Origin of the sequence: Pseudomonas sp. FP597 (assembly GCF_030687435.1) — a bacterium.
Classification (GTDB): Bacteria; Pseudomonadota; Gammaproteobacteria; order Pseudomonadales; family Pseudomonadaceae; genus Aquipseudomonas; species Aquipseudomonas lactucae.
Genome location: NZ_CP117432.1, coordinates 3,963,833 through 4,021,503, shown reverse-complemented (window position 1 = coordinate 4,021,503; position 57,671 = coordinate 3,963,833). Strand labels below are relative to the sequence as shown.

Genomic DNA, 57,671 nt, shown 5'->3' with positions numbered 1-57,671 from the left:
CGCCGGGTGAAGTCTACCTGGTGGGCGCAGGCCCCGGTGATCCGGACCTGCTGACCTTCCGCGCGCTGCGCCTGATGCAGCAAGCGGACGTGGTGTTGTACGACCGTCTGGTAGCGCCGGCGATTCTTGAACTGTGCCGTCGCGATGCCGAGCGTGTATACGTCGGCAAGCGTCGCGCAGACCATGCCGTGCCGCAGGACCAGATCAACCAGCAACTGGTGGACCTGGCCAGGCAGGGTAAGCGCGTACTGCGCCTCAAGGGTGGCGACCCGTTCATTTTTGGACGGGGCGGCGAAGAGATCGAGGAGCTGGCGGCCCATGGCATCCCGTTCCAGGTGGTGCCGGGCATTACCGCCGCCAGTGGCTGCGCGGCGTATGCCGGGATTCCGCTGACCCACCGTGACTATGCACAGTCGGTACGCTTTATCACCGGTCACCTGAAGAACGGTACCTCGGATCTGCCTTGGCGGGACTTGGTCGGGCCCTCGCAGACGCTGGTGTTCTACATGGGCTTGATCGGCTTGCCGATCATCTGTGAGCAGTTGATCAGGCATGGGCGCGCCGCCGATACCCCGGCGGCATTGATCCAGCAGGGCACCACGTCCAACCAGCGCGTGTTCACCGGCACCCTGGCGGACTTGCCACGCATGGTGGCGGAGCATGAAGTGCATGCGCCGACACTGGTGATCGTGGGTGAGGTGGTGGTATTGCGCGAGAAACTGAAGTGGTTTGAAGGCGCTCAGTCCCAGGTGTGAGGCTTAAAAAGCATCGGGAGCAAGCCCCCTCCCACATTTGGAACGCATTCCAAGTGTGGGAGGGGCTTGCTCCCGATGCGGCCATTCATCACACCCTGTTTTTTGGATCAGCTCCAAACTCCTGAGCCCACCAACCGCGCCCGATCATGCTTGCCCTCAAACCGCTGCAACGGCCCTTTCGGCACAATCGCCGTCGGATTGATCGTGCGATGGCTGGCGTAGTAATGCCCCTTGATGTGCTCGAAATCCACCGTCTCGGCCACGCCCGGCCACTGATACATTTCCCGCAACCAGTTCGACAGGTTCGAATAATCCGCGATCCGCCGCAGATTGCATTTGAAGTGGCTGTAATACACCGCATCAAAGCGAATCAGCGTGGTAAACAAGCGCACGTCCGCCTCGGTCAGGTATTCGCCGGCCAGGTAGCGATGGCCGCCCAAGTGCTGTTCCAGATGATCCAACTCGGCAAACACATCATCAAACGCGCGTTCATACGCTTGCTGCGATGTGGCGAAGCCTGCGCGGTACACGCCGTTGTTCACGGCCGGGTAGATGCGCTCGTTCAGTGCATCAACGGTTGCGCGCAGCGGCTCGGGGTAGAAATCCAGGGTGTTGCCGGTCAGCCCGTTGAATGCGCTGTTGAACATGCGAATGATCTCCGCCGATTCATTGCTCACAATGCGCTTGAGCTGCTTGTCCCACAGCACGGGCACGGTGACGCGGCCGGTGTAGTCGTCGGTGTCGGCGGTGTAGCGCTGGTGCATGTAGGTAAAGTCGTCGAGGGCATCGCCGGTCGAGCCGTGAGCCTTGTCGAAGGTCCAGCCGTTTTCCAGCATCAGCCAACTGACCACGGATACGTCGATCAGGCTTTCCAGGCCCTTGAGCTTGCGCATGATCAACGTGCGATGAGCCCAGGGGCAAGCCAGGGACACATAGAGGTGATAACGACCGGCCTCAGCCTTGAAACCGCCTTCACCGCTCGGGCCAGGCTGGCCGTCGGCGGTCACCCAGTGGCGGCGCTGCGCCTGTTCGCGCTGGAAAGCGCCATCTGCGCTACTTTCGTACCACTGGTCTTTCCAGTGTCCTTCGATCAGCAAACCCATGACTGGCTCCTCAACTAATAAGCATTGGAGCCCAGTCTAAAGGGATGAGTTCGAACTAAAAGCGCAAAGACTGCGGGTGAATGATCGATTAAATCGATTTGTCCCGCGCGTCCCAGTACTGCTGGGCCAATGCGAATGCCTGTTCGCGCGAATGGCCGAGGCCGCGCAAGGCCAGGGCCATAGTGGCGATCAGCGCCAGTTGTGGGTAGCTGTCCTCGACGTCGCCACGCCATAGCGCTTTCAAATGTTCGGGGTCCAGTGTCGCCGGTTTGACATGGCGCTGGGCGGAGAGGGCGGGCCATTCTTCGTCCCAGCTTGCACCGCCGGTGGTGCCGTAGAGGTGGCTCGCGGTGTCCGGGTTGATCTCGATTTCGCCGCCGTCGCCCTTCACCACAATCACGTTATCGCCCAGTAGGCCGCTGGCGTCGCGGTGCACGCCCTGGTAACCCGGGTGGAAAATGCTCTGCAGGCCGCAACGCGCATTCAGCGGGTTGAGCAGGCGCGCCAGCGAGTGGATCGGTGAGCGCAGGCCCAGGGTGTTGCGCAGGTCGATCATGCGCTGCAGTTGCGGCGCCCAGTCGCCCAGCGGAATAAACGCCAGGTTGCCGTGCTCATAGGCCGTTTCGACTTGCTGCCAGTTGCGGCACAGCGGAATCTGCAAGGCGTCGAGCAACTGCTCGGTGTACAGCCGGCCCGCCGTGTGCGCGCCGCCGCCGTGCATGAGGATGCGCACGCCGTTCTGGGCCAGGCACTTGGCCGCCAGCAGGAACCACGGCAGGTGACGTTTTTTACCGGCATAGGTGGGCCAGTCGACATCGACATTCAGTGCCGGCGCGCTCAGGCGTTCGCGCACGGCTTCGGTGAAACCGGCGAGTTCTTCCGGGCTTTCTTCCTTGTGCCGCAGCAGCATCAGGAAGGCGCCGAGCTGGGTGTCTTCGACTTTTTCATCGAGCAGCATGCCCATGGCTTCACGCGCTTCCTCGCGGGTGAGGTTGCGCGCGCCGCGCTTGCCTTTGCCCAGGATGCGCACGAACTGTGCAAACGGATGCTCGGTCGGGGTTTCGAGAGTCAGCGGGGCATAGTCGGTCATAAGCAATTCGTCGGCCTGGGCAGGCCCGCCAGCTTGGCGGCGAGTTTGGCGGGAGTGCCGTTGAACAGTTTGTTGAGGTGCAGGCTGTTGCCTTTTTCCGGGCCCAGCTTCAAGGCGGTGTATTTGATCAGTGGGCGCGTAGCCGGGGACAGCTGGAACTCGGCGTAGAACCCGCGCAGCAGTTCAAGGATCTGCCAGTGATCCGCGGTCAATTCCAGGTCTTCGGCGGCGGCCAGGGCGTTGGCGACCTCGGTGGACCAGTCATTCAGGTCGACCAGGTAGCCGTCCTTGTCCAGTTCCAGGGTGCGCTCGCCGACGGTGAGGGTGTTCATAGCCAGGTGTTGACCTTGTCGTAGTCGATCGACAGTTGCACGAAACCTGGGTAATCCACGCTGTCGGCCCAGTCGGGTAGCGGCAGATTGCGCGCCTGCATGTCTTCGGCCAGTACGAACACCTTCACGCCTCGGGTTTGCAGGGCCGCACTGTGCAGGCCGTAGGCGCCGTCGCCGCAGAGCAGGATCGCGTCCTCGCTGCCGCAGATACGCAGGCAGCTGTCGAGGCGGCTATCGGTAAACGGGGAATGAGACAGCACATGTAAAGTCGACATCAGAGGGTAATCACCTGGTCGTAACGGTCAATCAGCTCGCCAATCGCTTCGCTGCTCAGCGGCTGGGCGCTTGCCGGCGGGACGAGCCCGCGTTCGGCCAGGCTGTGGCGGCAGGCGAACACCTCTTCGACGCCGAACAGCTCCAGCGCCTGCAGGTTGGCGCTCAGGTCTTTTTGCTGCACGGCCTTGGCGTTCTGGTTTGGCATCAGTTGGAACACGCCATCGTCCATGAACAGCAGGCCGATGGGCAGATCAAACGCGCCACCGGCCAGCACGATATCCAGCGCCTCGCGCGCGCTCGGCCCGGACCACGGGGCCTGGCGGCTGATCATCAATAGGGATTTGGACATGTCAGGGCCCTCCAAAACAGATCAAGCGGTCGGCAGCCTGGATCGCATCATGCAACTGCCCCAGGCCCGACAGCGCCCACGGCGCGTCGACGTTGACCGCGCTGCGTTGATAGCGCGTGGCCTCTTCGCTGTTGAGCACGCCACGGCGCAAGGCGGCGGCGATGCACACCACGGCGTCAAGCTGGTGCCGGCTGACGAACTCACGCCATTGGCGAGCGATGTCTTGCTCATCCTGGGGCGCAACGATGCTGTTGGACGCGCTGTAGACGCCATCCTGATAAAAAAACAGCCGCACAATCTCGTGTCCACCGGCCAGCGCCGCTTGGGCGAACAGCAAGGCGCGGCGCGAGGAGGGCGCGTGGGCGGCGGAATACAGGGCAATCGCGAACTTCATGGAACACTCGGCAAGCAAACGTGGGTCAATGATAAAGCCGCCGCCGCGAAAAAGCCCGCCGCGATCAAAACGGTCACACGGGATGAGCGTTCTGGCGATTGCCGGTAGGCGCAAGGCTGCCTAGTCTGTGGGTATTCGAAATCCAAATGGAGTCTCCATGTCAGGTCCCTTGGCGTCCCTCAAAGTCCTGGATTTTTCCACCTTGCTGCCCGGCCCGTTTGCCTCTCTGATGCTGGCGGACATGGGCGCCGAGGTGCTGCGGATCGAGTCGCCCACGCGCATGGACCTGCTGCGCATGCTGGCGCCCCACGACCGGGGTACCTCGGCGAGCCATGCCTACCTCAACCGCAATAAGCGCAGCCTGGCGCTGGATCTCAAGCAGCCTGAAGCGCTGGAGATCGTGCGAGCGCTGGTCACGGACTACGACATTGTGCTCGAACAGTTTCGCCCTGGGGTGATGGAGCGCCTGGGCCTGGGGTACGAGGCATTGAAGGCGATCAATCCAGGGTTGATCTATGTGTCGATCACCGGCTACGGCCAGACCGGCCCCTATAAGGACCGTGCCGGTCACGATATCAACTACCTGGCCCTGGCGGGGCTGGCCAGCTATACGGGGCGCAGGGACAGCGGGCCGTTGCCGTTGGGCGTGCAACTGGCCGATGTTGGCGGCGGCTCGTTGCATGCGGTGGTGGGGCTGCTGGCGGCGGTGATCGCACGGCAGCAGAGCGGGGTGGGGCAATACCTGGATGTGAGCATGACGGACTGCTCATTCAGCCTCAACGCCATGGCCGGTGCGGGTTACCTGGCGTGCGGGGTGGAGCCTGGGTGGGAAAGCCACGCGCTCAATGGAGGGAGTTTCTACGACTACTACCGGTCCCGCGATGGACGGTGGATGTCGGTCGGCAGCCTGGAGCCGGCGTTTATGCAGCAGTTATGCATGGCATTAGGGCGACCGGAGCTGGCGGCACTGGGCTTGAACCCCGAGCATCAGCCAGCGCTGAAACAGGCGCTGCAGGTTGAATTCGAGAAGCGCAGCTTTGACGAACTGTGTGCGCTGTTTGCCGAGCTGGATGCGTGTGTCGAGCCAGTGTTGAGTTTTGCCGAGGCACTGGAACATCCGCAATTGAAGACGCGCGAATTGGTGAGCCAAGTACCCCGGGGCGATGGCTCGACACAGGCGCAACTGGCCTGCCCGCTGAAGTTTTCCGAGGGGCTGCCGGCGCCCCGGCATATGGGTGTCGTGGTGGGCGCCCACAGTGATGAGGTGTTGGCGGAGTTGGGGCTGAGTGCTCAGCGCATAGCGCAACTGCGGCACGCCAAGGTGGTTGCATAACTGATCCGACTTGCCCCCGATGAGGCCCTTACTCCACCCGGGTTTCCCCGGTAAACACCAAGGTCTGCCGACACCGCCTGCACAAATACCGCCGCCCCTGGCCCACCATCCCATGACGCTGCGGCGAGAATGGAAAGTCGCTGTCGGCACACGGGCAACGGTAGATGTAGCGGGTCACCTGGCGACGCTTCACCGCATAGGTGTGGCAACGGTCCGGCGGCAGTTCGTAAACCCCACGCATGATCAATTGCCATTCCTCGCCATGGGGCTGGATACGTTCGCCAAACAATTGATGGGCGATCAGGTGCGCCACTTCGTGGGCCACGGTCTGCTTCAGAAAATGTTGGCTGTTTTCACGGTACAGCTGGGGGTTGAAGCGCAGCAGGTTCTCGTGCAAATGCGCGACACCGGCTTTCTGGCCCCGCAGCTTGAGGCTGACCTGGGGGCGTTTGAAGCTTCGTTTGAAAAAGGATTCGGCTTGCAGGAAACACTCTTCGACGCGGGTATTGAGTTGCTCGGACATGCTGTACATCTCTCCAGAGCCGCCCAGTATGCCGCAAAGCCGGGTATTTCCGAATCTGTCAGGCGCCGAATGGTCACGCATAACGTACAAAGCCACCTTGCGGTGGCCTTGCCTGCGGGGTTATCAGGTCAGTTGGTATAGATCGGGCCTACGCCCAGGCCCCAGACGATCACGGTAAATGCCATGATCGCCACCAGTACCACCAGGCCTACGGCCAGCACCGAGCTGGAAAACAGGAAACCCTCGTCCGGGTCGATGCTCATGAAGGTCGGCAGCCCCACATACAGCAGGTACACCGTGTAGCAGATCGCCGCCGTGCCCACGACCATGCCCAGCCACATATGCGGGTAGAGCGCCGCCAGCCCACCGATAAACAGCGGCGTGGCGGTGTAGGTGGCAAAGGCCACGCAACGCGCCATGCTGGGGCTGGCGTCGTAGGTGCGGGCCATCCAATGGATGAACGCGCCCATCACCGCCACGCCGCCGAGCATGGCGGCGTACGACATGATGGTCATCCATAGCGCGCTTTCCTGGGTCAGCATCACGGGCGCGCGGTTGCCGATGACCCAGCCGACCTGGGTGGTGCCGATAAACGCTGATAGTGCGGGGATCGCCGCGAGAATCAGGGTATGAGTGAGGTACATGTGGCCGATGCTTTCTTCCTTATCGCCACGAATTTCCCGCCATTCCTGGTCGGGATGGGTAAACAGCCCCACGACGTGATGGATCATGCCAGTCACTCCTGTCGTTATTACCATCGCCCCCCATTGGAGCGCCCACGGGCCAAATGGCCTGAAAGGTCTGGATAGATATGTGCGACCTCACGTCGCAGTATAGGAAGGGATGACCGGAATAACCGTAGGGCCTTTAGAGCAAATTGCGCTGTAAATACGCGCCGTAATCGCGCCGGGATCTGTGGGAGGTAATGGAACTCGCTCGTCCATGAAGGTAAAATGCTGCGCTTTTTGTCACACACCTCCAGCGGATCCAAGCGCCATGGGCACTCTTACGGTCAATCAGAACAAACTGCAAAAACGCCTGCGTCGTCTGACCGGTGAAGCGGTCGCCGATTTCAACATGATCGAGGACGGCGACAAGGTCATGGTCTGCCTCTCCGGCGGCAAATTATAAGCAACATTTTTTTTGTAAAGATAATAAATCAATTATCTTTGCGTCTAAGCCCCGCTTTATCTCAACCCTTTCTCCCACTCGTTTGACAAAGCGTAGTTCCAGGCTAATCTTAAATGATTGGTTATTGGACTAGGTATTTTGTCAATATGAAAGTCAGACGATACCAATTCAATTCATTGCCTTTCGTGTCCATAGTGGATGACGCGGATTGTCCTATTGATCCCTATGTTTCGTGCTACCTGAATGGCCCACTGTCGTCCAAGTCGCCAAATACGAGATTTAGATACTCAAATGAATTGCTATTCGCGCTCCAGTACTTTTATGAAAGTAAAATAGACTTGCCGGCGCGGGTTGCGTCAGGTGAATTTATTTCGCAAAAAGAGTACATGCAGTTTTATGATAAATGTTGCTTGAATAAAGATTCTCGTGAGGTTGATTCTAATATTAAGGACTTTCGAATAAGTGATAAACATCTCAGGAATATTATTGTCGCCAATCAGAAAGGTATGACAAAAGTATCTAATGAAACTTTGAAAGGCCGCATCAGGCGACTTCGATGTTTTCTTATCTGGTTATTTGAGCAGTTTCACGGTGCACATGGAGTTGATGGTGAGTCAAATAAAAAATTCGCTAAGCTGATTGCCAAAATGAAACTGGATGAAGATGGTTGTGGAGGAAATGAAGGGCAAGAAGTACGCGGCGTTGAAGAGTCGGTGATTCCCGATGAGGTATTTTTGAAATTATTGGAAATCATAATGCCTTCTTCTTCCAATAATCCATTCAAGGGGTCGAGGGTTAGGAATTATTTGATTGTCCATTTACTGGCATTCAGCGGCATCAGAAGAGGCGCGCTTGCAAAGTTAAAAATTTCAGACTTCAATTTTTATGGAACTTTTGATCAGATTTCCATCTATCGGTCTGGTAATGAGCCGACAGATCCGCGTGCTGAAAAACCCAATCAAAAGACGAAAGCTCACTTGGCTACGGTAAATAAAGGTTTGATGTTTGATGTTAAGTTTTACATTGATCACATTCGTACAGATTTTTTTCGTGCTCAGCATCACGACTTTTTGTTTGTCAGCGAAAATGATTCTAAAAGCACTGCGGGTCTACCTCTTTCTTTGAAATCAATAAATGCAGTCTTCCAGAAGATTTCTACGGTGCTGGGGTTTCATATTCATCCTCATATGCTACGTCATAAATGGAATGAGATCTTTGATAAGCAAGGAGAGCAGGTTGGGGTTGACGCAGTTCTTCTCGAGGATATCAGGAAGTATGCTATGGGCTGGTCGCAAAATTCAACTATGAACTCTGTTTATAATGACAAGCGACTTGCGTTGAAAGCAAGGGAGTTGTCGCTGGCTTATCAAAATTCCCTGGATAAAAAAAGATGATTAGGAATAAAAGATCAAGGGTGATTAATAAAAAAAAAGAAAATTTATTTATTACAGCTAAGTCTGGTCTGGTTGTGAATACCGCAGATGATATATGGACAATACTCCCTAATAATGGAAAAGGCCGTCAGCTTTCGGTGGGGTGGGTGCACTCATCTATTATGTCCGAGGATGAAAAATGTCTAGTTCTAGATGTTTTTGCATTCTACGTCCGAACCAAGGCTGCTAGCACGGCATCCGGTATAGTTACAAATATAAAGCCATTTGTGTTTGCTGGTATTCCCTCGTTAGCCAAACTTAAGACTATATGGAGTGGTCTTATAACCAATCAAAAGAAAGGGCTAAATCAATTTTTTGGAACTCTTTCGAAGCAAGGTTACGAGGAGTATACGGAATGTCACAAATTCACCTCGTCGCATTTAGATAAATGGCATGCTAATCCGCTTGATCCGTCAAGTGGAGCATTAAATGATAGCGAGTTTGATTCTTTGGCTAGGAAAATTAATCTCAGTCTTCAGGAGTTTAATTGGGCAGGCGACCGAGATCTATCATTCTTTAAGGCGCAAAAGTTATATGGTCGTCTTAGGAATTTGGTTACAAATAAATTAATGCTTTCGATTGTAAGGCGACCAATTCAAATTTCACTTATGAAGTGGTCTGACCTCATACCTTCAGGTGCAAGCTTTCACGATACAGGTATCCGTCCTTCGGATGAAATTGGCGCAGTGGGCGGGCAAACCCTGCAACTTCGAGTTTATATTGCTAAATCTACGGGTTCGATCTTTCCGAGAGAGCGGCCCGAGCGTTATCCAATATCTATCTCCGAGGATCTTTCAAAAACGCTCATAGAGTACAAGTTAATAACATTGGAAGGACTTGCAATGCTGATGCAGTCATCGGGGATTGATATTTCTCATTCAGAACTTTTAACTCTGATGACTGATATGCCTATGTTTCCCGATCTTAGTCTTTTTGAAAGTCGGTTTGATTCTTTGAATTTTTTTAAGAAATTGTTTACACCGCGCTCTACCGCCTATCACGTCTCGGAGGCTGCAGTAACACACGCTATGAGAAATGTTAAAGTTACTTCTGATCGAGTAGCTGATTGCGTGCCTACTTCCAATAGGATTCGACATACTGTATTAACTCGTGGAGCCCAAGATGGGCTTTCTGCCCCACAATTGGCAAAAATTACGGGAGTTACTGTGCCTGCTGTGAGGCATTACGTAGACTTGAATTATGAGTCTAGGCTTGAGATAGATTCAAAATATATCGGCAATGATTTTTTAAAGAGAGCATTTAGTAGCAATTTATCTGTAGTTTTTGAAGGGGATGAGGCAATTTTCGATAGCAATTTTAATCCTGTTGGCGCCGCTCTCGATAACCATTCATGCAGTACCTGCTCAACAATATTAGGTAGACCATTAGGGTGCTATGGGTGTCCTAATTTTCGGCCCATACTTGAGGGCGACCATAGGTCTGTGCTGGCGGCTGCGGAGGATAAGCTTGCAGTGAACCGCAGTTCCCTAATCAATCCTCTGCACGCCCGTAGCATTGAAAAATTGGAGCGACAAATTGCTTGGGTAAAGCTAACAATAGACGTTTGCGATGAAAACCTTTCGAGGCTGCACGCAATTGAAAATTAATAAATATTACGATCGAATGGAATCGCTCATCAGTGCATATCGTGATGCAGGGCTAAAACAGTTTGAGGGGCCTGGTAATAAGAAGGCTGAGTTTGATGATCGTATCTGGTACTACATCGATCCTAATACTGGTCGCCAAATTAGATATCTCTGTGGAATTCACGGGCGTAGAGGAAAGGGTAATGCCGGTAATCTGCCTAGCGACGCTCTTCCTTACCCATATGATCATCTGATAAAAGTGTGGATCATAGAAGTAGCAAATACAAATTTATCTGCCGGCGAAAAACAAGCTCGGGTGTCAGTGGCGAGAAAAGTTTTGTCATTGATGGATGGAGATCTCTTTGCACAATCTGAGTCCTCCATTCGAAGTCTTAATTTAGGAAGGCGATCTGCCGATCGGCTGCGCCCGTTTTTCGATTTTTGCACTAAGAGCGGGTTGATGCGAAGGATCGACTTGACGGGAAGTGATAACAGAGACCGGACAGGGCATGCTTATGTTGATAATGTGTTGGAGAAACTCCCTGATATAACGACCGTTCTCGCTCTTGGCGCTATTTTCTCAAGCGTATTTGAACATGTGGATGAAAATGGCACTCCTCACTTTGGTGAGGAGATAAAAATGCTCGATGCATTGATTGTCACCTTTACTCTATTGTCTCTAGCATCACCTAATCGTACGTCTGCTGAAATACCACTTCTTCCTAAACAGAAGCTGCATTCTCACTCCGAAGGGAATGGTGCGCCAGTCTATTACCTCGATTGGATTGGGAGCAAAGGATATCATAACAATAAAAATCATGTACTTTCAGCGTTAGCTGAGCCGATCACGAAAGCCACAAACTTCTTTTTCAGGGCGTGTGAACCGGCAAGAGTGTTATGTAGATTTTACGAAAAACCGAATTTGAGCCTACGAGCTCTGCTTGGAACGTACGAAATAGCGCCGGAGCTAAAGAAAAATTTATGCTTAAGCCAGCGGCCTAATCTTTTTACTTTAGGATACGCGTTAGGGTTCTATGAGGTGGATGATCGCGTTCCCGTACTAAAGGAAGGTGTTGATCCAACATCTGTTTCCTGCTTTCAAAGAGGGCGGTGCTTTGAAGAAAAGCCAATTTATTCTTTACGCTTTGAAGATCGACTATCAGTATCAAATAATGGAAAGACTAATTTGTCGGCTTTACCTTTTTTGTTTGGATATTCCAATCCGCCGAAAATGTTTACAGGTAGAATCACCGCTACAGTTGGAGAAGTGCAAGACTGGTGGATATCATTCTATAAGAAATCCATTCTTCCAGAGTTTCCTCTTTCATTTTCCACTGGTGAGTCGTACATTAATTTAAAAGACGCAATGTTTTGCTTCCTGGGAAGCTGGTTTTATGGAATGCCAAGCAGAAAAGGTAGCGGTGGAAAAACGTTTCAAAGATCGAACTATTCGGTGGTCCCGCTAGCATCCCTAGGGCACTCGATTAATTATCGACTTGGCCGGAGCCAGATGGTCTCAATATTTGCTAGTTATGGATTTTCATCGGATTTGAATTTGTCGCCACATAACCTGCGCCACTTAGCTGATACCCTTGCGGATTTAAGTAATATCCCTGTGGAACTAATAACTGCATGGTCAGGCAGGAAAAGCTCTGAGCAAACGCATACATATATCCATACAAGCGATGACGAAAAAGCGAGTCGAGTAAGTGCGATAATGAATCCACCCGAGATCGACAAGCGTTCTATTAGGGTCTTTGCTCAAGAGAAGCTTGCGATAGCTACTAATCTTCCAGCCTCGCTCACGTCAACGGGACTTTGCACTCAAAACCTGAATGTGACACCTTGCAACTATTTAAACGACTTCGTGTCCCATTGCTTTATGTGTCCTGAGACCTGTCATGTTGCAGGTGACAAAAAAGCAATAGAGTTATTTGAGAAAGACCTAGCCTTTCAGGTTGCGCGAATAGAGTCGGTGGTAAATGATCCACGCTTATCCACTTCTTCGGCAATGCAAAAATGGTATGTTATTCATTCTAGAAATACACATGTACTTTCATTGCTTATTGATTTGATGAGAAGTAGTCACTCTGGCATGACAATTCGTTATTCAAACAAGAAATCTGAATTCAGTTTGGTTGATTTGAATTCTATGGTTATCAAAAAGACTGCTTGTGCTCTACCTGATTTTGAAGCGTGTCTAAGCGGCATAATTGAAAGTAAGGTGGCGAACGCTAAGTCTGACATTAATCCAGAGTTGAGCTCGCTGTTGTCATCTTTTGGACTGTCTGATAAAGAGGTGTGATATGGTAGCGCCGAAAATAACCGCACAAGAACAACGGAAAATTGAGGTGATCCTAACCAAGTGGACAGGTAAGCTCACTTGGAGTACGCTTGTGAAAAAAGTAGAGCTTGAACTCGGTATTAAAACTACGCGACAAACTTTATGCACTTATATCGGTGTCAGCGCTTCATATAAAAATAGAAAAGCGCAACTTCGAGGTGCATCTCCCTCAGTTTACACAAAAATCACAGCTTCTGATGTAAGATTAGTTGAGCAGATCGAGCACTTGAAAGCTGAGGTTGAAGTGCTGAAGAGGAATAATGCAGAGCAACTTAGAATGATTGAAAGGATGCTTTTGAATGCTAATGTCATCCCCAATCTTGACCTGTATGCGCTGGTTAAGAGGAGGCCTGAAGAAATACAGAAAAAATGACGAATGAAATCGTTCCCGCCAAGTCCAGATAATTCATTCGACAGCTTTCTATGTGTAATTCAAACGTCACGTTGACGAAGAAAGCAGAGTCCTCAATGTTTGCCAGCGCGGCCTCATTCTAAAAACCACCTTGGAGTACACAGCCCTGAATTTTTGACAATCATGGTATGAAGGACGTGCGTCTGAAAGTGGCGGAAGGGTTCTCTACAACAACCACAACATCTGACTTACATTAGGTGATCGTCAAACACTCTGTCGGTCCACTTATGTTTATTAGTAGCCGGTAATAGACCTGGGCTAGCAACAGGTGGTGAAACGTTCAAAGAAAAGGCGATAGCAACGGCAATCTCAGTGATCCCTGAGCTCCACACTCGATCAGAAGATAGGCTACAGGTCTGACATCTGGGGCAGAAGACAGGACGGATCACAGGCGAGCTCGTTTGCGATTCGAAAAAGTTTCTCGACTGTGATGTTTACCTCTCCACGCTCGATCCGTCCCATGTAGCTGCGGTCGATACTGCACGCCAGCGCTAACGCGTCTTGAGAAAGCAGGCAAGCCTTCCTCTGCGTGCGGATGCGTTCCCCTAAGGCTTTCGCCAAATTTTCCATGACCGTCTCAATTTCACTTGAGGCGGCACTATCGTGCGTTTGCGGACGCATGAGCCACGGATTATAATCCGTATTTCCTCCGCGTTAACTCCCTTGGAACCTCAATGAAATCGGTCTCCTTTATCTTCGACAGGCGCTTGTATGAGCTGCTTCAGGAGGAAGGGCGTGCAAGGTTCACTATTCGTGAGCTGCGTGATGCCTATGCCAAGCGTCTGGATGGCATGACTTACCGTATAGGCGATGTGCGCCGCTATATATACGAGCAGATCCGCCGAATGCTGCGCATGGGCTGGGTTGTGTTCGATGATGAGCGACGTACGCGGGGACAGGTTTATCGCCTGCAACCTATACCCACCCATCTGCAGCTGGAGCTGGTCGATAGTGGGTTCGAGAACAGCCTCAAAAATGCGCTTGAGCCAAAGCAGGAGTCTTCCGTGCGTGCTGATGCGGCTTTACAGATAGAACCTTCATCCGATTCGGAGCAACACTTGGAAGCGCTTCATAACGAGATCCGGCTGGATTTCCTGTCATCGATGGGTGAGGCAGAGAGATACAAGCTGCTTTTAGATGAAATGCCGCACTTGCGTGACAAAGTCGAAGCCGAGTACCTGGAGGCTAGAGATCGCAGTTCACGCCTGTTGGGACATCTCCGTGCTATTGAGAAAACACTTAAGACGCTTGCCGCGGAATGATGACCAAATCGCTACGAGACTGGCAACTTAACTGCATCGATTTGGCGTTGAAGCACTTTATAGTCACGCCACACTTCTTCTGTCAGGCGACGCCAGGTGCTGGCAAGACTCGTATGGCGGCAGAGTTGGCCAGTAGACTTCTTGACCAAGAAAAGATCGATCTGGTGTTATGTTTTGCGCCATCCTGCCAGGTTGTTGAGGGCTTTCGCTCCACGTTTGCTGACATCCTCGGCAGGCGACTGGATGGCAAGATAGGCGCAGTCGGAGCGGCGCTCACTTACCAAGCCATGGAACATCGAGATGAGGGTTTTTGGCAGCTTCTTGATGACTATCGAGTGCTTGTGGTTTTCGATGAAATTCACCACTGCGCTGGTCATGATCCACTTTTCAGCAACGCCTGGGGTCATCAGATACTGCACCGGATACAAGACCGTGCTGCCTTCACCTTGGCACTCTCAGGCACCCCATGGCGTTCGGACGACAGGGCCATTGCTCTGGCGCGTTACTCGACGCCCGAAGGGCACCTTATCTGTGATTACCGCTACGGTCTAAAAGAAGCCATCGCTGACGGTGTATGCCGTTCGCCTCGAATTATCCTGCTCGACAATGAGAAGGTGAAACTCACCGAGGAGTTGGGCCCTGATAAAACTGTAAGGCTGTTCCCAAGCATTGCGAAGCTATTGGGGGAATCACCCGTCACCTACGAAGAATTGTTGCGGCATGATGAGGTGATCGACCACCTATTAGACCTCGCTTGCAGCAAATTGGATGAGCTTCGCCAAATCAAACCTGATGCGGCTGGTTTGGTGGTTGCCACCGACATTGAGCACGCTCAGCAAATTGCCCAAGCTTTGAGCGCCAGGGGAGAAGGTTGCCACATCGTGACTAACAAAATCCCGGATGCGCAGCAAGTGATCAATGCATTCAGACAGGGCGCCTGCCGGTGGATTGTTGCGATTGGAATGATCAGTGAGGGTACGGACATCCCGCGGCTGCAAGTGTGCTGCCACCTTAGCCGCATCCGCACCGAGTTGCATTACCGGCAGGTGCTTGGACGAGTACTTCGGCGAACCGGAGAACTCGATGAGCGAGCATGGTTTTTTATGCTCGCGGAACAAGCGCTACGGGGCTTTGCAGAGCGAATTGCGAATGACCTTCCGGATGACCTAGCAGTGCTAAGCGCGATACAGATCCACACCCTTAATCCAGAAAAAAAACGAGGCGTGATGGGTACTGCTGGAAACATCAAAGAGATAGATGGCGAGTTTGAAATCGATACCGGTCAACCTACTGGTTCAGGCGCGGCGACCGTTATTTCTCTTCCTGGCTTTGCAACTGAGTCAAGTTATCAGGTTAGTTTTTCCCAGCACTATAGGGAGCAACTACTAGCTTGTTTTTAATGGACGACTAATTTTTGTGATCGGAAGTAGCAGCAGCGAGACACCGGATGAGTGGTTACTAAATCACCGTCGGCTCGCCGCTGTACTTGGCTTGCAGGGTTAGGCAGTACGGCCGCCCAGGGTCTCGGCTACCCAGTCAGCGATGAACTGGCCAGCGTTTACGCTGTTGTCGAAGCTAGAGTGCTGAACACCGCCCTCGCGATCGGTGAAGATCTTAAGTTCGCGCTTCGGACTGTTGACCAATTGCTCGTAGGTCCGGTGCGCCCATTTCAGAGGAATCTGGGAATCCTTTTCACCGTGCGTTACCAGGAAAGGCACTTTAATGCGCTCGACGACGCCATCTAGATGGACTTTGTCAGCGATGGTCATGAATTCATCCACATCCTTGGCGCCCCACACCCAGCAGACGTGCGTCCAGTAATGAGGAACCGGGAGTTCGCCTTCTTTCTCCAAGCGGCGCTTCTGTACATCGCGCCAATCATGGTTTGCTCCCCAGATAACGCCACAGGCGAAGCGTGGCTCGAATGCGACAGCGCGTGGGCAGTAGTAGCCACCCAGGGAAACGCCTTCCATCCCGATACGTTTGTGGTCCACATCTGGCCGGGTCTCCAGCCAGTCCACGACGCGGCTTGCCCAATGTTCACTGTCGTAGCGTGCGGTAAGTCCGTGCAGGCGGAGCGCTTCACCGGTGCCTGGCTGGTCGATGACGAGTGACGCCACTCCTCGCTTAGCTAACCACGCCGGCATGCCGACGCGGTATTTCATTTCTTTGGTCGAGTCGAGACCATTTACCTGCACCAGAAGTGGAGCAGGCCCGTCTACGCCTTCGGCACGCACATACAACCCTGAGATATGTTTCCCTTCATACGGGATTTCGACGCGCTCGCAGTTCTCCTTTGACAGAGCAAGGCCCCGTGCAAAGGTGTCTAGGAATTGTTGATAAAGTTCTTTGCGTCCGGGCGCGCCGTGAGCTTGCAGGCGTTCGCAGGTGAGATAATAGGTGGCAGCGCGGTTGTATTTTTCACCTGCAGATAACAAGCGGCCAGCTGCTTCATCTTCTTCGGCAAGGCTACAGAGCTTATCTGCCATCTTTGACCAAGTTTCACGGTAGGCTTGTGTACCAGCCGCATCTGGCTGTTTCGCAGCGTCCTGCAGCGGCGCGCACATCTCTTCGATCTCGCCGATCCGGGCGCCCATCTCGAGCGCGAGATCCACTGACAAGTTCCAGACGTAATTGGTAGGGAAATAGCGGAACATTTTTATTGTCCTTATGTGGTCACTTCGAGCGGTCGCGTTCGTGGACGACCGCAATATGTGAGCACGATAGGAAAATCCGAATATCACTGGCTAATCGAGAATCTAGCTGGTAGGTATCGTGACATGAGATGGATGCTCTCGGTCAGAGCTTTGAATTAACTCCAAAATGCGCTCTCGAAGCCAGCGGTGCATAGGGTCTCCATCCATGCTGCGGTGCCAAGTCATGAACTCGCGCATGACCGGAATTTTTACCGGAGTAGGAAGAATTCGTAGCGACAGGTATTTTGCGTACCGGTTCGCGAGACGTTCATGCATTGTTGCGATGCGGTTGGTACCCACTATGAGTTGTGGAAGCGTATTGAAGTCGTGGGTGATTACCTCTAAACGACGGTTCACGCCATATTGGCTCATCAGCCATTCCTCGATGGCCAATTGCCGGTTAGGGCCAAACGCGACAGCGACGTGACCCATCTCGATGTATTGCTCAAGGCTCAGGCTGTTTCCGACCGCATCGTTTTCGCTCCAGATGACGCATACGTGGTGCTCTTCAAACAGCAGTTGATTCGGCTGACCTTCGAACAGGTAATGCTCAGGCATGATCATAAGGTCGATCTCGCCTCGGGACAGCAGTCCCGGATCATTAGGTGGCAGCATTTCAAAGGTGATACCAGGCGCGATCTCGTACATCTTCTGGATGACCTGGGAGAAGAGCACGCTGATGAGGTAATCCGAAGCCGCAATCTTGAAGTGACGTTTGGAAGTAGGTGGGTCAAACACCGGCTTCGCTGTGATTGAGGAGCGGATGGTTAGGAGCACTTCCCTAATAGGTACCGCTAGTTTCAATGCATACGGTGTGGGCTGCATTTTTCGCCCCACTTGTACCAAAAGCTCATCATCAAAATAGCTTCGTAGGCGGCCCAGCACACCGCTGGTGGCAGATTGAGTCATATGCAATCGTTTCGCGGCTTGGGTGATATTTTGCTCTTCAAGCAGAACATCCAAGGCGACGAGCAAATTGAGATCCAGATGATGGAATCGCACGGTCTTTACCTGAATTTGTAGTTGTTTTCACGATACATAACGCTTGAATCATCATTTCGTCAACGCTCACTCATCGAGCATGCAAGTGCCCGAGCTAAGACCTATCGCGTTTCGCGATACCGTGCATCCCCATTCGCGATTAGTCAAACACCCCATTCGGCTCCAATCTCTCGCAGGTTTCTGGTCGTCGGTCGGTGTTGATTTTGCCCCCGGCGACCGCCCTGACTCCGGAACAATAATTTTAATGGAGCGATAGCCATGAATATTCTTGGGCTCGACGCACTGGTTTTTGGCGTCGACGACATCCAATCCTGTGCTGATTTCCTGCAGGACTACGGCCTCAATGCCGTGCAGTTGAGCGAGAGCGGCGGACGTTTCGAAGCTCTGGACGGCACTGCGGTGGTTATCCGCCATAGTGATGACCCTAGCCTGCCAGCGGGCCACCATGGCCCAAGCCCTTCGCTGCGTGAAACGGTGTACGGCGTCAGATCTATTAATGATCTAGATGCCATTGAGGATGATCTCGGTCGAGATCGTGAAGTGAGCCGCGACGTCAATGGCGTCTTACACAGCGTGGACGACCTGGGTTTTGCCATCGCCTTCCAAGTGACTTGCCGCCGACCATTCGAGGCCCCGGCTGATCTTACCAACTCCCCTGGCAGTGCTCCTCAGCGTCCGGTCAACCAGTTGGGTATTACGGCAGACATGCCTGCCGTTCCGAGGTCGCTCTCCCATGTGGTCTATTTCGTTCCGGATGCGGTCAAGGGCGAAGCGTTTTATCGTGACCGTTTGGGCTTTGTGACCACTGATAGTTTCATCGGAGCCGGCCCGTTCATGCGCACCGCCGGAATGGATGACCACCACTGTTTGTTCCTGATCCAGACTCCGCCACATATGCAGGGTTGTGAGCATTTTACCTTCCACGTCGGCAGTGGTACCGAGGTCATGGTCGCCGGTACCCGTCTGCAGCAGAAAGGCTGGACCAGCTTTTGGGGGCCAGGTCGCCACTTGCTGGGCTCGAACTGGTTCTGGTACTTCAACAGTCCGCTGGGTTGTCACGTCGAGTATGACGCAGACATGGACCAGCACGACGACGAATGGGTCGCGCGCCAGTCGCCAATGTCGGCCGATAACTCCCAGCTGTTCCTGTTCACCTCGCAAGAGAAGTGGATGCCAGGCGGACCGCCGCCGAAGAAGGGCTGAGTCCCGTGGTTCAGCAGCTTTCGCTCGTTCGGGTCGCAGAAATAGGTGAAGGGCAGTCGCTGGGGCTTGATCCCCGTAGCTGTGGCAGCGATGAGCTCTTCGCGCTCCGCCATCAAGGCTGTGTGTACCTGTATCGCAATAGCTGTCCGCACCAAGACATTCCCATGCAGTACCGAAAAGACCGATTCCTGTCTGCCGATGGAAAGCGGGTGATCTGTTACGCCCATGGAGCGCATTTCGAACCGGATACCGGACTTTGTACTCACGGCCCGTGCCTAGGAGAAAGACTGAGAGCTGTTCCTTGGATCGACGTGGATGGCTGGGTGGTGATCGACGGGTCTCTACTCGACGGTCACTACTAGTATCGCGGTTCAAGATACGTCGCATCCCAAGAAGCGATTAGTCAGCTGTTTCGTTTGCAGAGAAGCTGACCTCACGCAATGGCTTGTAACCCGCTGACAAAGTAAGTCGATAAAGACAAGAATAAAACGCGAGATTTACCATGAATACAGTCAACAAAGTTCTTGTAGTTGGTGGTGGTATCGGTGGTTTGTGCGCTGCCATCGCTCTTCGTCAAAAAGGCATTGACGTAGACTTAGTCGAACTTAAGACCGAATGGACGGTGTATGGCGTTGGAATCATCCAACAAAGCAATGTGGTGCGGGAGATGCATCGCCTTGGGGTACTCGATGCCTACCTGGGCGCGGCCTACGCGTTCGAAGACGTAGGTATCTACACCGTCGACGGGCAGCCTCTGGTTCGCATTCCAGGTCAACGATTGGCTGGTCCAGAGTTCCCAGCCAATGTGGGCATCTCCCGTCGTGCTCTACACAAGGTGTTGAGCGAAACGGCGATGGATCTCGGTACCACAGTTCGCCTCGGTACCACCGTCGCAAGCTTCGTGCAGGATGTCGACGGTGTTGAAGTCGTCTTCAACGACGACTCCCTGGGGCGCTATGACCTGTTGGTCGGCGCCGACGGCCTGTATTCGAAGGTGCGTGAGCTGATTTTCGGCGACAAGTATCAACCGCGTTTCACCGGGCAGTCCGTATGGCGCTACAACTTCCCACGTCCTGCCCAAATCGACCATTTGGCGAACTTCCAAGGCCCTCAGGGGAATGCAGGCCTCGTCCCTCTCGCTGAAAATCTCATGTACCTGTTTACCACCTCCCATGAACCGGGAAACCCCTGGATGGCAGCGCACAATATGGCTGCCAACCTGCGTGATCGGTTGTCCGGCTTCGGGGGGCTAATCGGAGAACTCCGTGAACAGATTACCGACAACTCCGAGGTCGTTTACAAACCGCTTGAAACGGTATTCGTCGATGAGCCTTGGTATCGCGGCCGCGTCTTGCTGATCGGTGATGCTGCGCACGCTACCACTCCTCATCTCGGCCAGGGCGCCGGCATGGCCATTGAGGATGCTGTGGTGCTTTCTGAGGAGTTGACTTCAGGCGGCACTGTTGAAGAACAGATGAAGCGATTCATTGAGCGTCGATTCGAGCGTTGCAAGTTCATCAGCGACAAGTCTCTGCTCGCCTGTGAGAAAGAGATCCAGCGCGATCCAGACTTCGACCGCATTGGCCTGGTCAAGGAAATGCTGGAGGTCACTGCCCGTCCCATCTGATCTGCGGTCTGGCGCGTCTTGCCTATAGACGCATCAGCACTCACCAACACTGAACCACAAGAACAATAAAGAGGTGATTTAGATGTCCAGCCACATGCGTGCATATGCGCGGTCTCTGCCTGCGCTTAAGCCCCTCACTCTGACCTTAATTTCATTGGCAGCGGGTATTCCACAAGCCCAAGCCTTCGAATTTGATACCAGTTCGTCTGACCTTCGTATTCGTTGGGACAACACCCTCAAGTACAGCGCGGCGTGGCGCACTAAGGACCAAAGCGCCAAGCTTACTGAGGGGCCAACTGCGTTGAACTTGGACGATGGCGATCGCAACTTTGACAAAGGGCTGATCTCCAACCGCCTGGACTTGCTGTCCGAGCTGGACATCGTCTACGACAACGTCGGAGCCCGCGTGAGCGGTGCAGCCTGGTACGACGATGTCTACAACCGTGGTACGGATGCCAATGATCCGACCCGAGCAAACAGCTATTCCGTTCCCTTCGACGAGTTTACTCACGACACCCGCAAGTTGCACGGTCGCCAAGGTGAACTACTGGATGCTTTCGTCTTCGGTAAAACCGAGATCGGCGACATGCCCGTCTCTGGGCGACTTGGTCAGTACGCCATGCAATGGGGTGAGAGCCTGTTCTACGGCATGAACGGTATCGCTGGAGGCATGGCCCCGGTGGATGTAGTGAAGGCTCTGTCTGTTCCCAACACCCAGTTCAAGGAAATGATCCGCCCTGTCCAGCAGGTGTCCGGTCAGTTGCAACTGACGCCTGATGTCTCCATCGGTGCCTACTACCAATTTGAATGGGAAGCCAACCGCTTGCCTGCCGCCGGAAGCTACTTCTCGCCGGCCGACTTTTTCGGGGAGGGCAATGAGCGTTTGTTTATCGGTGCTCCGGTGTTCCCCGGTGGCCAACCGTTGGCTTTCTTCCATGGCAACGACAAGGAGGCGAAGGACTCCGGCCAAGGTGGTCTGCAATTGCGCTGGCGGACTGAAACGGTTGACTGGGGGGTCTATGCAATCCGCTTCCACGACAAGTCGCCGCAGCTGAATGTCCGTCCGGATTTCGCCAACCTCAATCCGCTGAGCGGCAAGGCCGGTGAATACTACTGGGTCTATCCGGAAGGCATTGAGGCGCTGGGTACCAGCTTCTCAACCACCCTAAGCAACTTCAACATCGCCGGTGAGCTTTCGACTCGTTGGAATCAGCCGCTGGCCTCTTCCACCCAACGGAACCTTTTGCCTGATGAGCCGTTGAACAATAGCAACGATCCGATCTACGCGACCGGTCGGACCCTGCATGCAAACTTGTCCTGGCTGGCAACCATGGAACCGAACTTCCTCTCTCAGGAAACCACGTTCCTCGGGGAGATTGCATGGAACCGGGTAATGAGCGTGACCAAGAACAACGCAGCAGTCGATCCGAACGCCGATCGCGATGCCACCAGCCTGCGTTTTGTCTATGAGCCGATGTACCGACAGTTCCTGCCAGGCTTGGACCTCTCTGTACCCATGGGGGCCAGCTACACCAACGGCGCCTCGATGGCGCTCGGCACGGGCTTTGGGACCGATCACGGCGGTGACGTCAACATTGGTCTCAAAGGCAACTATCTCAACCTCTGGAACTTGGGGCTGACATACACACATTTCTACGGCCCTGAGAACACTTTCCTGGACGCCAACAACAACTTCACATTCGAACAGACGCTAAAAGACCGCGACTTCGTCGCATTCAGTGTTAGCCGTACATTCTGATCGAGGATTGCCCGATGAAACACAATAAAAAGATTGTATCCCTGCTTACCGCCCTTAGTGCCTCGCTGCTTTTCGCAAACGGCACCTTCGCCGCTGTGTCTGCCGACGAGGCCGCCAAGCTCAAGACCACTCTGACCCCACTAGGTGGAGAGCGCGCCGCTAACTCCGACGGGAGCATTCCCGCTTGGACCGGTGGCTATACAAAGGCCGACCCAAACTATAAGGACGGTGGCAAGCGCAGCGATCCGTTCGCCAACGAAAAGCCGCTGTTCACCATTACCGCGCAGAACATGGCTCAATACGCAGGCAATCTGTCCGCTGGCACTCAAGCGATGCTGAAGAAGTATCCGGACAGCTACCGCCTTGATGTCTACCCGACCCACCGGACCGCGGCCGCTCCACAAGCCGTGTACGACGCTACCTTCACCAATGCTACCAGTGCCAATCTAGTCGATGGTCCATCGGGTGGTATGCCTCAAAATGCTTCCGGCGGCATTCCGTTCCCAATCCCACAAAGCGGCGCTGAAGCGATCTGGAACCACTTGCTGCGCTGGCGTGGTGCCTCGTGGCATTCAAGTTTCACCCAGTACTTGAGCACAACTGATGGCAAGCATGTGCTGACCAACGATTCGCGAGCCGATTTCCAGATGCCTTGGTATCTCCCCGGCAAAAGCGACGAGCGCGGTGTGTATTGGAGTATTCGAATGATCAATGACGGTCCGCCGCTGCGTGCCGGAGAAGCCATTACTGGTCTGGAGAATTTGAACGGGGACAACACATCTGCCTGGACCTATCTGCCAGGTCAACGCCGCGTGCGACGCCTGCCCAACGCCTGTTGTGACACTCCAACACCTGCCACTGCCGGCGTTATGAGTTTCGATGAACTGTACGTCTTCACCGGCCGCATCGATCGTTTTGACTGGAAGCTGTTAGGGAAAAAGGAACTCTACATCCCTTACAACACCAACCGTGTGTTCACTGCCACTAATCCTGAAGCGATGTTCGATCCGCACCACATGAAGCCGGAAGCAATTCGTTGGGAGAAGCATCGGGTGTGGGTCGTGGAAGCCACGCTAAAAAATGGCCAGCGCCACGTCATGCCGAAAAGCACTTATTACCTCGACGAGGACACATGGGCAGGTGTACTCGGTGAGCGCTATGACGCCCGTGGCCAGCTAGCCAAAGCGGTGTGGACCTCTCCAGTTGTAATGCCTGACTTGCCGGGCGTAGTGACGCTGACCAACGGTTTCTACGATCTGCTCTCAGGCGCCTGGTTTGCTGGCGATCTTATGGCCGGGAAGAACGAGCAGTATCGAATCATGCCGCCGTACAAGAGCTCGGTGTTTACCGCAGACGCCATGGCAGGTGAAGGCGTCCGCTGATCTCTGCGGGGCATATGCCCCGCGTGCATCAAAAAATAAGAAAGACAATAAAGGTTATGTGCGATGAAAAAGATTGTCTCCGGCATGTTACTGGTGGCGGCATGTTGTGGTCTGCCATCTGCCTGGGCTACGAATACCGCTGCGGTTCTGGTACAGCATGCTGTACAGGGGCCACAAGCGCTTCGAGCCGTGCTGCAAGCTGTTGCCCGTGCCGGCAACCGCTTGGTAGCCGTAGGAGAGCGCGGTGTCATCTTGCTCTCCGATGACAACGGTAACAGCTGGAGACAGGCTCCCGCTCCTGTCAGCGCCAGTTTGACAGGGGTGCAGTTCGTTGATGACCGTAATGGTTGGGCAACGGGACATGCCGGTGTCGTTCTGCACAGCGAGGACGCTGGGGAAACCTGGGCGCTTCAGCTTGATGGCATCCGTGCGTCAGCCATCGAGCTGGAAGCGGCACAAGCTTCCGGCGACGAAGATCGTATCCATGTCGCTCAGCGCCTAATCGATGACGGGCCTGACAAACCATTTTTGGCATTGAGCTTTGCTGACAAGAAACGTGGCTTGGTGACGGGGGCATATGGGCTGGTCCTGGCCACCGAGGATGGTGGACAGACTTGGCAGTCCTGGAGTGGTCGTGTGCCCAACGACCGCGGACTTCATCTGTACGCGGCCGCCCGGCAGGGAAACAGTATTTACCTGGCCGGAGAACAGGGCCTTCTACTGCGCTCCACGGACGGTGGAGAGCATTTCGTTGCATTGCACAGCCCTTATGAGGGCAGCTACTTCGCCGCTGCTCTGTCGCAGAACGGTCTCCTTTATATAGGCGGTCTACGAGGCCATCTCTTTGTCTCTGGTGATCAGGGGAACTCCTTTCAGGCGCTGGCTAACCCCATTCCAGCGTCAATCAATAGCATCAATGTGGCGCAGGGGCGACTTCTGTTCACCAACCAAGCGGGCTTGCTGCTGCACAGCGGGCTCAAAGATTTTTCTGCGCAGTCAGTACCTGTCTCCGACGGCTTGCCGCTGACCTCCGTGACTCAAGCTGCCGACGGCAGTTTGATCGCTGTGGGCATGGCTGGAGCTCGTCGTCTTCCATTTCTATTCACCTCCAATATCGAGGAATGAGCCATGCACGCCTCGAACTCTTGCGCGCAATCTTTCGACACTCTTACGGGCTTTGATAGCAACTCTGGATCGTTGCTTGAGCGAGCTCTGTTCAACCACCGGGTTCTCGTACTGCTGTTGTGCATGGCCGCGACCTTGATCCTCGGCTGGCAGGCCACTCGGCTGGATCTCAATGCCAGTTTTGAAAAGATGATCCCACGTGAGCATCCTTTCATCGCCAATTACCTGGAGCACCGACAGGAGTTGGCCGGCCTTGGTAATGCGGTTCGTATCGCCGTCGCCAACCCGAAGGGCACCATCTACGACAAGGATTACCTAAATACCCTTCAGCAACTGAGTGACGAGGTATACCTGTTGCCAGGAGTCGATCGTGCTGGCATGAAATCACTCTGGACACCCTCCACCCGCTGGACCGGCGTCACGGAAGAGGGACTAGAAGGCGGTCCGGTGATCCCGGATGGTTACGACGGTGCCGCTGCTAGCCTGGATGCCCTTAAACGCAACATCGAACGATCGAACGAGATCGGCCAGTTGGTCGCTTTCGATCAGAGATCGAGCATTGTCTATGTGCCTCTGCTGGAGAAAACAGCAGATGGGAACAGCCTGGATTACACAACATTCGCTCACGAGCTCGAAGCGTTGCGCGGTAAATATCAGGCCGAAGGCGTTGAGATTCACATCACAGGGTTTGCCAAAGTGGTTGGCGACCTGATTGATGGTCTGAAACAGATCCTTCTGTTCTTTGCTGCGGCCATCGTTATTACGGCGGTGGTCCTGTATTGGTACACCCGCTGTATTCGCAGCACCGCGCTAGTCGTAGTGTGCTCACTGGTTGCTGTGGTGTGGCAACTCGGACTGTTGCCCATTCTGGGCTATGAGCTAGACCCCTACTCGGTCTTGGTGCCTTTTCTGGTCTTCGCGATCGGAATGAGCCATGGCGCCCAGAAAATGAACGGCATCATGCAGGACATTGGTCGGGGCATGCATCGACTTGTGGCGGCACGGTTTACGTTCCGCCGGCTTTTCCTCGCCGGTCTCACCGCGTTGCTGTGTGATGCGGTTGGCTTCGCCGTATTGATGATCATCAAAATTCAGGTGATCCAGGACCTAGCCGTGATCGCCAGCCTAGGGGTGGCGGTGCTGATTTTCACCAACTTGATCTTGCTGCCTGTGCTGCTTTCCTACATTGGCGTTAGCCCGCGCGCTGCTCGGCGTAGCCTACGCGCCGAAGAGGCCGACCTCAGCGGAAATGGCAAGCACGCATTCTGGCGGTTCCTGGATCTCTTCACCCAAAAGCGCTGGGCGACCGGTTGCATTGTTCTCGGCGTGTTGATGGCGGTAGGAGGTTATGCCGTCAGCCTAAATTTGAAGATCGGCGATCTCGACGCGGGCGCCCCTGAATTGCGTCCAGACTCTCGTTATAACCGTGACAATGCCTTTGTAACCACCCACTACGGGGCAAGCAGCGACATCTTCGCCGTAATGGTCAAGACTCCACCGGGTGGCTGTTCGAACTATGACACGCTCAAGCTAGTAGATGACCTGGATTGGAAGCTTCGGGGTCTGCCGGGAGTGGACTCCACCAATTCGCTGGCATTGCTCAATCGTCGCGTACTTGTGGGACTCTCAGAGGGTAATCCGAAGTGGTATGAGCTGGTGAACAACCAGGCCACGCTCAACATGGTCACTGCCAACGCTCCACGGGGACTGTATAACGATGATTGCAGTCTGCTGACTCTGTATGCCTACCTGACTGACCACAAGGCTGACACGCTTGCGCGCGTGGTCGACACCGTTGAAGCGTTCGCAAAGGAAAACAACACCGAACAAGCGCAATTTGTACTCGCCGCAGGCAGTGCTGGTATTGAAGCCGCTACTAATATCGTGGTGAAACAGGCCAACCGGGACATGCTGTGGTGGGTCTATGGTGCTGTCACCCTGTTGTGCCTAGTTACGTTCCGCTCCTGGCGTGCTGTTGTGTGCGCAGTGTTGCCGTTGGTGCTTACCTCATTGCTTTGCGAGGCCTTGATGGTTGCCTTGGGAATCGGGGTTAAGGTGGCAACGCTGCCGGTAATAGCCCTGGGTGTCGGCATCGGCGTCGACTATGCACTCTATGTCATGAGTATCGTCCTGGCACAGCTCCGCCAAGGTTCTAGCCTCTCTGAAGCCTACTATCGAGCTCTGCTTTTCACCGGCAAAGTCGTAATGCTCACCGGTGTCACCCTGGCCATCGGTGTCGGTACCTGGATCTTCTCGCCCATTAAGTTTCAAGCCGATATGGGCGTGCTGCTCGCCTTCATGTTCGTCTGGAACATGGTTGGAGCTTTGGTGTTGCTGCCGGCATTGGCCTACTTCCTTCTCCCGCGCGATCAGCTCAACCGCGAGGCCATCTCGGTAACTTCTGCCCAGATGGAAGTACATCACAGCCCCGAAAGCACCCAGCAGCACGTGGGTATGACCATCATTTAAGAACGCCATAACGACAAAAAAGGGAAGCGCCATGCAGCTACTCAAAACGATATTGCGTGAGCGGATCTGGGAGATTACCGACGGCTCTGGTCAGTTCATTGTCTGTCGATGCCCCGGCGCTGAAGGTCACGATGAGGCAAAGGAGAGCGTATGAACGAGCTGTTCGCCTTGACAGGTAAGACGGCCCTCATCACCGGTGCGACCAGGGGTATCGGGCTCGCGATCGCACGTGAGTTCAGCCGCGCAGGCGCTCAGGTCGCTATTAGCAGTGAGTGCCCTGCAGACTGCGAGCGAACAGTAGCGTTGCTGGCTGAGGAAGGGCTGGACGTGATAGCCCTGCCTGCTGATCTGGCTGATGAGACCGCAGTAATGACACTTGCCAAGCAGGTCACCGACCGCTTTGGACGGCTCGACGCCCTCGTCTGCAATGCCGGGGTGGCTCCCCATTTGGGAGCACTGGCGACTGCCCCCGACACGGACTGGGAGCTGACTTTCACCATCAACTTGCGTAGCGCGGTATGGCTTACCAATGCGCTACTTCCAGGCATGGCGGAGGGAGGCGGCGGCAGTGTCGTGCTAATGGCCAGCATTGCCGGGGTCAGAGGCAACAAGGCGCTTGGTCTGTACGGTTTGAGCAAGGCAGCTCTTGCTCAACTGGCGCGTAACCTCGCTGTTGAGTGGGGTCCAGCAAATATCCGCGTCAATGCAATCAGCCCTGGTGTGATTGAAACCGAGTTTGCGCGCCCGCTTACAAGTAATCCCACTCTGATTCAGCGACGTTTGGAACTTACCCCTCTTCGCCGCTTTGGCCGGCCTGAGGAAGTAGCTGGTGTGGCACTGCTTCTCGCATCTGCCAGTGGCGCCTTTATCACCGGGCAGAACCTGATCGTTGATGGTGGCACCACCATCAGCGACGGAAATTAAAAGGAAATGTTATGAGTTTGCTGCCCCCCTTCAAACGCGTTGTCACCGGTCACTCGTCTTCTGGCGTGGCTGTAGTCACTAGCTCGGGTCCGACGCCTAACAATTTCCCGTTGAAAGCTGTTCCAGGGACGATTTTCTACGAGGTATGGAACAGCACTGCGTCGCCTGCGATGTTGGACAACGCTGAAGATCCTACAAGCCAGCCGCTGCAACTCAGCCCGGCGCCGCTGGGGAGCACCATCCGCGTTGTCGATATTCCACCAGATAGCGTGCAGAGCCAGGTCAGTACGGAAGAGGCTGCGGCAGCATTTGCTGAGATCGGAGAGGCCCATGCGGGCACCGGGACCGCAAGTTCGAAGCACAAGCTGATGCATCGAACCGAAACTCTTGATTATGGGATCGTTACCGAGGGTGAAGTCTGGCTGGTTCTCGACGGAGAAGAGGTGCACCTCAAGCGCGGAGATATCGTCGTGCAACGCGGTACTAACCACGCCTGGAGTAACCGAACCGAAAATATGGCCCGTATGGTCTTCATTTTGCTCGATGGCCGTTATGCGGAAGAGCTTCGTGAGGTGCTGGAGTGAAGCTCGCAACCTTGGCCGACGGTAGCCGTGATGGCCGCTTGCTCATCGTCTCTCGCGACCTGAAACGTGCGGTCGAGGCGCCGGACATTGCTGCCACCCTACAGAGTGCGTTGGACAACTGGGGAGTCGCGGAACCTCAGCTACATCGGCTATACGCGAGCCTCAATCGCAACGAAGCGGCTATGGCATTCGACCTCGACCTGGAGCGACTGGCGGCACCGCTACCCAGAGCATGGCAGTGGTTGGACGGATCGTGTTTTTTGAGCCACGGCGAGCTAATGCAGAAGGCGTTCAATCTAGAGCCGATCGAGGGAGTGGATTCAATTCCGCTGATGTACCAGGGGGTAAGTGATGACTTCATCGGTCCTCGTGCTGACATTCCGCTGCCCAGTGAAGCCCACTGCATCGATTTCGAAGGCGAATTCGCGATTCTGGTCGATGAGGTTCCGATGGGTTGCAGCGCTGAGGAGGCCTTGCATCATATCCGCCTGATTCTGCAATTGAATGACGTCTCGCTGCGTGCATTGGCACCGCGAGAAATGAAAACCGGCTTCGGTTTTATTCAGGCCAAACCCACTACAAGTTTTGCACCTGTCGCAGTGACTCCGGATGAACTGGGCGACGCCTGGCGCACCGGTCGAGTCCATCTCCCCCTGAACGTTGAATGGAACGGCAACTGGTTCGGTCATCCTCATGGTTGCGCAATGCATTTTGGTTTCCATCAGTTGATTGCGCATGCGGCATTAACGCGAAAGTTGAGCGCGGGAAGCCTCATCGGTTCCGGTACCGTGTCCAATTCCGATCGTTCTGTCGGATCAGCATGTATTGCCGAACGCCGAGCGATCGAGATTATCGCCGACGGTGTGCCAAAGACCGATTTTATGCGCTTTGGCGACCGGGTGCGCATGGAAGCGCGTGCTGAAAATGGAGATGTACTGTTTGGCGCCATTGATCAGCAGCTCGTTCAAGGAGGTATTTCATGCGCGTAATGGTGACCGGTGCCAATGGATTTGTTGGCCGCGAACTCGTGCGCCAACTGCTTAACTCTGGCGAGTTGCGTGGCAAGCGCATCGAAGCATTGCTTCTGGTTGATCAGCAGTTGGAGGGGTTACCGGACGATCGCCGTCTGCGTCGCCACCTCGGCAGTGTTACAGATACGGCCCTTTTACGTCGTGTGCTTGCCGACGGGATCGATGTGGTCTTTCACCTGGTTAGCATTCCTGGCGGCGCAGCGGAAACGCAGTATGAGCTTGGTTACCAGGTGAACTTGCAAGCGAGCCTGGAGCTCCTGAACCAGCTTCGCAATGCGGATCACCCACCAGTCTTGGTGTACGCCAGTAGTGTTGCGGTTTACGGTGAAGAGCTGCCTTCACGCATGGACGAACAGTACACGCCAGCACCGCAATTGGCCTATGGCGCTCATAAACTTATGGTCGAGACGGCATTGACTGATCTTGCACGCCGAGGCGATGTGGATGGCCGAGCGCTGCGTTTTCCGGGAATTGTTGCACGGCCACGCGCTCAAAATGGGCTGCGATCGACCTTCATGAGCGACCTACTCCACGCTTATCAAGCGGGCGATGAGTATTGCTGCCCAGTTTCGCCAGAGGCTACCTGCTGGTGGATGTCAGTGCATTGCTGTGTAAGTAACCTGCTGCATGCCGCCGAACTAAAAGATTTGGGGGCAGTGCGAGTTTGGCAGCTCCCCGTTCTTCATCTGTCCATTGCTCAAGTGCTCGATGCTCTCGCCGCTACGGTCGGAGCCGCCAACCGGCAGCGCATTTCCTTCGAGCCGGACCCCGGACTTGAGCGATTGTTCGGATGTTACCCGCCGATTCGCACTCCTCAGGCGAAAGCACTGGGCTTCCGTCATGACGGTACGGCTAGCGCGCTCCTAAGAAACGCTCTCGGTATCAAAGGTCGCCGAGGGCCGAGGACAGGTGAGATCGACTGCGCAGAAGGTAGCATTCCATGAATCCGAGTAAGCGGCGTCTCGTAGACCTGTCGGTGAGCCTGGATAACAACCCGTACACGGATCCTCCACCGCTGTTGCCAAAAGTCGAGTACATCGATCATCAACAGGGCTGGCCAGAAATGGCGGCGATGTTTCCTGGGCTTCGAAAGGAGGATCTGCCAGGAAGTGAGGCCTGGGCTGCAGAGCGCCTACAGATCACCACGCATAGCGGTACCCACATGGATGCACCTTGGCACTACGCCTCCACGACCGATGGAGGTGAGCCCGCGTTTGGCATCGACGAACTGCCACTGGAATGGTGCCTACAACCAGGGGTCAAACTCGACTTTCGCGCGCTTCCCGATGGGTATGTCGTTACGGCAAAAGAGGTAGAGGCGGAGCTTGAGCGTATCGGCCATGTACTTCGACCTCTGGACATCGTCTTGGTGAATACCCGCGCAGGTCAGTTGTTCGGCCAACCGGGCTATCTGGATGCAGGCGTTGGCGTTGGGCGTGAAGCAACACTGTATTTGCTGGAGCGAGGTGTGCGAGTCGTCGGTACCGATGCATGGAGTTGGGATGCGCCATTCAAGTTCACCAGAGAGCGCTTCGCTCAGCACTCCGATCCCTCGATCATATGGGAGGGGCACAAAGCCGGGAGGGAAATCGGTTACGGCCAGATGGAGAAACTGGCGAACCTTGAACAGCTACCACCGCACGGATTCATGGTGTCCTGTTTTCCCTACAAGATCAGGCATGCCTCAGCCGGATTCGTACGCGCAGTAGCAATTTTCGAAGAGTAGACGCTGACCGGATGCTACCAACGAAGCCTTCCTTAGGCTCCGTTTCAGTTTCCGCCCATCACGCGAATCACATTTTTCAGTGAGCACTGGGGTCCGCCTGTGGACGGACCTCTGTTTTTGAACGATTGAATAACAGAGAGCTGGAGGTTGTATGACTGGTAATCGTGGTGTTGTATATCTTGGCGCAGGCAAGGTCGAGGTGCAGAAGATCGACTATCCGAAGATGCAGGACCCGCGCGGTCGCAAGATTGAGCACGGGGTGATCCTGAAGGTGGTGTCCACCAACATCTGTGGTTCCGATCAGCACATGGTACGCGGCCGTACCACCGCTCAGGTCGGTCTGGTACTGGGGCATGAGATCACTGGTGAAGTGATCGAGAAGGGCAACGACGTCGAAAGCCTGAAAATCGGCGATCTGGTATCCGTACCGTTCAACGTGGCATGCGGGCGCTGCCGTTCCTGCAAGGAGCAACACACTGGCGTCTGCCTGACCGTCAACCCGGCCCGTGCGGGTGGTGCCTACGGTTACGTCGACATGGGCGACTGGACCGGCGGCCAGGCTGAATATGTGCTGGTGCCATACGCCGACTTCAACTTGCTGAAACTGCCGGATCGCGACAAGGCCATGGAAAAAATCCGTGACCTGACCTGCCTCTCGGACATCCTGCCGACCGGCTACCACGGCGCAGTGACGGCCGGCGTTGGCCCGGGCAGCACCGTCTATATCGCCGGTGCCGGCCCCGTCGGCCTGGCGGCCGCCGCTTCGGCACGCCTACTGGGTGCGGCGGTGGTGATCGTCGGCGACGTCAACACCATTCGCCTGGCTCACGCCAAGGCTCAGGGTTTTGAAATCGTCGACCTGTCGAAAGACGCCCCGCTGCACGAACAGATCGCCGCACTGTTGGGCGAGCCGGAAGTGGATTGTGCAGTCGACTGCGTGGGCTTCGAAGCTCGTGGCCACGGCCACGACGGCGTGAAACACGAAGCTCCGGCCACCGTGCTCAACTCACTGATGGGCGTGGTGCGCGTAGCCGGTAAGATCGGCATCCCCGGTCTGTACGTCACTGAAGATCCGGGCGCTGTGGACGCCGCCGCGAAGATGGGCAGCCTGAGCATCCGTTTCGGCCTGGGGTGGGCCAAATCCCACAGCTTCCACACCGGCCAGACCCCGGTGATGAAGTACAACCGCGCGCTGATGCAGGCGATCATGTGGGACCGCATCAACATTGCTGAAGTGGTCGGTGTGCAGGTGATCACCCTCGACCAAGCGTCGGAAGGCTACGGCGAGTTCGATGCCGGCGTGCCGAAGAAGTTCGTCATTGACCCACACAAGACCTTTTGCGGCCATTGATTTAGGTCCCTCATGAGGCATCTAGTCTGGGGCCGACATTCGGCCCTGGATTTTTCTTGTGAGGCTCTGAGCAAGAGCAAACGTATTTGATGCATGGGGCGGCAGGTATCGATTTTCAAGATACTCCGTATCCTAAAGTGCGATTAGTCAATTGCCTCCTGACTTTTTAGCCTTGCTACATCATAGAGAGGAACGCAGTGTCCTTTCCCAGCCTCATGCGACCTGTTTCACCAGGCGCACGCCCTCAACAGGGGGCAATCAACAAGAATTACAAGAGGTCAACTTCCAATGCTTCAAGTCAAGGTCGTCCGAAAGACTCGGGAGGCTGAAGGTGTCTTCAGCTATGAGTTTGCAGCTATCAGCGGTCAATCGCTTCCCGCTTTCAGTGCAGGTTCTCATATCGATGTCCACCTCCCGAACGGGCTCGTTCGACAGTACTCGTTGTGCAATCACCCTGACGATCTTCAGCACTACCAAATTGGTGTGTTGTTGGATCCTGCCTCGCGTGGTGGCTCTAAAGCTATGCATGAGCAAGTCTCTGAGGGCGATCATCTCAAAATCAGTGAGCCTCGAAACCTCTTTCCGCTGACCCATGCCGCCCGTCGCTCAGTACTCTTCGCAGGTGGGATCGGCATTACACCGATACTTTGCATGGCCGAGCGCCTGGCTCAAATAGATGCAAACTTCACCATGCACTACTGCAGCCGGAGTGAAGATCGCACAGCTTTTGTAGAGCGAATCAAGCAGTCGCATTTCGCTGGCCAGGTGAGCTTTCACTTTGACGATCTATCACCCGAACAGCGGTTGCAGGCCCCAAAGGTTCTTTCCGGCTATACCGAAGGGGACCACCTGTACGTTTGCGGTCCTGGCGGCTTTATGGAGTTCATTCTTTCGGCCGCTCGCGAAGCCGGTTGGCCGGAGGCTAGCTTGCACCGCGAGTACTTCGCAGCCGCACCTCAGCAGGCGGGCGAGTCGGGCAGCTTTGAGATCCAGCTGGCGAGCAGTGGTCGCCGCTTGGTGATTCCAGCGGAGCGAACTGTGGCAGAGGTGTTACTGGAAGCCGGAGTCGACATCCCACTCTCGTGCGAACAAGGTATCTGCGGCACCTGTGTAACGCGGGTACTCGAAGGAGAACCTGATCACCGTGACATGTTCCTTACCCCGGAGGAACAAGCCCGAAACGACCAGTTCACACCTTGCTGTTCGCGCGCGAAGTCTACTTGTCTGGTGCTGGATCTGTAACGCCTACAACGAGGACGCCGATGTAAATGGCGCCATTCAAAGCCAAAGAGGATAAAAATAAAATGGGTTACCTGAGAAACACTTGGTATGTCGCTGCCTGGGATGAAGAGGTCAAGCCTGGAGAGCTCTTCGCCCGCACACTGCTCGATGAAAAAATCGTATTCTTCCGTGATGAAGAAGGGCGCGTGAATGCGATTCACGACCGCTGCCCGCATCGCTTTGCTCCCCTTTCCAAGGGAAAGCTCTGTGATTCATCGGTTCAGTGTGCCTATCACGGTCTGCACTTCGACGGTGCCGGTAGCTGCACCCATAACCCGCATGGTGATGGTCGGATACCTAAGGCCGCTAAAGTGAAGTCCTATCCAGTCACGGAGAAATACAGCGTCGTTTGGATCTGGATGGGCGATGCTCCTGCAGATGAGTCGCTGATTCCCAACTTTGAGTGCATGGATCCAAGCGTATTCTATGTGGCCAAGCGGTACCTCTATGCGCGCGCCAACTACGTACTTGAGTCGGACAACATCCTCGATCTGTCCCATATCCAGTACTTGCATCCCAGTACTCTGGGAAGTAGCGATGTGAGTAACGCAATTACTTCAGTGGATCAGCAAGGCAACACCGTATGGTCATATCGCCAAACCATCTCGGAAATCATGCCGGACTTCCTTTACGACGCGATGGGCATCCCCCGCGGAACCTTGGTTGATCGCTGGATCGACGTGCGCTGGGATGCCCCGGCCAGCATGCTTCTATATTCGGGCGCCGTTCCTACCGGCCAATCGCGTGCGGAAGGACGGGAGGCTCAGCTGCCTCACCTGTTTACACCTGAAACCGAGTCTACCTCGCACTACTGGTTCTCATTCCCCCTTCCTTTGGCAATGGGTGAGCAAGGCAAAGCCATCGCCGAACAGCAGGTATCAGCCCTCAATGAACCGTTCAGCACTGAGGATTTGCCGATGCTGGAGGCACAGCAAGAGGCGATCGGTAACGCAGATTTTTGGTCGCTCAAGCCCATTTTGCTTCCCGGTGATGCCGGCGCGGTCCGTGCGCGGCGGGTATTGGACAAGCTGATCGCGGATGAACAGAACACACTCTCGAAAAGTGAGATTCCGGTATCCCCGGTGTTGTGACATCGAGATCTGAGCTATTCCTTGGTGGCTCCAATTGGGGCGTCAATAACTTAGAGCTCTCGCTCCACGTGTAGAGCACTAAGCGACGTCGCCCCCGCCGGTTCCTGAGCCGGCCAACAGGACGCAATTATGAAGACTCAAGTTGCCATCATCGGTGCCGGCCCATCGGGCCTTCTCCTCGGCCAACTTCTGCATAAGGCAGGTATCGACAACGTCATCATTGAACAGAACCCCCGATTATGTTCTCGGCCGCATCCGAGCTGGGGTGCTGGAACAGGGCATGGCGAACACTCGGCCTTTTGTCTTTGACGTATCTGGAAAGCAGAGGGTTTTTCCTAGTGGATGACATCGCTGCTACATCGTTTTCCGGACACTGACGACTTTAGCCGCCGTATGCAACAGACCGAGCTGGACTACTACGCCCAATCGGATGCCGGGCGACGTACCATCGCTGAAAACTACGTAGGACTGCCTTAAGAGGCCATTGAGTAATACTGCAGTATCGTTGAAATAACGATGCTATCAGTAGCGTTTCTAATTAACTGTCGAAATTCCTCGCTCAAGTTAACAAGTTTCTGAATGCTTGCATGTTTAGGGATTTTTCGGCTTGGGAAAGCTATTTGCATTTGTCGATCGGTCCTTTCCAAACCTACAAAAAATATAAAAGGTTGCCCCTATGTGTTATTTCAGTCGTTCTCACGGAGTGTATTGAGATGCCATTTTTTAGCCGAGTGTTAGGTAACCTTTCGGTAGGTGCCAAACTGCTTTTAGGCTTTGGTTTGGTACTGCTTCTGACGATGGGTGTAGCTCTGGCTGCTTTTCGCTCACTCGACGTCCTACATCAGCACACTGAGCAGATGAGGATCGAAAGCCGAATTCAGATGTCCATTCTGTCTGCGCGAGTTGCAGAGAAGGAGTTCGCGCTGAGCCTTGCATCGTCGGCGGCGGACGAAGTTCGGAGTACCGTGGACAAACTTGTCACTGAACTAGGCCAGGCCGCAGAACTGAACTCTGATCGGGAGGCGATGAGTGAAGCGGCCAAGGGCTATTCAACACAATTTCTAGGCTTCGCCGATTCATTGCGCCGTGCACGTGACGCTAGGTTGCGCATGCAAGAACTAGCGCAGGCTGCAGGAAATAGTTTTACGGTCCTATTACTCGATCAATTAGACAAAGTAAATTCAGATATCGACCAGGGTGTGTCTTCGAAAAGCGACGAATTGGTCTTGCTGGAACATATTGCAGCTTTGCGAGACAAATTGACGAAGTTACGAGATTACGAGGCTTATTATTCGCTCGATGGTGAAGATCGCTATCGAAACGATTGGGAGGTGATCATGATTGATCTCCTATCCGCAATGCAGGCACTTGATCTCGGTAGTCAAGGTCAGCAGTCCCTGCAAGAAGCGCGCGATGCGCTGCGCGACTATCGCAAAGCGTTTGATGAGTTCGTTGAGGCACGTCAGCGCATAGCTCAGAGCAGTGCAGCTATGGGAGCGGAAACTCATAAAGTGAGCGAGCTGCTAGCCGAGGCGAACGAACAGCAGACGCAAGAGATACAAACCAGCAAGGACAAGGTGTACCGCCAACTTGGTCTTATAACAGTCTTGGCACTGATTCTAGGGGCTGCTGCGAGCTGGTCCATTCGACAATTGATAGTGCAGCCACTGCGCCAAGCCGTGGAGTTGGCACAGCGTGTCGCTGCCGGCGATTTAACACACGGCAGTGTTGCTGAGAAGCGCAATGATGAGCTTGGACAGTTACTGGAGACTGTGTACGGCATGCTCGGCAGCTTGCGTGGGATGGTTGGTCGCATCGGAACAGGCGTCAACAAGCTCAATGGAGCTTCCTTCTGCCTAGGCGAGGTCATCCAACGCAGCACAATGGGCGTCGCAACCCAGCAACGGGAAACGGAGTTGGCCGCCGCGGCTATGCGTCAAATGTCAGCGTCTGCGCAGGAGGTAGCCAGGAATGCCGGAGACGCCAGTGAAGCGGTATCTCAGGCGGAAAACCTGGCTAATAAAGGAAATGAAATGATGCGCCAAGCTGGGGGTAAGATTGACCTGCTTGCGAAGGAAATGACTGGTTGCGCGGAGGCCATGGCGTCTCTGTTGGCAGAAAGTAGCTCGATAGGAAGCATTCTCGATGTGATCAAGTCTGTCGCGACTCAGACCAATCTGCTCGCGCTGAACGCTGCTATCGAGGCTGCGCGCGCCGGGGAACATGGCCGAGGTTTTGCGGTGGTCGCAGACGAGGTTCGCGCTCTAGCACAGCGTACTCAGCTTTCTACAGAGGAGATTGAAGGTTTGATCGACCGCCTGCGGGGCGTTGCCCAGCGGGCGGCGGGACGTCTTCACGGCAGCCGCACCCTGACTGATGAAGCAGTAATCCTTGCACAACAAGCTTCCGAGGCGTTGGAACTGATTACATCCGCCGTCTCCAGAATTGAGCAAACGAATCAGCAGATTACCCTAGCCTCTGAACAGCAAACCATCGTTGCAGTAGAAGTCAGTCGAAACATGGAGCGAGTACGCGGAGTTGCAGAAAGTCGAGAGCAGGAAAGCAATCAGTTGCAAAGTTCGGCAGAAGAGCTGCAGCAGGTGGGCAAAGAGCTGAATTCAGCAGTTGACCATTTTCGAACGTAACTGAAATATTCCGTTTCATTGGCAATTTCCATGTCGAGTTTCGTGCGTTTGCCTTATGTGCTGATGTTGCGACAACGCACTCCACTTGAGCACCCGTTTGCATTCGTAATGACAACCGATTGCATCGGATTTGACCAGCACGCTTCGTATCCATGATCGGCAGCGAGCGGCGAATATCGGCCCTTGGTTGCTGGTGCGCGGTACGCGGCTAGGACCGAACAAGCCCTCAAGTAGCAATATATTCGAATCGAACCTACTATGGCACTAGAGCTAGGATCTTGGTTACCGCTAGACAAGGAGGGTCGAAGTGCATCTTGTGCGTGTTCGCGTCCGGAACTTCAGAGGCATCGCCTACGGTGAGGTCCACCTCAATGGACATACTGCTTTTATCGGTGACAACAATGCCGGCAAGTCCACATTGCTGGAAGCGGTGGATCTCGTTCTTGGCCCGGAGCGCCTGAGTCGCCGTCCTGTAATTGATGAGCACGATTTCTATGCCGGTGCATATGTAGACCCAGCCAAGAACGAGGTGATCCCGATCCAGGTCGAGGTCATTATCGCTGGCCTTTCCGATGAGCAGCAGCGGCATTTCCGCGAGCACATCGAATGGTGGGATACGCAGGCTAAGACATTGCTTGTGGGGGCACCCCCAGAGGGAACAGACCTCCCCCATGTTGGTGCGTCAATGCGCGTCTTTTTCAACGGTTGGTATGACGTAGAAGAGGACGACTTTGCAGGAGATACCTACTACGCCACTCCCGAAATGCCAGATGGCTCCTACTTACGCTTCTCTGCGCCCGACAAACGAAAATGCGGTTTTCTTTATCTGCGTACGCTGCGAACCGGCGCTCGGGCACTCAGTCTGGAGCGAGGCTCTTTGTTGGACGTGATCCTTCGGCTGAAGGAGACACGACTGACAATGTGGGAAGACCTACTCGACCAGTTGCGTGCTCTGCCAGTTGGAGAGACCGAGGAAATCGGCGAGTTGCTTGTTGCAGTCCAAGATGCAGTACGGCACTACGTACCATCCGACTGGGCAGAGCAACCCCACATGCGGGTTTCGGACCTGACTCGCGACATGCTCCGCCGAACCCTAACTGTCTTCATGGGCACAGGAGCGAAGAGGCCGGACGGCTCTATCTACTCCGCCCCATATCAGCACCAAGGCACTGGCACAATTAACACGCTAGTATTGGCTCTGCTGTCCATCATCGCCGAACTCAAGCAGAGCGTGATCTTCGCGATGGAAGAGCCAGAGATCGCGCTTCCGCCGCACACTCAGAAACGAATCATCAATTCGCTGCGCCAGAAGTCGGCACAGGCCATCTTCACCTCCCACTCACCCTATGTGCTGGAGGAGTTCGAGCCTGCTCAGGTAGTGGTTCTCAAGCGCACGGCGGGTGTCATGACCGGAATCACTGCTACATACCCGCCAGCAGTCAAGCCCAAGGCTTATCGCACCGAATTTAGAACTCGATTCTGCGAAGCCCTACTGGCCCGCTACGTACTCGTGCTTGAGGGGCGTACGGAGTTCGACGCAATGCCTGCCGCCGCCCGCCGGCTTGGCGAGCTGGATCCCACACGATTCAAGTCGCTCGAAAACCTTGGGGTGGCCATCGTCGATGCTCGCGGCGAGACCAATGTTGCGCCGCTGGGTGAGTTTTTCCGGTCACTCGGCAAGATCGTGTTCGCGGTGTTCGACAAACAATCTCCGGAGGCACTCGCAGCCATCAAGGCCTCAGTAGATCACCCTTACGAGTCTGCGAGCAAAGGCTTCGAAGACTTGGTACTGCAGGGGGCATCTGAGGCCGCACTCCGCAGATATGCCGCTGTTGTAGTTGCTGCCGGCGATTGGCCGCAGCATCTAGCGGCTTGGACGCCAACAGCCGCAATGCCATTGGCCAATCTGCAGGCTGCTCTGTCTGGCTATTTCGGCTGGGCTAAGGGTGGTGGCGACGTCGGCGACTTGCTCGCCTCCTGCCCAACTGCCAACGACATGCCTGAATACGTGAGTACCACGTTGGCGGCAATCAAGAACGTCATTGAGCCCCCACCTCTTCCTCCGCCGCTGCCAGTACTCCCTCCTCAGACAATCGGCGTCGCTCTTCTCCCTGAGGTACCCATAGCTGAAGCCGATCCGGCACCATTGGTAGCACTATATGGGAAGTTTCAACCTTATCCCCCTCAGCCACTGACATGATCGAAGCGTGGAGCGATCAGAAGCGAGATTTCCTAGCGTGCACCGGACATACCTTGGCGCTGGGCGGCCCTGGCGCAGGTAAAACGCACGTCGCGTTGGTGAAAGCTCGTGATGAGATTCGCTCAGGAGTCCTCAAGCCAGGCCAGAAGATACTCTTCTTGAGCTTCGCCAGGCCTACCGTAGCGCGCATCATAGAAAAGGCCTCTGAGCTGATTTCGCGTGAGGACCTGAAGCAGCTGGAGGTCAGCACGTACCATGGCTTCGCATGGAGTATTCTCCGGAGCCATGCCTATTTGTTGAATGGCAGGTCTAGCCTGCAGCTTCTGCCGCCTCCCGAAGCAGCAGCGCATTTGACCGACATCGATAGAACACAACACGAAGCTGAGAAGCTACGTCTTTTCATGCAGGAGGGCCGACTGCATTTCGACTTGTTCGCAAGCTTGGCCAGTGAACTGCTTAGTCGGAGTGAACGGCTGGGCGCTATCTTCTCTGACACTTATCCCATCATCATCTTCGACGAGTTCCAGGACACGAATAGTGATGAATGGGCGCTGATCAAGCAGCTTGGAAAGCGCAGTCGCCTAATTGCGCTGGCCGATCCCGAACAGCGGATCTATGAGTTTCGAGGCGCTGATCCCAGGCGCGTGGGTGATTTTCTTGAGCTTTTCTGCGCTGCCCACTTCGATTTCGCTGGAGAGAACCATCGCAGCAGCGGAACCGATATCTCGATCTATGGAAATGACCTTCTCACTGGCGCAAACAAGGGCAAGAGCTATCAGCAGGTCAAAATTGTGCGTTACGGCTTCATATATGGAAAGAGCCTGCACTTCAGTGCTAAGGCCGCGGTTTACTCGGCGCTGGATCGCCTCAAGAAGGTACCAGACAAGTCGATAGCGATCCTGGTGCCATCCAAGCGGCTGATGCTCGAATTTTCCGACTACCTTTCTTCCTCGGCTGACGGCCTGCCAGAGCTACAACATGACGTTGCAATGGATGCGGAGCCGCCGGCTCTAGCCGCTGGCGTTATCGCCACTCTGCTGGAAGGAGGTACGGCTGGCGATGTGGCGAGTCGCATGCTCGGCGCACTTCACACGCACATTCGTGGTCGTCGAGGAGGTAGGCCTACCCCGCAGACCGAGCTTGACCTGGCGGGTGCTCTTAGAGCCTTTCTATCCTCGGGAAAGATCCGCGGTACCAAGCGCCGGTTGATTGTTAGCGAAATTCAACGCATCTCAGAGTTCCGGCAACAGCTGCAATTATCAGGCGACCCCTCGGAGGACTGGTTACAGTTGCGCGGTCTGTTGGCATCGTCCACTGCGGAAGTCTTGAGGCAAGTAGCAACGGATGCTCGCTACCTACGATTTCTTCATCGTGGCTCTGTGCTGCGGACAAACTTGGGTGCCCTGTGGCGTGCCCAGGGTGGGTACAAGGGCGCTGAAGAGGCGGTCCGCAGTGCCTTGATGCAGGAGCATTTCGCTGCAGCTCAAAAGGACTGGCGCGGCATCCACCTCATGACGATTCATAAGTCGAAGGGGAAGGAGTTCGACGAGGTTATCATCTACGACGGCCTCTACCAGCGCATTGCCAAAGCCCCGCAGGACCCAAAGACCTGTGCTCAAGACCTTTTAGCTCTGCGGGTGGGCGTAACTCGGGCGATACGTCGGACCACCATTGTGACGCCGAAACGCGATTCCTGCCCTTTCCTGTGACTCAAGACTTTGCTTGCTTACACCTCTCCCTAAAGGGAATTGCTCAGCCCCAATGGGGCGGGGACGACGAATTGGATCGAGTGCAAGCTGTACGAAACGTGCAGGTGCATCGATACGCTGCGGCGAAATTATGGCTGGTTCAGCATCAGCCGCAGTGAGAGGACTGGCTAGGTTAGGCTACCAACTGCAGTCGAGGAGCGAGTGCAAGATAGACTCGGGGCATGGTTGATAGGATTGCGGCGACGCTCTCCCGCGGCAGCTGGTCAGCGAGCAGCGCTTCAAGCTTGCCGAGTCGTTCCTGGATGGCGCGGGCACGATCCCACTGAATGTTGAACCGCTTGGCCGCGACCTTCTGCTCGACAAGCACTAGATGACGGCTGCGGTCGTAGGTATAGCGCATGGTGACCTTGCTCGGCGATCCGTCATCATCTGCCTCTAGGAAGGTCAAATCGAACACCAGTCCCTGCGAGGTGTTTCGTGCAGAGGACTCGACGTAGTCGTCTTCGAAGAGATTGTCGATCAGTTCGCTGGGCTGAACGCCACGGGTTACGTGGAGAGTCGAGAGCTCATCAACCAGCATTTTGATGGATTCAAGACTCATTTCAGCATTCTCCCCAGTTCATCGATGATCACCACCACGTACTCAATCGACTTGGTCAGTGAGCTGTTGTCACGCTCAGTAACCTTACCGAATTTCTTCGCCAGCTTGGTGTTGATAAAGCTCACCAGTATACCGTCATTAGGCATGTTGGGTTTCGCCATCGGCAGGTGATTTTTGAATATCGGATAAAGGGTAGAAGCTTTTTCTTTGATCTGCAGATCGCTGAGCAAGGTTGCAACCTCGTCTTGAGCCTTCTTCGTCAGGATCTCGCGCAGCTGTTTGCGTGCAATTTCGGGCCGCTTTTCTACAAGGTTAGGGTCTATGATCTGAGCCGCTTTCTTAGTCTCGGCACTGAGGAAGACATTCTTGAGTTGGGCTAGAACGTCCGCGTCGTAATCCTCAATCCCCGGAAGCGCCTGGACCTTCTGCGTTGCGATGGATTCGACTTCGGCCCTTTTCTCAGAAAAAATCTTGTTGAAATCTAGATCCCCCAGGTAGGAGTCACGGTCAGTCACAAATGCTTCAGAGGTGGAAACCCCTCCCAAGTCCTGCTCTTTGCGAGTGTAGTCCTCGTCCGTGATGGTGTAATCGCGCGTGCGCTGGTGTTTGGCACGATCAACCTCAGTTTGGAAGGCAGTCCACATCGAGTCCAAGCCGGTCTCCTGGTGATAGATCACCACGGCATTGTTATCGATCTCAAAAGCCGTAATCTCCTCGGCCGGAATCGCCCGCAGAACTCGGCCCACGATCTGTGCAAAGGCATTCTCGCTTCGGTAGGGACGGAAGAGCGCCAGAACCGTGAGGTATCGATGGTCGTAGCCCTCCATCAGCATGTTCACGGAGATAACGACATCGCATTGATGGTTATCTATCACGCGGAACGCCGCATCGATATCCGCCTGCTCCATGTCGCTGTGCACGACAGCCACACTCAGGTTCTTGGATTGATACCAGGTGCGCAGGTCTTCGGCGTGAGTGATGCTGCAACCAACCGCGAGAATCTTGTGTGGCACATCCGGAGAGGTTTTTCGGAGCTCATCAAGTTTCTGAATGCTCAGGTTGATAACGTCCATCGAACATTCTGGGGACAGGGCTACGCTGCGCTCTACCCACTCTCGGTCTTTGAATTCGAGGACTTGTTCTTTGGAGAGGTGGACTCCTGGCTGCTCGGCGACCGTGAAGTAAAGTTCATGAGCATTGACGGTCTCCTTCCTCAGCCACTTCACGTACCGATCACGCATCACTTCGGACAGAGGTGTCTTGTGGATCAGCTTTCCTGGCACTTCCTGGTTGTCGCCTCGGAACGGTGTGCCCGTTACAAAGATCTTCTTGGCCTTGGAAAAGTGAGCCAAGGTCTTTTGCCAGCTGCCCGCGGGGGCATGGTGCCCCTCATCGATGATGATGAGGTCGAAGAAGTCAGACGGGACCCGCTTCGTCAGGGACTGGCCCCGCTCGTTGTACACCTGCTGGATGTTCGAATAGACGAAGTGTGCTTGTTCAAGGCTAGACTGATGGGTGTCCGAGGTGAATTCGCACGTGACCGGCAGATCCTCGGCACTGAAGATCACATCGAAATTGATCCAGAAATTATCTTCCAGTAGCTCCTGTGTCCGTCGAATGCTCTGCTTTGTGACCAGGCCCGGCGTAATGATCAGTACGCGCCCCTTGGCCAAGCCAAACGGTACGATCGAAACCAGCCCGCTTTTACCGGTCCCAGTCGGCAGAACGATCAGCGCGTCCTCGTTGGAGTTTTCGAAATGCTCCTGCGCCTTGATGTAGGCCTCGATCTGGGGGCTACGCAGCTTTTTATTGCCAAGGATGTTGGCTGCCGTTTCGGTGAAATAATTCATAGACAGTCGAGGCTCCTGTCGGCGGCGCGCGCCAAGGTGCCCGCTCGCTGGGTAAACGCTCGGCGGCGGGGGGACAGAGGTTGGAGAAGTTGAGGTGCAGCGGACGTAGGCATTGAAATATCCATATTTCGGGCCAGTCATCACTGGATGCTTATGATGGTTGAGTGTGCGTGCTTTGGCTGATTATAGCCCAGTGATATCACGGTTTAGCCTCCGAAAGTCTGGAAAATGCATTCAGCACTGCGGCAGGAGCTGAGTTGGAGTCGTCGCAGAACATAGGCTCTACAGCCAGCCAGGTTCCTAATACCGGTGGCAACGGTCCGTGCTTTTCGTCTAGCCGAGATAGCTCGGCCCTCCGATGCTCCTCTAGTTTGCCGGCGAGCCTAATGTAATTGGGCGGGGGGTAGTGACGCAGAAGGCCTTTGGCGCGAAGCCGCATCTTCTCAGGCAGGGTGACGTCTCTGACAATATCGCGTAGAAACGCTTCAGTTTGAACAACGCTGCGGGTACGTTCATGGACCATTGTCATGTTGGCCAGGCGCTCCTTTGGTACCGGTCAGTGGAATTATAAGCGCACAACCATGAAAGAGAAGTCGCCTGAGCACTCAATTGCATCCGTGCTGATCAACCGTTTGCATTCGCTTGACCAGCACACGTCGTAGTAACGATCGGCAGAGAACGGCCAGGGCAGTCATACTGAATGTTCGGGGTCAGTGGCGATATATATGGGATCTGCACTAGGGTATTGCTTAATCCCCTGGCGGAGGGGTGAAAGACATCTGATTTTCAGACATATATCTATCCATCTCATCTTCTGATATTTTGAAGGTTTCAGAGTCGTAGGCAGTGCTGAAGAACTTAGTGAAATTAGTTGGCCTAATACTTTGGTTCAGCCATGCTTCAAACTCATGGATGCTGAGCACTAATAGTTTTGAGCTATGAGCTAGCGGTTCTGGCATCTGACTTATAATTATGTAGTCCCAAGTGCCATTTATTGGGTAAATCGTCTTATCAAGAAGTAAGTGTTCCTGCCTGCGCAATACTTTTACTTCCCAGTCCTGCGTGGTTTTAAGATGAGACTGGATCGCTTCCGGCGATCTAAAATAAACATCGAGAGGTAAAGTGTAGTTTTTTCCCTCCACCAAAAGAGTATGGTCAGTGGCTTGGTTGTACAGAGTAAGGTCAATATCGCCAATATCAAATTTACCTTTCTTGAGGTAGCGATCCCTATCAACTTCTTTGTATCCAAATTTTGCAGCAATAGAAGAGATTTGGTCAATAAACTTGTTTGATCTCACCTCTTTAACTTTGTGCTTGGATGTGTCGCCCTCCAGCAAAGTGTACCGCGCATTGTCCTGCAAGCTATCATATACAAGTTCTGGGCTAAATATATAATAACTCTCAGATCTTAAAAATGGGCGGCGCGTTAAGTAATGAAATCTAAGTTCCGATTCCTTGAATTTATCACCGTCAAATGAATGAGTTTCCAAGTAGCGCAAAAACTCGGGGCTTAGGATTGTAATAAGCTCCTCGTGACTGAAAGTCATCGTTGTAGCCATGGTAATAAACGTGAGGGTATCATGCTCAGCTACGCCATCCTCATTGAAAGTTAGCTTCGCTTCAGCTTCCTTTCCCCGAAGAAATAATGCTCTATACAAGTCCAGCATGCCCTTGCAATAGCCTTCTAAGGTAATGCCGAACTCGGATGAAAAATGATCACTTAGCCCTGAATACTCACAGCGAAGCTTATGCACAAGATCTTCTACCGGAAGAAAACCCTGCTTAAGGTTCGAGGCAAATCTTTCCACTCTAATACCATAGTGTAGAAGCATTAATTGCTGCGGGTCCTCCATAAGTGAAGAATAGTCTATCGCAAAATGCTGGTCTCGTTCTCCGATTACGCGCACATTTACTGTATTTATGATTGAATTGGTTTCAAATTTTGTATTAATTCGCTTTATCAAATATAGTAGGCCAGCAACCCGGCCAGGGTCAAAGTCTTTTAAAGTCCCATCGCAGGTATGCCAATTACCATGTTTGGCAACTAAGGATATTGCGTACTTTAGCGCCTCGTCCGTTAGATGTTTCTCTCGAAGCTCCATATCGCTCAATTTCTCAAGGTAGGGCGCCTGAGTCATTTCCATTCTATTGATTCTGAGTCTATAACATAGCAGTAGTAGATCGAAGTGGCCGCATTCGCGAGCAGCAGATATGGCACGCTGGATGTTACTATCTATTTCCATGCGTAGCTTGAGAAGTGCGCGTTCGCGCTGATCATTTTTTTCCAACTTTGTCATGCGTCACCTAGCTTTCATGATGTACAATAAATATACCTAGATGGTAACTAAAAGGCACGATAAAAAATTGAATTCTTTAAGCGAATGACAACTTTAATGGTATATAAAAGCCAATATTGGCGAAATACAGATGGTTAAATAGTAGTCATCTCAAGACGTGAAGTCGTAGTGTTTCATCGATATAGAGTCGCCGCTATTGGCGTAACGTCAGCTATGGGTCGGTTTCACCCATTTTGGCTGAGGACCAGAGCTTAGTAGCTCGGAATGCAGAGGCAACCTAACGCCTAGTAATCTAGGCACTAAATCGAATTTTTGCACTTAGCGTCTAGATATCTAGGCGTTAAGCATAACTCGGTAATGCGGTCAGGCGACGCTGCCTAATGGGCCAAGCTCGAATAGATCGGTGTGGTTACCTGGCGGCACTCTATGCTGCCGATCGGCAAGAACCAACAGGCTCCGAGCCCAGTGCGGTAGGGCTGGAAGAAAAAATCGCCAGCTCAAAAACGCAAATGAAGGAGCTTCAAGCGATTGAGATCCACCTCAACGTGTCGCCGGATAAGCAAGTCTCACTGTCCGATCCACGCGCTCTCCATGATGAAGCGCGCATCGGAATCGTCGGCTACTGCGTGCAGACAGCGGTAGATACCCAGCACCATTTGATTGTTGCGCACGAGTTGACCAGCGTCGGTTCCGACCGCGATTAACTAAGTTCAATGGATCTCTCCCTTAGCTGCTTTGCTCTGCGCTATTATCCTGCCCTGTCCTAATTTCAAGAGAACCCAGATGAGCAAACCGGGCCAGCGAGTGCTTGCCGAGCTGCGCAAGATGATCGCTTCCGGCGAATTGTCTGCGGGCGATCGAATCATCGAGATACCGACTGCTGAGCGTCTTCAGGTTTCACGTATGCCTGTTCGGATGGCGCTGCGGACCTTGGAACAGGAGGGGCTGCTGATCAAGGCCGGCGGACGTGGCTACACGGTTCGCGAGGTGACAGAGCAGGATATCGCCGGTACCGTGGAGGTTCGTGGTGTGTTGGAAGGTCTGGCTGCACGGCAGGCTGCTGAGCGTGGCATAAGCGAAGAAACTCGGCTGATCCTGAAAGCGTGCCTGGACATAGGAGATCAGATATTCGACAAGGGGCATGTCCTGCTCGAAGATCTAGAGGTATATCACAGCCTCAACATGCGCTTTCACCAAGCCATTATAGAGGCCAGCGGCAACCGTGCTATAGCCGAAGCCCTGGCGCGTAATGACCATCTGCCGTTTGCTTCAGTGAGTTCGCTGGCAGTGGATCGCGATAACCTCAAGCGAGAGTACCAGCGCTTCAATTTTGCTCATCTGCAGCACCATTCAGTCTACGAAACGCTGGTTAGCGGGCAGGGAGCGCGGGCCGAGGCAATCATGCGCGAACACGCTAACGCTACCCTGCGTTACGCCGAGTACTTCCACCCGCGGGGAGAAGGTGTGGCTGTACTGCATAAGGGCTGAGAAGGGGCAGTGACTTAGCTGCCGCCGTCTCAGCGCAGTTTCAGCAGAATTAGGCGCTAGCAATCAGCGACGAAGTAGCCTGCTGTTCTGCTTCGCAAAGCCGTGTGAGGATCCGTCGTGACTGGACGCCGCCTGCGTCGATATTCAGCTTTAGTAGTTGACGCTGCGGATTTCTCAACAGGTTTTGTTGTTGCCGCTCAAGCATATCTAGATCTTCACTGAAGATCTTTCCCTGTCCTTCGCGAATACTATCAGTGAGTACGGCGTCTTGCGGTTGGAAATTGCGTGCCATGCCCCAGAAGTACCAGATGGAGGTCTCTGTTTCTGGCGTAATGAAATCGACCACGATGCTCGCAGCTTTGTACTGCGCAGGTGCGTTATAGCCACCTCTACCTGCGTGCGCTACGCCAACCTCGATCAGCACATGGCTCGGGGGCGTGAACCTGCAAATCTGCCACCGATCCACAGGCACGTCGTCCGCTAAGCCATTACCTCTCAGTGCCATGCGCCAAAACGGGGGAGCCATGATGTTTTCCATGTGACGCTCGGTGATCACCTCCTGCCCCTCTACGCGAGTGGTCGGCGGGACTTCATCAATCTCCTTCTGACCGATGCTGCTGGCGTGCACGTAGGTCTCATGGGTGAGATCCATGAGGTTATCGATCATCAAACGATAGTCACACTGGATGTGGTAAAGGCCGCCACCGTAGGCCCAATCGGGACTCTCCGCCCACTCGAGGAGAGGAATAAGTGTTGGATTGGCCTCGCTAGCCTCTCCCGGCCAAACCCAGATGAAACCGTGGCGCTCTTCCACGGCGAAATTACGGATCTTCGGGAATCCGCGTACCCGTTGGCCTGGCATTGACTCGGTGTGCCCGTCACATCCCATTGCCAAGCCGTGATAACCGCAGATCAGTCGCCCGTTTTCGACGAAGCCCAGGGAGAGAGGGGCTCCACGATGAGGGCAAAAATCTTCCAGTGCTGTCACCCGGCCTTCTACGCCGCGGTAAATGACCATCTTCTCTCCGCAAATTTGGCGGCCGAGAGGTTTTCCATCGATTTCGTCGGGGGTGCAGGCGACGTACCAGGCGTTCTTCGGAAACATTGCGCGGATCCTCATTTTGTTATTAGTGGATCCATTGTTCGATGAGTATCTCCTTGCCGTCAATCCGGTTGAGTGAAAAATAAACAGTTCGATAATCGATCACTACCGATATTTACTTGAATTTATTGAGAAAAATCTGATTTTTCGCGTTTTTAACAGATTTTTTTACGAGCAGTAAATTTAAGGCTCAAGACTCTATTGGATCCTGAGATGCCGAAGAATTGCGTAACGCAATTCGCATCTCTACTGGAAATACGCTGCTTGGGCGGAGGAGCGTCAGATGGATGCTGCAACTTCACCAATGAGGCTTCGCAGCCAAGTAAGTCCAGGTTCGTGTTGCTGGTATTTATTCCACTGCATGGCAATTGTGAGACGAGGAGCCGACCACGGAAGCGGCAGTATCTTTAGTGGCAGATAGGTGATCCAGCGCTCTGCAAGCAGTCGGTGCATGGTGGCCAGACGTTCGGTTCCAATCAGGTAGGACGGGACACTGTTGAAGGTATTTGTGATCACGTCGAAGCGCCTTTCGACGTCGAATTTGTGCAGATACCACTCGTCCACGGTCGGGATTCTCCGCTCGCCCCAGCGGACCAGTACGTGTTGCATCTGCTTGTACTGCTCAAAGCTGAGCGTGGTCTCAGTCTGTGGATTGTCACGACACATCACGCAGACAAACTCATCTTGGAATAGTGCCTGAGATGGGTGCTCCGTAGTGATCTGCAGGTCTGGAAGCAGCAGCAAGTCCACTTCGCCACGTTCTATCTGCTCTGACGGCGCCGTGTGGGGCGGGAGCATCTCTAACGCGCAGAGTGGAGCCACTTGGTTTATTCGCCTGCTCACCTCGGGCATTAGTACCGTGCCGACGTAATCGGAGGCGATCACGCTAAACCTGCGGTTGGATTCTGCTGGTTTGAACAGTGCACGGTTTTCCAGGGTGGTGCGCATTTGAATCAGCAACTCACGGATTGGTTGCGCCAAGCCATCACCTACCGGCGTGCGTACCATTTTGCGGCCGATCTGCACGAGGAGCTCGTCCTGGAAGTAATCGCGCAGACGGGCCAGCGCTGCGCTCGTGGCTGGTTGACTCAAGTGCAAGCGTTCGCCGGCCCGGGTGATGTTCTGTTCAGAGAGGAGCATGTCTAGGACGACTAGCAGGTTGAGATCCAGACCGTAGAAGCGCATTGGCATCTGCCTTGTTTGGCGCTGCGGACGCTGCTGCGTGCAAGGTCCCGAGGCGATTGTTTTTGTTACCTGCTCATGGCGGGCGTTCCTCTAACAATTCACCGCAGTTATGGTTCGTATGTCAATTTAAAATTTCCCGAATGGCTCTGAGTTTCGTACTTTCCATCCCAACACGTCGCCTGTGCTGAAGAGACATACATCTGACCTCTCGGCCTAGTGCATAGAACAAGAACGAAAATCGGAGCTGACCATGCACCGCCACGTCACAGTTTCATCCGGGCAAGCCATTGTCCTGCCTCCCAAAAAATCGCCTGGTCAACTGGATCCCCGGCCTGAGTTCGGGCGGTCCTCCTCATCCTGTATCCCTGTCTCAAGGGTCGATGCGGACCTGGCTATGGAATTTCTGGCGGATCACCGGTTACCGCGATTTACACGCCGAACAACAGATCGATAACCCAACAATCTCGAAAGCCATCACAGGCTTGGCGGATCTCGGCTGCGTCTTTGGCAGAGCGACGGCTGCCCCATGCCTACCTAGTTTCTCGAAAAAAGGAATTGCCAAATGCTCGGACAGAACCCTCTAAAAGGTTGGCAGGTGGATCGGCAAGCCATCCAGTTCGTCGGGCGCGATTTGCAGCGCCCCGAATGCATCATCGCTCAACCTGACGGTACCCTTTGGGCTGCAGATGCACGTGGTGGGGTGATGCGGATCGGTGCTGATGGTGCCCAAACACTGCTTGCACCACAGCAAAAGGTGACCACCGAAGTCTCTTTCGAGCAGCGCTACGTTCAGTCTCAAGGTACCTCGCTTCCCAACGGCCTGGCCTTAACCGCTGAGGGTGACTTCATCATTTGCAACTGGGGCATGGATCGGATTGAGCGGCTCGATCAAAGGGGGCACCTGCAAATTCTGCACGACCATCTGGGTGGTCATCCGCTGGGCAAGACCAACTTTCCCTTGATCGATACTAAGGGGCGCATCTGGTTCACGGTAACCACTAGGGTGCAGCCGTGGACCGACTCCATTAATGCAGGCTCTCTCGATGGCTACATCGGCGTCATCGATAGCAAGGGCATTCGGATTGTCGCTGAGGGGTTTGGGGGCACCAACGAGATTCGCTTCGACGACAACGAAGAGTGGCTGTATGTGGTGGAGAGCAATGCGAGGCGCATATCGCGTCTCCAAGTGCGTTCCGATGGTTCGCTAGGTGAGCGTGAGGTCTACGGCCCCCGCGAACTGGAGGGCTTCCCGGACGGCTTCGCTTTCGACAGCTACGGCAATCTCTGGGTGACGCTGGTGATGAGCGACAAACTGATCGCTATCACCCCGGAAGGTGAGGTGCTGACATTGCTTGACGACGGGGATGCAGTGGCCACTGCGCGGCTCAACAAGCATTTCTCTGAGAAGAGCCTGACCCCAGAGATCATGGCTGCTGCCCGCGGCACCCTCGCACCATGGATGGCCAGCATTACTTTCGGCGGCCCCGACCTGAAGACTGTGTATCTGGGAAGCCTCCAGGGTACTCGTATCCCATCGTTTCGCTCTCCCGTGGCTGGGCAAGCGCTTATCCATTGGCGCTAGGCCTACCTGCCTCTGCGTAAAAACCAACACCAGAACAAGTATCGGGAGAGATAGATCATGGCACTTATTCAACGTGCACTCGTCGTGGGCGGCGGTCTCGGTGGCATGTGTGCCGCCATACAGTTGAGCAAGCAGGGCGTCGACGTCGAACTGCTTGAAATCAACCCCAACTGGGCGCCCGACGGTGCAGGTATCACTATCAGCGGCCCCACGCTCCGTGCGCTGCGGCAGATCGGTGTTGTGGACGAGGTCCTGCGTGACGGTGGCTCTTGGCGTGCCATGGATATTTGCGACGCAAATGGCGACCTCACCTGCACGGTGCCTATCACAGCCACTCCCGGAGCAGAGGACCTGCCAGGGGCGGCCGGAATCTTGCGGCCGGTGCTCGCGGAAATACTCTCCCGCGCCACCAGGCAGGCTGGAGTACGTGTTCGACTTGGGCAGACCTTCCAGGAAGTCCGACAGGATGAAGATGGTGTCGACGTTACATTCAATGATGGAAGCCGCGGCCGCTTCGATCTGGTAATCGGCGCAGATGGTGTCAACTCAGCCGTACGCAAGCTGGTTCTGCCGAACTTCGCCGGTCCGCAATTTACCGGGCAAGGATCCTGGCGCGCAGTGGTACCGAGGCAGCGCGAGAATGGTGCAATGTTCATGGGGCGTACCACCAAGGCGGGGATGAATCCCATCAGCGAGAACGAGTGCTACCTGTTTGTTCTCGACAAGCGCGCGGACATGGATTTCATTCCGGAGGAGCAATGGCCTGCCATGTTGGCAGAGTTGCTCGAGGAGTTTGGCGGTGACGTAGGTGACATCCGAAAAAGCCTTCTGGAGGGATCGCTGCGTAACCCTCGTCTGCTTTATCGGCCTCTCGCCGGACACATAGTCGATGCACCCTGGCACAAGGGGCGCATCGTACTGCTGGGTGATGCAGTGCATGCCACTACACCGCACTTGGCTTCAGGTGCTGGTATCGCTATCGAGGGTGCCATTGTTTTGGCAGAGGAACTCAGCCATCGGCACTCCCTTGAGGCGGCGCTGACCGCCTATTCCATGCGCCATTTCGAGCGAGCCAGCTTGGTGGTTCATGCTTCCGGAAGGCTGGGCCAGATCGAGCAAAATGGCGGCTCCCAGCAGGAACATGCCCAAGTAATGGTCAGTGCCCTAGAAGCCCTCCGCGCCCCTATCTGAACCGTTTCTACCGCGTACATCACAGGGCTGCATCCCATTCGATGCATCGGCAATGTGCTGCTAATCGTTGACCGAATCACGCACCCGCGGCCGCAGCGGCTGCTTCTGAAATTGCGACTGATCCTTGGAGATCGACCATGCCGGAAATCCCCTACAAGCCTTTGGAAGGCTTCGCTCCTGTGGAAGTGCTCACGTCAATCTTGGAACGACGTGGAGGCAAGCTACTGAACATTGATCGAATGCTGCTGCACAGCGTGCCCTTCACTCAGGGATGGGGTGCTCTTCTTGGCAAGGTGCGCAACGAACTAAGCCTGCCAGAGAAACTTCTAGAGCTGGCGATCTGTGCAGTTTGCGGTGTGCTAGGTGCCGAGTACGAAATGCATCACCACGGCCCGTTCTTCCTCAAAGCTGGCGGGACACCCGCGCAGTTCAATGCCCTGCGTGATCTGAAGAACGCAATCGATCGCGACTCACTGTTTTCCCCGCAGGAGCGCTCGGTGCTTCGCCTGGCTCTCGAAATGACTCGTATGGGGCGCGCGCCAGCAGGTCTGTTAGACCAGTTGCGCGACGAATTTGGGGAAACCGCTCTAGTCGAGCTGGTCGGCGTGATTGCGTCCTACAACATGGTTGCCCGCTTCGTCGTCACCTTGGCGGTCGATGTTGAGGATTCGGTGGTCAGGATCTGATCGAGAAAGAAAACCCTTGTCCCGATGCGGGACAACATGCAACGGAGAAAACGGACAATGATCAAATATCTGAAGAAAGGCAAACCGGCCGAGGTCAAGGCTGAACTCAACACCCAAGTGCGTACGACGGTTGAGCAGATCATCCGAGACATCGAGGCGCGGGGCGAAGCAGCTGTGCGGGAGTACTCGGAGAAGTTCGACAAGTGGAATCCACCGTCATTGCGTTTGAGCGACGATGAGATTCAGGCTTGCATCGACTCTCTCAGCCCTCAGGCGCTGGAGGATATCAAGTTTGCCCAGGCACAGATCCGACGCTTCGCTCAGGTGCAACTAATGTCGCTCCGCGATGTTGAAGTCGAGACTCTGCCAGGGGTCGTCCTAGGGCATCGCAATATCCCGGTCAATTCGGTCGGTTGCTATATTCCCGGCGGAAAGTATCCGTTGCTTGCATCGGCACACATGAGCGTTCTGACCGCCAAGGTTGCAGGGGTCAAACGTGTTATCGCGTGTGCTCCGCCTTTCGACGGCAAGCCTTCTGCAGAGATCATTGCAGCGATGGCTCTGGCCGGCGCCGATGAGATCTACGTTATGGGTGGCGTGCAAGGGGTGGCAGCGATGGCCTTGGGCACAGAAAACATCGCCCCTGTGGATATGATCGTCGGTCCGGGCAATGCCTTTGTTGCTGAGGCCAAACGCCAGTTGTACGGGCGAGTGGGTATCGATCTGTTTGCTGGCCCTACCGAGACCATGGTTATCTGCGATGACAGTGTCGACGCCGAACTCGTTGCTGTCGACCTGCTCGGCCAAGCTGAGCACGGTCCGACCTCTCCGGCTGTTTGCCTGACTACCAGTCAGAAAATCGCCGAGGAGCTTCCGGCAGCTATCGAGAAGGTGCTGGAACGCCTGGACACTGCTCCCGTAGCTAGTGTCGCCTGGCGGGATTACGGCGAGATCATCCTGTGCGATAGCAACGAGGAGATGCTGCAGGAGTCCGAACGCATCTGTTCCGAGCATGTTCAGGTGATGACCCTCGATCCTGACTGGTTCCTTCAGCGCCTGACTCGTTATGGCGCGCTTTTCCTCGGCCATCGCACCAATGTTTCCTATGGCGACAAGGTCATTGGTACCAACCATACGTTGCCGACCATGGGCGCGGGGCGTTACACAGGTGGTCTCTGGGTCGGTAAGTTCATCAAGACCCACACCTACCAACGGGTGCTGACTGACGAGGCTTCGGTGATGATCGGTGAGTACTGTTCGCGGCTGTGCGCTCTGGAGCATTTCTCTGGGCACAAGGAACAGGCTGATATCCGCGTACGTCGCCTGAAAAAGACGGCCTGACTCATGAGCATTTCAATGAAAGGTCGCGTCGCCGTTGTCAGCGGCGGCGCCGGCGGCATCGGTGTGGAAATCTGTCGAAAGTTGGCAGCGTCTGGTGCGACTGTCGTTGTGGGCTACAACAGCTCGCGCGGGCAAGCTCTCCAACTGCTGGAAACTTTGGCGGACACTGGCGGCGCACATTGCGCGCTGCCGATGCCTGTGACCGACAGTGCCGCTCTTGCCGTTATGGCCTCGGAGGTGGAAGCGCGTTATGGACGGTGTGATGTTCTGGTGAATTGTGCGGGCACAACGCGATTTGTGCCTCACGAGGACATGGACGGACTGGATGACGAGCTGTTTGATCGGATATTCGCCACCAATGTACGCGGGGCATTCGCTATGGTTCGAGCACTCCGCACATTGCTGCAGCGCAGCGATGATGGGGTCGTCGTAAACATATCCTCCATCGCAGCAGTCAGTGCGATGGGCAGCAACGTTGCCTACTGTGCGTCGAAGGCGGCACTGGACAACATGACCCGCTCTCTGGCCCGCGCTTTGGCTCCGAGTGTCCGAGTGGTGTCCGTGTCCCCGGGGCTGGCCGATACGGAGTTCGTCAAAAGTCTTGATCGCTCCTGGCGTGACGAGCAGGCAGACCGCACACCGCTGAAGCGCCTGGCTTGGCCTCATGAAGTGGCTGACGCCGTACTGGCCGTTATCAGCCAACTGACCTTTACCACTGGTGCGATCATCCCTGTGGATGGCGGTAGACCTCTGAACTGACGACGGTGGCGCTTCGTAGGGGTCATGCCTTTCGCGAGCGCCCACCATTTATGAGTGCTGCTGAGCTCCATCATGGTGAGCATCTATCGCAACTCCAGGCGTCCACTGGATTTAGTCGAGCTCCCTGATATTTGTCCTCAGCGCACCAACTACTGCAAGGAGAACAACCGATGAAACTGGCAACACTCCGCGATGGCAGCCGTGATGGTCGGCTGTTGGTGGTGTCCCGAGACCTTTCTCGTGCTCGCTTCGCTGATACCGTATCGACAATGCAAGGTGCAATTGAGCGATGGAGCGAACTGGAAGCGGCCCTGCAGGTTGAATATCAAGCGCTGAATGCAGGTGGTCAAACCGATACCTTTGCTTTCGAACCGGCCCAGGTTATGGCGCCGCTTCCGCGGGCCTATCAGTTCGTCGATGCATCCGCTTTCCTAAATCATGGCGACATCATGGAACGGGCTTACAACCTCAGCGTGAAGAGGGAAAGCGGCATCCCCGTCCTTGTGCAACGCCAAGGCGACGATTTCCTAGGCCCCCGCGACAACTATCCCTTCCCGGTTGAGCAGGACAACTGCGACTTTGAGGGTGAGATAGCGGTGGTGCTGGACGACGTTCCCATGGGCGTCGATGCATCCAGGGCGGAGAAGCACATCAAGCTCTTCTTGCTCCTTAACGATGTTTCTATGCGTGCACACCTGTTCCGTGAACTCTCCATGGGGTTCGGTTTCATCAATGCCAAGCCGGCCACCGCTTTCGCGCCGGTTGCTGTAACTCCGGACGAGTTGGGAGATGCCTGGCGCGACGGACGTGTGCATCTGGATATGCAGGTAAGCCGGAATGGTGAGTGGTTTGGCAATCCATCGGGTGGGGAGATGGATTTCTCTTTTGGTGAGTTGATCAGCCACTTGGCTTACAACCGCAACCTGGGGGCAGGAACAGTCCTGGCTACAGGCACGTTCTCCAATCGCAACTATTCCGAAGTCGGTTCCGCGTGTCTGGCTGAACGACGCGCGATTGAAATGATCGAGCACGGCGAGTCTTCCACCGAATTTATGCGCTTTGGCGAGACGCTGCGCTTCGAAATGTGCGGGCGTGATGGTCAATCTTTGTTCGGCGCCCTTGAACATCGGATGGTTGCTACGGGAGGTAAGCCATGAAAATACTCGTGACGGGCGGCAATGGTTTCGTAGGTCGCCAGTTGGTGAAGCGACTTCTGGATCCAGTCGCACAGTTTCCAGAAAACTCCGCGATCAAACGACTCACCGTTGTGGACATGGGCGACGATTTCTTGCCGGACGATCCGCGCTTGCACTTCGTCCGCGGCAGCATTGCTGACGCGACCGTTCTCGATGCTGCTCTGGACTGCGCTCCGGATGTTGTCTTCCATTTAGCAAGCATCCCTGGAGGAGCTGCCGAGCGCAATTTTGAACTGGGGCTGCAGGTCAACCTGTACGCAACGAT

The 57,671-nt window shown here is 54.6% G+C and carries 51 protein-coding genes and 4 pseudogenes (2 of these 55 running past the window's edge); 38 read left to right on the top strand and 17 right to left on the bottom strand.

The window, feature by feature from the left end; translation table 11 throughout:
- On the top strand, positions 1 to 755 hold the 3' portion of the coding sequence (cysG, locus tag PSH66_RS18265) for a siroheme synthase CysG (RefSeq protein WP_305427402.1). 640 nt of this gene lie to the left of the window's left edge; the window shows 755 of its 1,395 coding nt (coding positions 641-1,395); its start codon lies beyond the left edge, outside the window; its stop codon occupies positions 753 to 755.
- A 107-nt stretch (positions 756 to 862) separates the two neighbouring features.
- On the opposite strand, the gene PSH66_RS18260 is transcribed toward cysG, so the two are convergent.
- The 6 genes from PSH66_RS18260 to tusD form a co-directional block, all read right to left on the bottom strand.
- Positions 863 to 1,858, bottom strand: a complete 996-nt coding sequence (locus PSH66_RS18260) for a glutathione S-transferase family protein (protein ID WP_003174695.1) — start codon at positions 1,856 to 1,858, stop codon at positions 863 to 865.
- A gap of 88 nt (positions 1,859 to 1,946) precedes the next feature.
- Positions 1,947 to 2,948: a glycosyl transferase family protein gene (locus PSH66_RS18255; protein WP_305427401.1), complete on the bottom strand. Its 1,002-nt coding sequence runs from the start codon at positions 2,946 to 2,948 to the stop codon at positions 1,947 to 1,949.
- A complete protein-coding gene (locus PSH66_RS18250; protein ID WP_003174693.1) occupies positions 2,945 to 3,280 on the bottom strand; it encodes a TusE/DsrC/DsvC family sulfur relay protein in 336 nt (111 codons plus the stop codon). The genes PSH66_RS18255 and PSH66_RS18250 overlap by 4 nt, the downstream gene beginning before the upstream one ends.
- Complete coding sequence (gene tusB / locus PSH66_RS18245) at positions 3,277 to 3,555, bottom strand: sulfurtransferase complex subunit TusB (protein ID WP_042944924.1); 279 nt, start codon at positions 3,553 to 3,555, stop codon at positions 3,277 to 3,279. Before tusB ends, PSH66_RS18250 begins: the two co-directional genes overlap by 4 nt.
- On the bottom strand, positions 3,555 to 3,905 hold the full coding sequence (tusC, locus tag PSH66_RS18240; RefSeq protein ID WP_003174691.1) for a sulfurtransferase complex subunit TusC: 351 nt from the start codon (positions 3,903 to 3,905) through the stop codon (positions 3,555 to 3,557). The genes tusB and tusC overlap by 1 nt, the downstream gene beginning before the upstream one ends.
- A gap of 1 nt (position 3,906) precedes the next feature.
- Positions 3,907 to 4,299: a sulfurtransferase complex subunit TusD gene (gene tusD, locus PSH66_RS18235; RefSeq protein ID WP_042944922.1), complete on the bottom strand. Its 393-nt coding sequence runs from the start codon at positions 4,297 to 4,299 to the stop codon at positions 3,907 to 3,909.
- A gap of 157 nt (positions 4,300 to 4,456) precedes the next feature.
- Here tusD and PSH66_RS18230 point away from each other — a divergent pair, with 157 nt between their 5' ends.
- Positions 4,457 to 5,632: a CaiB/BaiF CoA-transferase family protein gene (locus PSH66_RS18230; protein ID WP_141064401.1), complete on the top strand. Its 1,176-nt coding sequence runs from the start codon at positions 4,457 to 4,459 to the stop codon at positions 5,630 to 5,632.
- Between the two features lie 28 nt (positions 5,633 to 5,660).
- Here PSH66_RS18230 and PSH66_RS18225 read toward each other — a convergent pair whose 3' ends face one another.
- Both PSH66_RS18225 and PSH66_RS18220 read right to left on the bottom strand, forming a co-directional pair.
- Positions 5,661 to 6,155, bottom strand: coding sequence for a SprT family zinc-dependent metalloprotease (locus PSH66_RS18225; protein WP_003174688.1), 495 nt, complete (start codon positions 6,153 to 6,155; stop codon positions 5,661 to 5,663).
- A gap of 128 nt (positions 6,156 to 6,283) precedes the next feature.
- A complete protein-coding gene (locus tag PSH66_RS18220) occupies positions 6,284 to 6,886 on the bottom strand; it encodes a Yip1 family protein (RefSeq protein ID WP_003174687.1) in 603 nt (200 codons plus the stop codon).
- Positions 6,887 to 7,151: 265 nt separating this feature from the next.
- Between PSH66_RS18220 and PSH66_RS18215 the strand changes: the two are divergent.
- From PSH66_RS18215 to PSH66_RS18195, 5 genes and pseudogenes are all read left to right on the top strand, one after another.
- Positions 7,152 to 7,280, top strand: a pseudogene (locus PSH66_RS18215) (tRNA 2-thiocytidine(32) synthetase TtcA); the annotation flags it as partial.
- Between the two features lie 416 nt (positions 7,281 to 7,696).
- Complete coding sequence (locus PSH66_RS18210; RefSeq protein ID WP_305427400.1) at positions 7,697 to 8,680, top strand: site-specific integrase; 984 nt, start codon at positions 7,697 to 7,699, stop codon at positions 8,678 to 8,680.
- Positions 8,681 to 8,700: 20 nt separating this feature from the next.
- A complete protein-coding gene (locus PSH66_RS18205) occupies positions 8,701 to 10,326 on the top strand; it encodes a hypothetical protein (protein ID WP_305427399.1) in 1,626 nt (541 codons plus the stop codon).
- A complete protein-coding gene (locus PSH66_RS18200; RefSeq protein WP_305427398.1) occupies positions 10,289 to 12,610 on the top strand; it encodes a hypothetical protein in 2,322 nt (773 codons plus the stop codon). The genes PSH66_RS18205 and PSH66_RS18200 overlap by 38 nt, the downstream gene beginning before the upstream one ends.
- A gap of 1 nt (position 12,611) precedes the next feature.
- Positions 12,612 to 13,022, top strand: coding sequence for a hypothetical protein (locus PSH66_RS18195; protein ID WP_305427397.1), 411 nt, complete (start codon positions 12,612 to 12,614; stop codon positions 13,020 to 13,022).
- Positions 13,023 to 13,409: 387 nt separating this feature from the next.
- On the opposite strand, the gene PSH66_RS18190 is transcribed toward PSH66_RS18195, so the two are convergent.
- Positions 13,410 to 13,631: a helix-turn-helix domain-containing protein gene (locus PSH66_RS18190; RefSeq protein ID WP_305427396.1), complete on the bottom strand. Its 222-nt coding sequence runs from the start codon at positions 13,629 to 13,631 to the stop codon at positions 13,410 to 13,412.
- A gap of 104 nt (positions 13,632 to 13,735) precedes the next feature.
- On the opposite strand from PSH66_RS18190, the gene PSH66_RS18185 reads away from it, so the two are divergent.
- Positions 13,736 to 14,323: a hypothetical protein gene (locus PSH66_RS18185; RefSeq protein WP_305427395.1), complete on the top strand. Its 588-nt coding sequence runs from the start codon at positions 13,736 to 13,738 to the stop codon at positions 14,321 to 14,323.
- A complete protein-coding gene (locus tag PSH66_RS18180) occupies positions 14,323 to 15,723 on the top strand; it encodes a DEAD/DEAH box helicase (RefSeq protein WP_305429628.1) in 1,401 nt (466 codons plus the stop codon). Before PSH66_RS18185 ends, PSH66_RS18180 begins: the two co-directional genes overlap by 1 nt.
- A gap of 99 nt (positions 15,724 to 15,822) precedes the next feature.
- Here the strand turns inward: PSH66_RS18180 and PSH66_RS18175 are convergent, their stop codons facing one another.
- Positions 15,823 to 16,980 carry a S9 family peptidase gene (locus PSH66_RS18175; protein WP_305427394.1) on the bottom strand — a complete coding sequence of 386 codons (1,158 nt, stop codon included), beginning with the start codon at positions 16,978 to 16,980 and terminating at the stop codon, positions 15,823 to 15,825.
- A 102-nt stretch (positions 16,981 to 17,082) separates the two neighbouring features.
- On the bottom strand, positions 17,083 to 18,021 hold the full coding sequence (locus tag PSH66_RS18170; RefSeq protein ID WP_305427393.1) for a LysR family transcriptional regulator: 939 nt from the start codon (positions 18,019 to 18,021) through the stop codon (positions 17,083 to 17,085).
- A 258-nt stretch (positions 18,022 to 18,279) separates the two neighbouring features.
- Between PSH66_RS18170 and PSH66_RS18165 the strand changes: the two genes are divergently transcribed.
- The 20 genes and pseudogenes from PSH66_RS18165 to PSH66_RS18070 all read left to right on the top strand — a co-directional run bounded on the left by PSH66_RS18165 (position 18,280) and on the right by PSH66_RS18070 (position 42,128).
- Positions 18,280 to 19,224: a VOC family protein gene (locus tag PSH66_RS18165; RefSeq protein WP_305427392.1), complete on the top strand. Its 945-nt coding sequence runs from the start codon at positions 18,280 to 18,282 to the stop codon at positions 19,222 to 19,224.
- Complete coding sequence (locus PSH66_RS18160; RefSeq protein ID WP_370694810.1) at positions 19,188 to 19,586, top strand: Rieske (2Fe-2S) protein; 399 nt, start codon at positions 19,188 to 19,190, stop codon at positions 19,584 to 19,586. Before PSH66_RS18165 ends, PSH66_RS18160 begins: the two co-directional genes overlap by 37 nt.
- A 140-nt stretch (positions 19,587 to 19,726) precedes the next feature.
- Positions 19,727 to 20,851, top strand: a complete 1,125-nt coding sequence (locus tag PSH66_RS18155) for an FAD-dependent oxidoreductase (RefSeq protein WP_305427390.1) — start codon at positions 19,727 to 19,729, stop codon at positions 20,849 to 20,851.
- Positions 20,852 to 20,933: 82 nt separating this feature from the next.
- Positions 20,934 to 22,610 (top strand): DUF1302 domain-containing protein, encoded by a 1,677-nt coding sequence (locus PSH66_RS18150; protein WP_305427389.1) that lies wholly within the window; start codon positions 20,934 to 20,936, stop codon positions 22,608 to 22,610.
- A 14-nt stretch (positions 22,611 to 22,624) separates the two neighbouring features.
- The gene (locus tag PSH66_RS18145; RefSeq protein ID WP_305427388.1) at positions 22,625 to 23,992 is read left to right on the top strand and encodes a DUF1329 domain-containing protein; all 1,368 of its coding nucleotides are present in this window, start codon (positions 22,625 to 22,627) and stop codon (positions 23,990 to 23,992) included.
- Positions 23,993 to 24,055: 63 nt separating this feature from the next.
- Entirely contained in the window at positions 24,056 to 25,117 is a 1,062-nt protein-coding gene (locus PSH66_RS18140) for a YCF48-related protein (RefSeq protein ID WP_305427387.1), read from the top strand.
- Between the two features lie 3 nt (positions 25,118 to 25,120).
- Positions 25,121 to 27,586, top strand: a complete 2,466-nt coding sequence (locus tag PSH66_RS18135; protein WP_305427386.1) for an RND family transporter — start codon at positions 25,121 to 25,123, stop codon at positions 27,584 to 27,586.
- A 150-nt stretch (positions 27,587 to 27,736) separates the two neighbouring features.
- Complete coding sequence (locus PSH66_RS18130) at positions 27,737 to 28,510, top strand: SDR family NAD(P)-dependent oxidoreductase (RefSeq protein ID WP_305427385.1); 774 nt, start codon at positions 27,737 to 27,739, stop codon at positions 28,508 to 28,510.
- An 11-nt stretch (positions 28,511 to 28,521) separates the two neighbouring features.
- Positions 28,522 to 29,094, top strand: coding sequence for a cupin domain-containing protein (locus PSH66_RS18125; RefSeq protein ID WP_305427384.1), 573 nt, complete (start codon positions 28,522 to 28,524; stop codon positions 29,092 to 29,094).
- Positions 29,091 to 30,083 (top strand): fumarylacetoacetate hydrolase family protein, encoded by a 993-nt coding sequence (locus PSH66_RS18120; RefSeq protein ID WP_305427383.1) that lies wholly within the window; start codon positions 29,091 to 29,093, stop codon positions 30,081 to 30,083. Before PSH66_RS18125 ends, PSH66_RS18120 begins: the two co-directional genes overlap by 4 nt.
- Positions 30,074 to 31,069 (top strand): NAD-dependent epimerase/dehydratase family protein, encoded by a 996-nt coding sequence (locus PSH66_RS18115; protein WP_305427382.1) that lies wholly within the window; start codon positions 30,074 to 30,076, stop codon positions 31,067 to 31,069. The genes PSH66_RS18120 and PSH66_RS18115 overlap by 10 nt, the downstream gene beginning before the upstream one ends.
- On the top strand, positions 31,066 to 31,851 hold the full coding sequence (locus PSH66_RS18110) for a cyclase family protein (protein WP_305427381.1): 786 nt from the start codon (positions 31,066 to 31,068) through the stop codon (positions 31,849 to 31,851). The genes PSH66_RS18115 and PSH66_RS18110 overlap by 4 nt, the downstream gene beginning before the upstream one ends.
- A gap of 151 nt (positions 31,852 to 32,002) precedes the next feature.
- On the top strand, positions 32,003 to 33,202 hold the full coding sequence (gene fdhA / locus PSH66_RS18105; RefSeq protein ID WP_305427380.1) for a formaldehyde dehydrogenase, glutathione-independent: 1,200 nt from the start codon (positions 32,003 to 32,005) through the stop codon (positions 33,200 to 33,202).
- A gap of 288 nt (positions 33,203 to 33,490) precedes the next feature.
- Entirely contained in the window at positions 33,491 to 34,444 is a 954-nt protein-coding gene (locus tag PSH66_RS18100) for a PDR/VanB family oxidoreductase (protein ID WP_305427379.1), read from the top strand.
- A gap of 26 nt (positions 34,445 to 34,470) precedes the next feature.
- Positions 34,471 to 35,574 (top strand): aromatic ring-hydroxylating dioxygenase subunit alpha, encoded by a 1,104-nt coding sequence (locus tag PSH66_RS18095; protein ID WP_305427378.1) that lies wholly within the window; start codon positions 34,471 to 34,473, stop codon positions 35,572 to 35,574.
- 129 nt (positions 35,575 to 35,703) lie between these two features.
- A pseudogene (locus tag PSH66_RS18090) lies at positions 35,704 to 35,863 on the top strand (FAD-dependent monooxygenase); the annotation flags it as partial.
- Between the two features lie 298 nt (positions 35,864 to 36,161).
- Positions 36,162 to 37,313: pseudogene (locus tag PSH66_RS30225) on the top strand (hypothetical protein); the annotation flags it as partial.
- Between the two features lie 42 nt (positions 37,314 to 37,355).
- Positions 37,356 to 38,219, top strand: a complete 864-nt coding sequence (locus PSH66_RS30220) for a methyl-accepting chemotaxis protein (protein WP_370694858.1) — start codon at positions 37,356 to 37,358, stop codon at positions 38,217 to 38,219.
- 307 nt (positions 38,220 to 38,526) lie between these two features.
- Positions 38,527 to 40,419 (top strand): ATP-dependent endonuclease, encoded by a 1,893-nt coding sequence (locus tag PSH66_RS18075; protein ID WP_305427376.1) that lies wholly within the window; start codon positions 38,527 to 38,529, stop codon positions 40,417 to 40,419.
- Complete coding sequence (locus tag PSH66_RS18070) at positions 40,416 to 42,128, top strand: UvrD-helicase domain-containing protein (protein WP_305427375.1); 1,713 nt, start codon at positions 40,416 to 40,418, stop codon at positions 42,126 to 42,128. The genes PSH66_RS18075 and PSH66_RS18070 overlap by 4 nt, the downstream gene beginning before the upstream one ends.
- Positions 42,129 to 42,300: 172 nt before the next feature.
- Here PSH66_RS18070 and PSH66_RS18065 read toward each other — a convergent pair whose 3' ends face one another.
- From PSH66_RS18065 to PSH66_RS18050, 4 genes are all read right to left on the bottom strand, one after another.
- Positions 42,301 to 42,729, bottom strand: a complete 429-nt coding sequence (locus PSH66_RS18065) for a hypothetical protein (protein ID WP_305427374.1) — start codon at positions 42,727 to 42,729, stop codon at positions 42,301 to 42,303.
- Complete coding sequence (locus tag PSH66_RS18060) at positions 42,726 to 44,579, bottom strand: DEAD/DEAH box helicase (RefSeq protein ID WP_305427373.1); 1,854 nt, start codon at positions 44,577 to 44,579, stop codon at positions 42,726 to 42,728. Before PSH66_RS18060 ends, PSH66_RS18065 begins: the two co-directional genes overlap by 4 nt.
- 199 nt (positions 44,580 to 44,778) lie before the next feature.
- Positions 44,779 to 45,102 carry a BPSL0761 family protein gene (locus PSH66_RS18055; RefSeq protein ID WP_305429627.1) on the bottom strand — a complete coding sequence of 108 codons (324 nt, stop codon included), beginning with the start codon at positions 45,100 to 45,102 and terminating at the stop codon, positions 44,779 to 44,781.
- Positions 45,103 to 45,328: 226 nt separating this feature from the next.
- Positions 45,329 to 46,876, bottom strand: a complete 1,548-nt coding sequence (locus tag PSH66_RS18050; RefSeq protein ID WP_305427372.1) for a hypothetical protein — start codon at positions 46,874 to 46,876, stop codon at positions 45,329 to 45,331.
- Between the two features lie 410 nt (positions 46,877 to 47,286).
- Here PSH66_RS18050 and PSH66_RS18045 point away from each other — a divergent pair.
- Together PSH66_RS18045 and PSH66_RS18040 are read left to right on the top strand one after the other, a co-directional pair.
- A pseudogene (locus PSH66_RS18045) lies at positions 47,287 to 47,577 on the top strand (IS5/IS1182 family transposase); the annotation flags it as partial.
- Between the two features lie 82 nt (positions 47,578 to 47,659).
- On the top strand, positions 47,660 to 48,364 hold the full coding sequence (locus PSH66_RS18040; protein WP_305427371.1) for a GntR family transcriptional regulator: 705 nt from the start codon (positions 47,660 to 47,662) through the stop codon (positions 48,362 to 48,364).
- Between the two features lie 49 nt (positions 48,365 to 48,413).
- Here PSH66_RS18040 and PSH66_RS18035 read toward each other — a convergent pair whose 3' ends face one another.
- A complete protein-coding gene (locus PSH66_RS18035) occupies positions 48,414 to 49,469 on the bottom strand; it encodes an aromatic ring-hydroxylating dioxygenase subunit alpha (protein ID WP_305427370.1) in 1,056 nt (351 codons plus the stop codon).
- 276 nt (positions 49,470 to 49,745) lie between these two features.
- Complete coding sequence (locus tag PSH66_RS18030) at positions 49,746 to 50,651, bottom strand: LysR family transcriptional regulator (RefSeq protein WP_305427369.1); 906 nt, start codon at positions 50,649 to 50,651, stop codon at positions 49,746 to 49,748.
- A gap of 562 nt (positions 50,652 to 51,213) precedes the next feature.
- On the opposite strand from PSH66_RS18030, the gene PSH66_RS18025 reads away from it, so the two are divergent.
- The 7 genes from PSH66_RS18025 to PSH66_RS17995 form a co-directional block, all read left to right on the top strand.
- Positions 51,214 to 52,233, top strand: a complete 1,020-nt coding sequence (locus PSH66_RS18025; protein WP_305427368.1) for an SMP-30/gluconolactonase/LRE family protein — start codon at positions 51,214 to 51,216, stop codon at positions 52,231 to 52,233.
- Positions 52,234 to 52,290: 57 nt separating this feature from the next.
- Positions 52,291 to 53,424: an FAD-dependent oxidoreductase gene (locus PSH66_RS18020; protein ID WP_305427367.1), complete on the top strand. Its 1,134-nt coding sequence runs from the start codon at positions 52,291 to 52,293 to the stop codon at positions 53,422 to 53,424.
- Positions 53,425 to 53,561: 137 nt separating this feature from the next.
- On the top strand, positions 53,562 to 54,110 hold the full coding sequence (locus tag PSH66_RS18015) for a carboxymuconolactone decarboxylase family protein (protein WP_305427366.1): 549 nt from the start codon (positions 53,562 to 53,564) through the stop codon (positions 54,108 to 54,110).
- A 57-nt stretch (positions 54,111 to 54,167) separates the two neighbouring features.
- A complete protein-coding gene (gene hisD, locus PSH66_RS18010) occupies positions 54,168 to 55,451 on the top strand; it encodes a histidinol dehydrogenase (protein ID WP_305427365.1) in 1,284 nt (427 codons plus the stop codon).
- A gap of 15 nt (positions 55,452 to 55,466) precedes the next feature.
- Positions 55,467 to 56,210 carry an SDR family NAD(P)-dependent oxidoreductase gene (locus PSH66_RS18005; RefSeq protein ID WP_305427364.1) on the top strand — a complete coding sequence of 248 codons (744 nt, stop codon included), beginning with the start codon at positions 55,467 to 55,469 and terminating at the stop codon, positions 56,208 to 56,210.
- Positions 56,211 to 56,380: 170 nt separating this feature from the next.
- Complete coding sequence (locus tag PSH66_RS18000) at positions 56,381 to 57,367, top strand: fumarylacetoacetate hydrolase family protein (protein WP_305427363.1); 987 nt, start codon at positions 56,381 to 56,383, stop codon at positions 57,365 to 57,367.
- Positions 57,364 to 57,671 carry the beginning of an NAD-dependent epimerase/dehydratase family protein gene (locus PSH66_RS17995; protein WP_305427362.1) on the top strand. The gene runs 655 nt beyond the window's last position, so the window shows 308 of its 963 coding nt (coding positions 1-308); it begins with the start codon at positions 57,364 to 57,366; its stop codon lies beyond the right edge, outside the window. The genes PSH66_RS18000 and PSH66_RS17995 overlap by 4 nt, the downstream gene beginning before the upstream one ends.

Excerpts from the sequence above, each read along its gene's own strand:
- PSH66_RS18260 (WP_003174695.1), bottom strand. The coding sequence starts at position 1,858 with ATGGGTTTGCTGATCGAAGGACACTGGAAAGACCAGTGGTACGAAAGT.
- PSH66_RS18255 (WP_305427401.1), bottom strand. The coding sequence starts at position 2,948 with ATGACCGACTATGCCCCGCTGACTCTCGAAACCCCGACCGAGCATCCG.
- PSH66_RS18250 (WP_003174693.1), bottom strand. The coding sequence starts at position 3,280 with ATGAACACCCTCACCGTCGGCGAGCGCACCCTGGAACTGGACAAGGAC.
- tusB (WP_042944924.1), bottom strand. The coding sequence starts at position 3,555 with ATGTCGACTTTACATGTGCTGTCTCATTCCCCGTTTACCGATAGCCGC.
- tusC (WP_003174691.1), bottom strand. The coding sequence starts at position 3,905 with ATGTCCAAATCCCTATTGATGATCAGCCGCCAGGCCCCGTGGTCCGGG.
- tusD (WP_042944922.1), bottom strand. The coding sequence starts at position 4,299 with ATGAAGTTCGCGATTGCCCTGTATTCCGCCGCCCACGCGCCCTCCTCG.
- PSH66_RS18230 (WP_141064401.1), top strand. The coding sequence starts at position 4,457 with ATGTCAGGTCCCTTGGCGTCCCTCAAAGTCCTGGATTTTTCCACCTTG.
- PSH66_RS18225 (WP_003174688.1), bottom strand. The coding sequence starts at position 6,155 with ATGTCCGAGCAACTCAATACCCGCGTCGAAGAGTGTTTCCTGCAAGCC.
- PSH66_RS18220 (WP_003174687.1), bottom strand. The coding sequence starts at position 6,886 with ATGATCCATCACGTCGTGGGGCTGTTTACCCATCCCGACCAGGAATGG.
- PSH66_RS18200 (WP_305427398.1), top strand. The coding sequence starts at position 10,289 with ATGAAAACCTTTCGAGGCTGCACGCAATTGAAAATTAATAAATATTAC.
- PSH66_RS18195 (WP_305427397.1), top strand. The coding sequence starts at position 12,612 with ATGGTAGCGCCGAAAATAACCGCACAAGAACAACGGAAAATTGAGGTG.
- PSH66_RS18190 (WP_305427396.1), bottom strand. The coding sequence starts at position 13,631 with ATGGAAAATTTGGCGAAAGCCTTAGGGGAACGCATCCGCACGCAGAGG.
- PSH66_RS18185 (WP_305427395.1), top strand. The coding sequence starts at position 13,736 with ATGAAATCGGTCTCCTTTATCTTCGACAGGCGCTTGTATGAGCTGCTT.
- PSH66_RS18180 (WP_305429628.1), top strand. The coding sequence starts at position 14,323 with ATGACCAAATCGCTACGAGACTGGCAACTTAACTGCATCGATTTGGCG.
- PSH66_RS18175 (WP_305427394.1), bottom strand. The coding sequence starts at position 16,980 with ATGTTCCGCTATTTCCCTACCAATTACGTCTGGAACTTGTCAGTGGAT.
- PSH66_RS18165 (WP_305427392.1), top strand. The coding sequence starts at position 18,280 with ATGAATATTCTTGGGCTCGACGCACTGGTTTTTGGCGTCGACGACATC.
- PSH66_RS18155 (WP_305427390.1), top strand. The coding sequence starts at position 19,727 with ATGAATACAGTCAACAAAGTTCTTGTAGTTGGTGGTGGTATCGGTGGT.
- PSH66_RS18150 (WP_305427389.1), top strand. The coding sequence starts at position 20,934 with ATGTCCAGCCACATGCGTGCATATGCGCGGTCTCTGCCTGCGCTTAAG.
- PSH66_RS18145 (WP_305427388.1), top strand. The coding sequence starts at position 22,625 with ATGAAACACAATAAAAAGATTGTATCCCTGCTTACCGCCCTTAGTGCC.
- PSH66_RS18140 (WP_305427387.1), top strand. The coding sequence starts at position 24,056 with ATGAAAAAGATTGTCTCCGGCATGTTACTGGTGGCGGCATGTTGTGGT.
- PSH66_RS18135 (WP_305427386.1), top strand. The coding sequence starts at position 25,121 with ATGCACGCCTCGAACTCTTGCGCGCAATCTTTCGACACTCTTACGGGC.
- PSH66_RS18130 (WP_305427385.1), top strand. The coding sequence starts at position 27,737 with ATGAACGAGCTGTTCGCCTTGACAGGTAAGACGGCCCTCATCACCGGT.
- PSH66_RS18125 (WP_305427384.1), top strand. The coding sequence starts at position 28,522 with ATGAGTTTGCTGCCCCCCTTCAAACGCGTTGTCACCGGTCACTCGTCT.
- PSH66_RS18115 (WP_305427382.1), top strand. The coding sequence starts at position 30,074 with ATGCGCGTAATGGTGACCGGTGCCAATGGATTTGTTGGCCGCGAACTC.
- PSH66_RS18110 (WP_305427381.1), top strand. The coding sequence starts at position 31,066 with ATGAATCCGAGTAAGCGGCGTCTCGTAGACCTGTCGGTGAGCCTGGAT.
- fdhA (WP_305427380.1), top strand. The coding sequence starts at position 32,003 with ATGACTGGTAATCGTGGTGTTGTATATCTTGGCGCAGGCAAGGTCGAG.
- PSH66_RS18100 (WP_305427379.1), top strand. The coding sequence starts at position 33,491 with ATGCTTCAAGTCAAGGTCGTCCGAAAGACTCGGGAGGCTGAAGGTGTC.
- PSH66_RS18095 (WP_305427378.1), top strand. The coding sequence starts at position 34,471 with ATGGCGCCATTCAAAGCCAAAGAGGATAAAAATAAAATGGGTTACCTG.
- PSH66_RS30220 (WP_370694858.1), top strand. The coding sequence starts at position 37,356 with ATGCTCGGCAGCTTGCGTGGGATGGTTGGTCGCATCGGAACAGGCGTC.
- PSH66_RS18070 (WP_305427375.1), top strand. The coding sequence starts at position 40,416 with ATGATCGAAGCGTGGAGCGATCAGAAGCGAGATTTCCTAGCGTGCACC.
- PSH66_RS18065 (WP_305427374.1), bottom strand. The coding sequence starts at position 42,729 with ATGAGTCTTGAATCCATCAAAATGCTGGTTGATGAGCTCTCGACTCTC.
- PSH66_RS18060 (WP_305427373.1), bottom strand. The coding sequence starts at position 44,579 with ATGAATTATTTCACCGAAACGGCAGCCAACATCCTTGGCAATAAAAAG.
- PSH66_RS18055 (WP_305429627.1), bottom strand. The coding sequence starts at position 45,102 with ATGGTCCATGAACGTACCCGCAGCGTTGTTCAAACTGAAGCGTTTCTA.
- PSH66_RS18050 (WP_305427372.1), bottom strand. The coding sequence starts at position 46,876 with ATGACAAAGTTGGAAAAAAATGATCAGCGCGAACGCGCACTTCTCAAG.
- PSH66_RS18040 (WP_305427371.1), top strand. The coding sequence starts at position 47,660 with ATGAGCAAACCGGGCCAGCGAGTGCTTGCCGAGCTGCGCAAGATGATC.
- PSH66_RS18035 (WP_305427370.1), bottom strand. The coding sequence starts at position 49,469 with ATGTTTCCGAAGAACGCCTGGTACGTCGCCTGCACCCCCGACGAAATC.
- PSH66_RS18030 (WP_305427369.1), bottom strand. The coding sequence starts at position 50,651 with ATGCGCTTCTACGGTCTGGATCTCAACCTGCTAGTCGTCCTAGACATG.
- PSH66_RS18025 (WP_305427368.1), top strand. The coding sequence starts at position 51,214 with ATGCTCGGACAGAACCCTCTAAAAGGTTGGCAGGTGGATCGGCAAGCC.
- PSH66_RS18020 (WP_305427367.1), top strand. The coding sequence starts at position 52,291 with ATGGCACTTATTCAACGTGCACTCGTCGTGGGCGGCGGTCTCGGTGGC.
- PSH66_RS18015 (WP_305427366.1), top strand. The coding sequence starts at position 53,562 with ATGCCGGAAATCCCCTACAAGCCTTTGGAAGGCTTCGCTCCTGTGGAA.
- hisD (WP_305427365.1), top strand. The coding sequence starts at position 54,168 with ATGATCAAATATCTGAAGAAAGGCAAACCGGCCGAGGTCAAGGCTGAA.
- PSH66_RS18005 (WP_305427364.1), top strand. The coding sequence starts at position 55,467 with ATGAAAGGTCGCGTCGCCGTTGTCAGCGGCGGCGCCGGCGGCATCGGT.
- PSH66_RS18000 (WP_305427363.1), top strand. The coding sequence starts at position 56,381 with ATGAAACTGGCAACACTCCGCGATGGCAGCCGTGATGGTCGGCTGTTG.